This is a genomic window from Clostridium sp. AM46-21 (assembly GCF_003480025.1).
GTDB lineage: Bacteria > Bacillota > Clostridia > Lachnospirales > Lachnospiraceae > Coprococcus > Coprococcus ammoniilyticus.
Genome location: NZ_QUIB01000014.1, coordinates 1 through 57,671, shown reverse-complemented (window position 1 = coordinate 57,671; position 57,671 = coordinate 1). Strand labels below are relative to the sequence as shown.

54 protein-coding genes, 1 tRNA gene, 1 rRNA gene and 3 pseudogenes (1 of these 59 running past the window's edge) are annotated in these 57,671 nt (G+C 40.5%); 7 read left to right on the top strand and 52 right to left on the bottom strand.

The genetic code is table 11. The features are described 5' to 3' along the window. The 4 genes from mobC to DW959_RS10405 form a co-directional block, all read right to left on the bottom strand. Positions 1-302, bottom strand: the 5' portion of a protein-coding gene (gene mobC, locus DW959_RS10420; RefSeq protein ID WP_015534770.1) for a plasmid mobilization relaxosome protein MobC. The gene continues 91 nt to the left of window position 1, outside the view; 302 of the gene's 393 nt are visible here — the first part of the coding sequence; its start codon is at positions 300-302; its stop codon lies off the left edge, out of view. Positions 303-988: 686 nt separating this feature from the next. Next, on the bottom strand, positions 989-1,507 hold the full coding sequence (locus tag DW959_RS10415; RefSeq protein WP_015534771.1) for a hypothetical protein: 519 nt from the start codon (positions 1,505-1,507) through the stop codon (positions 989-991). 9 nt (positions 1,508-1,516) lie between these two features. After that, positions 1,517-2,545: a ParM/StbA family protein gene (locus tag DW959_RS10410; protein WP_015534772.1), complete on the bottom strand. Its 1,029-nt coding sequence runs from the start codon at positions 2,543-2,545 to the stop codon at positions 1,517-1,519. Then, positions 2,517-2,924, bottom strand: a complete 408-nt coding sequence (locus DW959_RS10405) for a TnpV protein (protein ID WP_015534773.1) — start codon at positions 2,922-2,924, stop codon at positions 2,517-2,519. Before DW959_RS10405 ends, DW959_RS10410 begins: the two co-directional genes overlap by 29 nt. Before the next feature lie 548 nt (positions 2,925-3,472). Between DW959_RS10405 and DW959_RS10395 the strand changes: the two genes are divergently transcribed. From DW959_RS10395 to DW959_RS10385, 3 genes are read left to right on the top strand one after another with little or no spacing between them, the layout of a single operon-like run. Then, positions 3,473-4,438: a TAXI family TRAP transporter solute-binding subunit gene (locus tag DW959_RS10395; RefSeq protein ID WP_117807488.1), complete on the top strand. Its 966-nt coding sequence runs from the start codon at positions 3,473-3,475 to the stop codon at positions 4,436-4,438. Between the two features lie 25 nt (positions 4,439-4,463). Continuing rightward, positions 4,464-5,651 carry a sodium/glutamate symporter gene (gene gltS / locus DW959_RS10390; RefSeq protein ID WP_008400636.1) on the top strand — a complete coding sequence of 396 codons (1,188 nt, stop codon included), beginning with the start codon at positions 4,464-4,466 and terminating at the stop codon, positions 5,649-5,651. Positions 5,652-5,666: 15 nt separating this feature from the next. Beyond that, positions 5,667-5,870 carry a hypothetical protein gene (locus DW959_RS10385; RefSeq protein ID WP_117807487.1) on the top strand — a complete coding sequence of 68 codons (204 nt, stop codon included), beginning with the start codon at positions 5,667-5,669 and terminating at the stop codon, positions 5,868-5,870. Positions 5,871-5,911: 41 nt separating this feature from the next. Here the strand turns inward: DW959_RS10385 and DW959_RS10380 are convergent, their stop codons facing one another. From DW959_RS10380 to DW959_RS10355, 6 genes are all read right to left on the bottom strand, one after another. Next, the gene (locus DW959_RS10380; RefSeq protein WP_118662769.1) at positions 5,912-9,733 is read right to left on the bottom strand and encodes an EAL domain-containing protein; all 3,822 of its coding nucleotides are present in this window, start codon (positions 9,731-9,733) and stop codon (positions 5,912-5,914) included. Positions 9,734-9,787: 54 nt separating this feature from the next. Further along, a complete protein-coding gene (locus DW959_RS10375) occupies positions 9,788-10,699 on the bottom strand; it encodes a dihydroorotate dehydrogenase (RefSeq protein WP_117822585.1) in 912 nt (303 codons plus the stop codon). Further along, on the bottom strand, positions 10,699-11,463 hold the full coding sequence (locus DW959_RS10370; RefSeq protein WP_117822584.1) for a dihydroorotate dehydrogenase electron transfer subunit: 765 nt from the start codon (positions 11,461-11,463) through the stop codon (positions 10,699-10,701). Before DW959_RS10370 ends, DW959_RS10375 begins: the two co-directional genes overlap by 1 nt. Positions 11,464-11,565: 102 nt before the next feature. Then, positions 11,566-12,486 (bottom strand): orotidine-5'-phosphate decarboxylase, encoded by a 921-nt coding sequence (pyrF, locus tag DW959_RS10365; RefSeq protein WP_008400628.1) that lies wholly within the window; start codon positions 12,484-12,486, stop codon positions 11,566-11,568. 26 nt (positions 12,487-12,512) lie between these two features. Continuing rightward, entirely contained in the window at positions 12,513-13,367 is an 855-nt protein-coding gene (locus DW959_RS10360; protein ID WP_117822583.1) for a chorismate mutase, read from the bottom strand. A gap of 104 nt (positions 13,368-13,471) precedes the next feature. Next, entirely contained in the window at positions 13,472-14,164 is a 693-nt protein-coding gene (locus DW959_RS10355) for a VanZ family protein (RefSeq protein WP_117822582.1), read from the bottom strand. Between the two features lie 303 nt (positions 14,165-14,467). Between DW959_RS10355 and DW959_RS10350 the strand changes: the two genes are divergently transcribed. Next, on the top strand, positions 14,468-15,343 hold the full coding sequence (locus DW959_RS10350) for a DUF6709 family protein (RefSeq protein ID WP_117822581.1): 876 nt from the start codon (positions 14,468-14,470) through the stop codon (positions 15,341-15,343). A gap of 115 nt (positions 15,344-15,458) precedes the next feature. Here DW959_RS10350 and DW959_RS10345 read toward each other — a convergent pair whose 3' ends face one another. The 11 genes from DW959_RS10345 to rho all read right to left on the bottom strand — a co-directional run bounded on the left by DW959_RS10345 (position 15,459) and on the right by rho (position 27,730). Further along, complete coding sequence (locus tag DW959_RS10345; RefSeq protein ID WP_008400622.1) at positions 15,459-16,001, bottom strand: NADH peroxidase; 543 nt, start codon at positions 15,999-16,001, stop codon at positions 15,459-15,461. Positions 16,002-16,178: 177 nt separating this feature from the next. Beyond that, positions 16,179-17,042, bottom strand: coding sequence for a DegV family protein (locus DW959_RS10340; protein ID WP_117822580.1), 864 nt, complete (start codon positions 17,040-17,042; stop codon positions 16,179-16,181). Positions 17,043-17,219: 177 nt separating this feature from the next. Further along, positions 17,220-17,891, bottom strand: a complete 672-nt coding sequence (locus tag DW959_RS10335; RefSeq protein ID WP_117807478.1) for a hypothetical protein — start codon at positions 17,889-17,891, stop codon at positions 17,220-17,222. A 143-nt stretch (positions 17,892-18,034) separates the two neighbouring features. Continuing rightward, positions 18,035-19,867, bottom strand: a complete 1,833-nt coding sequence (locus DW959_RS10330; RefSeq protein ID WP_182430077.1) for a DUF4173 domain-containing protein — start codon at positions 19,865-19,867, stop codon at positions 18,035-18,037. Between the two features lie 209 nt (positions 19,868-20,076). Continuing rightward, positions 20,077-20,799: a hypothetical protein gene (locus tag DW959_RS10325; RefSeq protein WP_021944163.1), complete on the bottom strand. Its 723-nt coding sequence runs from the start codon at positions 20,797-20,799 to the stop codon at positions 20,077-20,079. A gap of 3 nt (positions 20,800-20,802) precedes the next feature. Next, positions 20,803-22,179, bottom strand: a complete 1,377-nt coding sequence (locus DW959_RS10320; RefSeq protein WP_021944162.1) for a Mur ligase family protein — start codon at positions 22,177-22,179, stop codon at positions 20,803-20,805. A 201-nt stretch (positions 22,180-22,380) separates the two neighbouring features. Then, positions 22,381-23,457 (bottom strand): peptide chain release factor 1, encoded by a 1,077-nt coding sequence (prfA, locus tag DW959_RS10315; protein WP_008400612.1) that lies wholly within the window; start codon positions 23,455-23,457, stop codon positions 22,381-22,383. Positions 23,458-23,522: 65 nt separating this feature from the next. After that, complete coding sequence (prmC, locus tag DW959_RS10310) at positions 23,523-24,368, bottom strand: peptide chain release factor N(5)-glutamine methyltransferase (protein ID WP_242997322.1); 846 nt, start codon at positions 24,366-24,368, stop codon at positions 23,523-23,525. 42 nt (positions 24,369-24,410) lie between these two features. Beyond that, positions 24,411-25,415 (bottom strand): DUF1385 domain-containing protein, encoded by a 1,005-nt coding sequence (locus tag DW959_RS10305; RefSeq protein ID WP_173783627.1) that lies wholly within the window; start codon positions 25,413-25,415, stop codon positions 24,411-24,413. 82 nt (positions 25,416-25,497) lie between these two features. Beyond that, the gene (gene rpmE, locus DW959_RS10300) at positions 25,498-25,707 is read right to left on the bottom strand and encodes a 50S ribosomal protein L31 (protein WP_008400609.1); all 210 of its coding nucleotides are present in this window, start codon (positions 25,705-25,707) and stop codon (positions 25,498-25,500) included. Between the two features lie 118 nt (positions 25,708-25,825). Beyond that, positions 25,826-27,730 carry a transcription termination factor Rho gene (gene rho / locus DW959_RS10295; protein ID WP_117822577.1) on the bottom strand — a complete coding sequence of 635 codons (1,905 nt, stop codon included), beginning with the start codon at positions 27,728-27,730 and terminating at the stop codon, positions 25,826-25,828. A gap of 287 nt (positions 27,731-28,017) precedes the next feature. Here rho and DW959_RS10290 point away from each other — a divergent pair, with 287 nt between their 5' ends. After that, complete coding sequence (locus tag DW959_RS10290; protein ID WP_117822576.1) at positions 28,018-28,566, top strand: DUF4364 family protein; 549 nt, start codon at positions 28,018-28,020, stop codon at positions 28,564-28,566. Positions 28,567-28,570: 4 nt separating this feature from the next. Here DW959_RS10290 and yihA read toward each other — a convergent pair whose 3' ends face one another. The 25 genes and pseudogenes from yihA to DW959_RS10165 form a co-directional block, all read right to left on the bottom strand. After that, complete coding sequence (gene yihA, locus DW959_RS10285) at positions 28,571-29,164, bottom strand: ribosome biogenesis GTP-binding protein YihA/YsxC (RefSeq protein WP_021944157.1); 594 nt, start codon at positions 29,162-29,164, stop codon at positions 28,571-28,573. Continuing rightward, on the bottom strand, positions 29,161-31,491 hold the full coding sequence (gene lon / locus DW959_RS10280) for an endopeptidase La (RefSeq protein WP_117822575.1): 2,331 nt from the start codon (positions 31,489-31,491) through the stop codon (positions 29,161-29,163). The genes yihA and lon overlap by 4 nt, the downstream gene beginning before the upstream one ends. Before the next feature lie 55 nt (positions 31,492-31,546). Further along, positions 31,547-32,839, bottom strand: a complete 1,293-nt coding sequence (gene clpX / locus DW959_RS10275; protein WP_021944155.1) for an ATP-dependent Clp protease ATP-binding subunit ClpX — start codon at positions 32,837-32,839, stop codon at positions 31,547-31,549. A gap of 17 nt (positions 32,840-32,856) precedes the next feature. Next, complete coding sequence (gene clpP / locus DW959_RS10270) at positions 32,857-33,438, bottom strand: ATP-dependent Clp endopeptidase proteolytic subunit ClpP (protein WP_008400599.1); 582 nt, start codon at positions 33,436-33,438, stop codon at positions 32,857-32,859. Positions 33,439-33,476: 38 nt separating this feature from the next. Beyond that, positions 33,477-34,763 (bottom strand): trigger factor, encoded by a 1,287-nt coding sequence (gene tig, locus DW959_RS10265; protein ID WP_008400597.1) that lies wholly within the window; start codon positions 34,761-34,763, stop codon positions 33,477-33,479. 263 nt (positions 34,764-35,026) lie between these two features. Then, on the bottom strand, positions 35,027-35,242 hold the full coding sequence (locus DW959_RS10260) for an alpha/beta-type small acid-soluble spore protein (protein ID WP_021944153.1): 216 nt from the start codon (positions 35,240-35,242) through the stop codon (positions 35,027-35,029). Between the two features lie 127 nt (positions 35,243-35,369). Further along, positions 35,370-36,437: a butyrate kinase gene (gene buk / locus DW959_RS10255; protein ID WP_008400594.1), complete on the bottom strand. Its 1,068-nt coding sequence runs from the start codon at positions 36,435-36,437 to the stop codon at positions 35,370-35,372. 51 nt (positions 36,438-36,488) lie between these two features. Next, entirely contained in the window at positions 36,489-37,409 is a 921-nt protein-coding gene (gene ptb, locus DW959_RS10250) for a phosphate butyryltransferase (RefSeq protein ID WP_021944151.1), read from the bottom strand. A gap of 116 nt (positions 37,410-37,525) precedes the next feature. Further along, positions 37,526-38,008 carry an S-ribosylhomocysteine lyase gene (locus DW959_RS10245; RefSeq protein ID WP_021944150.1) on the bottom strand — a complete coding sequence of 161 codons (483 nt, stop codon included), beginning with the start codon at positions 38,006-38,008 and terminating at the stop codon, positions 37,526-37,528. Between the two features lie 87 nt (positions 38,009-38,095). Continuing rightward, positions 38,096-38,794, bottom strand: a complete 699-nt coding sequence (locus DW959_RS10240) for a 5'-methylthioadenosine/adenosylhomocysteine nucleosidase (protein WP_117822574.1) — start codon at positions 38,792-38,794, stop codon at positions 38,096-38,098. Positions 38,795-38,836: 42 nt separating this feature from the next. Next, the gene (locus DW959_RS10235) at positions 38,837-39,346 is read right to left on the bottom strand and encodes an isochorismatase family cysteine hydrolase (RefSeq protein WP_117807466.1); all 510 of its coding nucleotides are present in this window, start codon (positions 39,344-39,346) and stop codon (positions 38,837-38,839) included. Next, a complete protein-coding gene (locus DW959_RS10230; protein ID WP_117822573.1) occupies positions 39,321-40,457 on the bottom strand; it encodes a hypothetical protein in 1,137 nt (378 codons plus the stop codon). The genes DW959_RS10235 and DW959_RS10230 overlap by 26 nt, the downstream gene beginning before the upstream one ends. Positions 40,458-40,576: 119 nt before the next feature. Then, a complete protein-coding gene (gene fsa / locus DW959_RS10225; RefSeq protein WP_117807464.1) occupies positions 40,577-41,230 on the bottom strand; it encodes a fructose-6-phosphate aldolase in 654 nt (217 codons plus the stop codon). A gap of 110 nt (positions 41,231-41,340) precedes the next feature. Beyond that, positions 41,341-42,231, bottom strand: a complete 891-nt coding sequence (locus DW959_RS10220) for a ribokinase (protein ID WP_117807463.1) — start codon at positions 42,229-42,231, stop codon at positions 41,341-41,343. Between the two features lie 39 nt (positions 42,232-42,270). Then, a pseudogene (locus tag DW959_RS10215) lies at positions 42,271-42,502 on the bottom strand (RbsD/FucU domain-containing protein). 163 nt (positions 42,503-42,665) lie between these two features. After that, a pseudogene (locus DW959_RS10210) lies at positions 42,666-42,908 on the bottom strand (ABC transporter permease); the annotation flags it as partial. Positions 42,909-43,137: 229 nt separating this feature from the next. Beyond that, positions 43,138-44,229, bottom strand: coding sequence for a DUF2974 domain-containing protein (locus tag DW959_RS10205; RefSeq protein ID WP_117807462.1), 1,092 nt, complete (start codon positions 44,227-44,229; stop codon positions 43,138-43,140). Between the two features lie 19 nt (positions 44,230-44,248). Then, positions 44,249-44,725: an acyl-CoA thioesterase gene (locus DW959_RS10200; protein WP_008400583.1), complete on the bottom strand. Its 477-nt coding sequence runs from the start codon at positions 44,723-44,725 to the stop codon at positions 44,249-44,251. A 173-nt stretch (positions 44,726-44,898) separates the two neighbouring features. Further along, positions 44,899-47,343 (bottom strand): 6-pyruvoyl-tetrahydropterin synthase-related protein, encoded by a 2,445-nt coding sequence (locus tag DW959_RS10195; RefSeq protein ID WP_118616068.1) that lies wholly within the window; start codon positions 47,341-47,343, stop codon positions 44,899-44,901. Positions 47,344-47,348: 5 nt separating this feature from the next. Next, positions 47,349-47,792, bottom strand: a complete 444-nt coding sequence (locus DW959_RS10190) for a 6-carboxytetrahydropterin synthase (protein WP_117822570.1) — start codon at positions 47,790-47,792, stop codon at positions 47,349-47,351. 4 nt (positions 47,793-47,796) lie between these two features. Further along, positions 47,797-48,930, bottom strand: a complete 1,134-nt coding sequence (locus DW959_RS10185; RefSeq protein WP_117822569.1) for a hypothetical protein — start codon at positions 48,928-48,930, stop codon at positions 47,797-47,799. After that, complete coding sequence (locus DW959_RS10180; protein WP_117822568.1) at positions 48,923-50,296, bottom strand: TIGR03111 family XrtG-associated glycosyltransferase; 1,374 nt, start codon at positions 50,294-50,296, stop codon at positions 48,923-48,925. Before DW959_RS10180 ends, DW959_RS10185 begins: the two co-directional genes overlap by 8 nt. Then, positions 50,283-50,873 (bottom strand): exosortase family protein XrtG, encoded by a 591-nt coding sequence (xrtG, locus tag DW959_RS10175; protein WP_008400576.1) that lies wholly within the window; start codon positions 50,871-50,873, stop codon positions 50,283-50,285. Before xrtG ends, DW959_RS10180 begins: the two co-directional genes overlap by 14 nt. Before the next feature lie 3 nt (positions 50,874-50,876). Beyond that, positions 50,877-52,310 (bottom strand): Firmicu-CTERM sorting domain-containing protein, encoded by a 1,434-nt coding sequence (locus tag DW959_RS10170; protein WP_173783629.1) that lies wholly within the window; start codon positions 52,308-52,310, stop codon positions 50,877-50,879. A 72-nt stretch (positions 52,311-52,382) separates the two neighbouring features. Beyond that, positions 52,383-52,823 (bottom strand): 6-carboxytetrahydropterin synthase, encoded by a 441-nt coding sequence (locus tag DW959_RS10165; RefSeq protein WP_117807456.1) that lies wholly within the window; start codon positions 52,821-52,823, stop codon positions 52,383-52,385. 370 nt (positions 52,824-53,193) lie between these two features. On the opposite strand from DW959_RS10165, the pseudogene DW959_RS10160 reads away from it, so the two are divergent. Then, positions 53,194-54,509: pseudogene (locus DW959_RS10160) on the top strand (aspartate kinase). A gap of 125 nt (positions 54,510-54,634) precedes the next feature. Here the strand turns inward: DW959_RS10160 and DW959_RS10155 are convergent. The 4 genes from DW959_RS10155 to DW959_RS10140 all read right to left on the bottom strand — a co-directional run bounded on the left by DW959_RS10155 (position 54,635) and on the right by DW959_RS10140 (position 56,280). Then, a complete protein-coding gene (locus DW959_RS10155) occupies positions 54,635-55,033 on the bottom strand; it encodes a hypothetical protein (RefSeq protein ID WP_117822565.1) in 399 nt (132 codons plus the stop codon). A gap of 260 nt (positions 55,034-55,293) precedes the next feature. Continuing rightward, positions 55,294-55,515 (bottom strand): ferrous iron transport protein A, encoded by a 222-nt coding sequence (locus tag DW959_RS10150; RefSeq protein ID WP_226801016.1) that lies wholly within the window; start codon positions 55,513-55,515, stop codon positions 55,294-55,296. Positions 55,516-55,718: 203 nt separating this feature from the next. Continuing rightward, positions 55,719-56,030 carry a type II toxin-antitoxin system RelE/ParE family toxin gene (locus DW959_RS10145; RefSeq protein ID WP_117822564.1) on the bottom strand — a complete coding sequence of 104 codons (312 nt, stop codon included), beginning with the start codon at positions 56,028-56,030 and terminating at the stop codon, positions 55,719-55,721. Then, the gene (locus DW959_RS10140) at positions 56,020-56,280 is read right to left on the bottom strand and encodes a type II toxin-antitoxin system Phd/YefM family antitoxin (protein ID WP_117807451.1); all 261 of its coding nucleotides are present in this window, start codon (positions 56,278-56,280) and stop codon (positions 56,020-56,022) included. The genes DW959_RS10145 and DW959_RS10140 overlap by 11 nt, the downstream gene beginning before the upstream one ends. Before the next feature lie 163 nt (positions 56,281-56,443). Here DW959_RS10140 and DW959_RS10135 point away from each other — a divergent pair, with 163 nt between their 5' ends. After that, positions 56,444-57,121, top strand: coding sequence for a transposase (locus tag DW959_RS10135; protein ID WP_118616066.1), 678 nt, complete (start codon positions 56,444-56,446; stop codon positions 57,119-57,121). Positions 57,122-57,375: 254 nt separating this feature from the next. Here DW959_RS10135 and DW959_RS10125 read toward each other — a convergent pair. Beyond that, a tRNA-Trp gene (locus DW959_RS10125) sits at positions 57,376-57,446 on the bottom strand. A gap of 137 nt (positions 57,447-57,583) precedes the next feature. Beyond that, a 23S ribosomal RNA gene (locus DW959_RS10120) occupies positions 57,584-57,671 on the bottom strand; the annotation flags it as partial.

Below are 57,671 nucleotides of genomic sequence, written 5' to 3'. Positions count from 1 at the left end.
AACAGCTCCCTTATGGCTTCCTTCAGTTCATAATAAATGCTGTAAAAATCTCCGCCACCATTTAAGTGCTTTGCTATCTGGTTCAGGTTGGAACCAATCTTGCCCAGCTGCATGGAATACTCCTTCAGCAGACTGGTATCACCATAACAAGGAAGCTTTCTTCCTAATGCACACCGTCTGATATATTCCGAGGTGCTAAGCCCGGTCTTTCTTGCCTTCGCTTCAATCTCTTCCTTATCCTCTGCCGAAATACGCATGGACATCAGAACCATATTCTCTTTCTTTTTATCTGTATTTCTCATAAATTCCTCCATTCCGATACACAAAAAAGCAGGTAAATAAATACCTGCTCCCTCGTACCTACAAAATATAAATTTTTAATTGCTACTCCAATAGAATAATTAAACTGCCGGATACGTCAGAAGATTTTCCCCGATGCAGATTCTGCATCTCCCCCCCCGTGCATAGCCTCGCTCCCCTAAGGTCGCTCACCAATGCGCTCGTTGCACTCACGGATATTTCCTTTAGCAGTCTGTTGCGGCTCGTTATAATTCGCTCGCCGAATATATGGAAATGTGTCATACACCTGTCTTACAGAAATCTGCTAATCACATTTCTCATAAGAAATCCTGCTATAGCCTCCGCATCATTTTCCTTAAGAAATCCTTCTTTCGCTGATGCGTGCCGACCTAAGTCGGCATGGGCTCCGGATACGTCGCATAAGGTAGAGCAAGTTCCGCCCTGTATATACACGGGCAGGAACTTGTTGGGGATTTGACATCCCCAAGCCCTAGCTTTTTCGCCTTATGGACATAAAAATAAAGCCTGCAAGCAGACTTTATTTTTTGCCAAAGGCTTGGCTGGCTTCGTAAGAATTTCGTATCACAGCTTTTCCCATAGAAAAAGAACTGTCTTACAGATAAGGTCATTTCCTCATACAAGGCACCTTTTTGTAAGACAGTCCGTCATACTGTGATTTTTCATTTTCTTACTCATCATCCATATCAAACAGACTTCCAAGCATATCTTTTGTGGCACTATCCATAGCATTGGAAGTATCTGCGGCAAGTTCATTATCGGGAACCGTTGGCTCCGGCACATTAGCTGCTACAGCAGAAGGCATTACATTCGGTACAGCAACTGTCATACCATTAGGAACTGCACCAGACATCGGCAACGTAGCCATAGGAACAACTCCCATATTCATCTGCTGAGCCATTGCTCCCAGAACTCCGGCAAACATATTGTTAGCCATATTCTGTGAGGACTCCTGCACCACCTTGGTAAATTCCTCTGCCATGCTTTTGATTGCCTGCTCCATCCATTCTGTGGTTTCCTTTTCCCGAATGCCCCTTTGCTCACTTTCCATAGCAGAAAACAATGCCTGCTTGATAAGCTCTGTCTGATTCAGATATCCCGGCTGGCTGGATTTTGCCTCCAGCCACGCAAGGATTTTTCTGTCACTTTCACATTTCGGATTCAACCGAAAAGATATTGCATTTCCCATAAAAGCCTCCTATCCCAGATTTTCTGCAAGATAACGGTAGCCGATGGCATTGGCTTTCACATCCGTTACATACTGGATGTTTCTGCCCTGCGCTCTGCCAAAACGCTTCATCACACAGGCGCCACCGCCCACATACACAATATTCTCATGCATTAAATCCACCTTAATCTCCCGAAGCTTCGCTTCCACCTCGTCTGCATACTGCTGTAAGCCCTTCTCAATAAAAGGGATAAAGTCAGCATTTACATTGGACTGCTTTCCACGGATAACATCAACAATGTCATCCTCCGGCATTTCACACTTTAACTTGGGAAGGGCTTCCTTTTTGATACGCTCAATGGTGGTAATCAGTCCAAGCTCATAAGTACAGGCATCCTTATCCATAGGGATTCTGTCACGGACGCTTAATATATCCAAGGTCCAGGAGCCCAAGTCCACACATCTGAGTCTGTCCATATCTCCCATACGGTTCGCAATAGCTGCATAACACTGGGCATAAATCTTTACCTTATCCATGAAGAAAGAATAATGCACTCCCTCAAAGGTAAAAGAAATACGCTCCTTATGCCACAGATAATCACGAAACTCCTTACGCTCCGCACCAAACAAGGTCAGAGGCACACCTGCATATAATTCCACATGAGAAGCCGCTGTCTTACCCTGATACTGCAATTCCTTGGCAATCCCTGCAAGGGTCAGCAGAAAATAGTTCTCATTCTCTGTCTTGGTTGCCTGCTTTCCAAGTCTGCCCTGTCCTACGATATACTTTTTCCCTTTATACTCCAAAAGTCCGTTCTTGGTAAGAGGCTCATAATCCACCGGAACTATAGAAGTCTCCATAAAAGTATGCTCGCCCTTAATGGAACTCCAGCCATGATCCAGTGCAATTTTAACAGGTGCCATAGTTGTTTCAGTCATAAATAAATTTTCTCTCATAAAATCCTCTCTTTCTCCGGCATAATAACCGGTCTGCATAATATTTTTGTTTTGTGTTGCAGTCGCTCCTGCATTAGTGATACTTGTAAACAATCTCTCCATAAATAACCTCCTCCGCAAGCTGTTTTGCCTGCTCTCTTATTTTCCACATTTCCATAGTGGAATGTGCATCCTTTGGCTTATGCTTCACCAGATACTTCTCTACAATCCTATCTAACATCTCATAAGCCTCCTCATTTACTTCCTTTGCCCTAATCAGAAGCTGACCCAGCCTAATATGATGACGATACCTGTCAGGGTGGTTTTCCTTCATATAACAAATCCACAGATGACCGTATTTTCCGATATCGGCGGCTGCTACAACCGAAGCCGTATCGGATTTCGTATCAGTATCATCCATACCGATATTCGGATACAAAATACCATCCACCTCTGTATAAGTACCTCCCAGCTTCTCAAACAATGAAATTTCATTACTCATAATCTTAACTCTCCTTCCATAATCCATTTGAATTTTTGATAATAAAAAAAGCCCACATACCTGCATTTCTACAAGTACATGGACTTATACTTTTATCATCCTCATCTGATGATTCCTATTCGTTTGTACTACACACTTTACTACACACTTTTTATGATAAACTACACACTTTTACGATAAGTTACGATACTTTTGCGATTTCTGTAAAAGTGCTGTAAGCCTTGTAAATACGGCGTTTTTCGAGGTTTGGGAGAGTCTTCAAAACAGGACAGCCAAGAATTCGATAAATTCCTGTTTGTACTGTTCCATTTTTCTTTCATTCCTCCTTGATTTCAGACCATTTATGTACCCTTTAGTTAGGCATTTCGAACTCATTCTAGCACAAATGGTTTCGAAACACAAATGGTTAATTTTTCTGTTCCATTTTGTATCTAATTGTTGTACAATAGCCAAAGGTCTATATTTTTCGACATACCTTTAGAACAATTCCGTCCTATATTACCATATTTACGAAAAAATATATACATTAGAAAGGAAATTTTATCAATATGAAGAAAAAAACAGCACTTTTTCTCTGTCTGATCCTGCTTATTTCCACTATCGGAACAGGATGCAGCAGCAAAAAAGACGCCATCCGATTCGGTGCAGCGGATATCGGCGGTATCTATTATACCTTTGCAAATGCTTATGCCGGTCTGGTCAACAACGATGCCCCTGATTACAGCATTGAAGCAAAGAAGACTGCTGGATCTGCGGCAAATCTACGACTGCTTGCCGACGGTTACATTGATCTCTGTATTGCACAAAATGATATGATTGATGACGCAGTAAATGGAACAGGCACATTTGTGGGGAAATCGATCAGTGGATATTCCGCTATCGCCTCTCTGTATCCGGAAGCCTGCCAGATCATTGTAAAAAAAGATTCAAACATCAAGTCTCTCGATGACCTGACCGGAAAAACCATAAGCATCGGAGCATCCGATTCCGGTACGGAACGAAATGCAAAACAGATCCTTGAGGTTGCCGGTCTGAATAACGATCTGGTCAAAACCACAAACCTTGACTATATCGATGCTGCCGAAAGCCTGGTTTCCGGTGAAATTGATGCTTTCTTTGTTACAGCAGGCATTCAGACCACGGTCATTGAAGAGCTGACAAGAACCTGTGATATCCGTTTGATCGGACTTAACGACAGTTGTAAAAATAAGCTATTGTCTGCTTATTCGTATTACTCCGATTTTATCATTCCCGCAAATACCTATTCCGGTCAGACCGAGGATGTATCAACGGTCTGTGTGCAGGCTGTCATGCTTGCAGATAACGACTTATCGAAGGATACTGTAGAAGATCTTACGAGGCTTCTATTTGAACATGCAAATGATCTGCAATATTCACTTTCGATCGATATGCAGTTAAATGAACAGGCAGCAACAAAGGGCATCACGATCCCATTTCACAAAGGGGCTGCTGCTTACTACAAAGAAAAAGGGATTACCGTTGATGTACGATAATTTCTGAACATAAGAAAGGGTAATTATGAAAATTCAATTAGATATGTATCAGACACTTGCGATTGCCGTCCTTGTGTTGATGCTTGGAACATTTTTGAAAAAAAGGATCTTCTTTCTGGAAAAATTCTGTATACCTTCTCCTGTTATCGGCGGACTCTTATTTGCAATCTTCACCTGTATCTGTTACAGTACGGGATTGGCAGAATTTTCCTTTGATGATACCCTACGGGAAGTCTGTATGGTATTCTTCTTTACCTCTGTAGGTTTTCAGGCAAATCTGAAGGTCTTAAAGAGCGGTGGCAAATCACTGGCGGTCTTTCTGGGGCTTGTTATTGCTCTGATCGTACTTCAAAACCTGCTTGCTGTCGGTATGTCCAGGATCCTTGGACTTGACCCTCTGATCGGTATGTGTACCGGATCAATCCCAATGGTCGGCGGACACGGAACCGCAGGTGCCTTCGGTCCGGTTCTGGAAGACTTTGACATATCCGGTGCAACCACAATCTGTACCGCAGCTGCAACCTTTGGTTTGATCGCCGGAAGTCTGATCGGCGGTCCACTCGGAAAACGACTGATCGAGAAAAAGAATCTGTTAGAAACGGTTGTGCCTGAAGATGACAGCCTTTTGATCGAAGAAGAAAAGAAACATGAACGTCATACAAATATGTATGCAGCCGCTGTTTTTCAATTGATCCTTGCAATAGGACTCGGAACGATATTCTCATGGTTACTGACAAAAACCGGGTTAACTTTTCCAATCTACATCGGTGCTATGATCGCAGCCGCACTGATTCGAAATATCGGTGAATATTCCGGTAAATTCACGATTCATATGGGTGAGATCAACGATCTTGGCGGTATTGCTCTCTCCCTGTTCCTCGGTATTGCAATGATCACATTAAAACTATGGCAGCTTGCATCTCTCGCTCTTCCATTATTTATCCTGCTGACCAGTCAGGTTATTCTGATCTGTCTGTTCACATACTTTGTTGAATTCAACATCATGGGACGTGACTACGATGCTGCTGTTCTGGTTGCCGGAACCTGTGGTTTTGGAATGGGGGCAACACCAAATGCCATGGCAAATATGCAGGCAATCTGTGATAAATATTCGCCATCCGTAAAAGCCTATCTCCTGATTCCGCTTGTTGGCAGTTTATTTGCAGACTTTATCAACAGCCTTGTTATTACATTCTTCATCAACCTGTTATAAAAGGAGGATATTCTCATGTTCGGACATAGAAAAGATAAGAAAAAAGATTATAATCTGACTTACGACAATCTCGCAATCCCTGAAATTCATACGCAGTCAGACTCGGATTCGAATGACGCTGACACTTCGAATCCTGTACATACAGAATCTTCCAAGGAGGAAGCGAACATCTCCTATGATGTCGCCATCCCTGAAGTTCATATCCGGAAGAAAAAATAAAAAACTCCCTACAGTCGATATCACTGTAGGGAGTTTTTTATTTATTCATCACGCTTCATATAGACCTGCTCGAAGGATTCAATATTCACAGGCTTACTATACAGATAGCCCTGAATATGGTTGCATCCCATTTCCTTCAGGTATTCTGCCTGTTCCTTGGTCTCTACTCCTTCCGCTATACATTCCACTCCAAGATCTGTGCACATCTCAACCAGATGTCTTAGAATCGTTCTGCTGGCTATATTCTTGTCTATATTATAAACCATACTCCGATCCAGCTTGATCACATCAAACTTCATAGAAGAAAGAATCGATACATTGGAATATTTTGTTCCAAAGTCATCCATGGCAATCCTGAAACCTGCAGTATGCAGTTTATTTGCAATTCTGGTAACCATCTCATGTTCCATCTCACCAACAGACTCTGTAATCTCGATCTCGATCATATCCTTTGGAACTCCATAAGATTCAACAATCGCATTGATACGCTCCGGCATATCTTCTTCCAACAGAGATATTCTGGAAAAATTACAGGAGACCGGGATCAGATTATACCCTTCTTTTTTCCAACGTATAAGCATTTTACATACATTTTCAAGCACAAAGAGATCCATATACTTTATATTTCTGCTTTTTTCCAGACGATCGATCACATTTGCGAGGTTATCCGGTTTGGCATATCTCACCAGTGCTTCTGCACCATAACAACGACCATTCGAATAGTCCACCTTCGGCTGTAAATACACAAAGAACATTCCGTCTTTAATGTCTTTTTTTACAAGCTCTCTCGTTAATGTACTCCATTTATAAGAATGTTCATCCTTCTGATCGTACCACTTCTGTTTCTCCATATAGAGCATATCATACGCATGGTTTTCCATCCGCTTGATATCTTTCTCATAATCATCCCATACATATCCGATACATGCCGTAAAATCGCCAATCTTAAGCTGACCTTTCAATGCACGAACCTGATCCAGGAAATCACACTGTGAAATATTCTCACAAATTACAGCAAAATCGTCATCCCCAATCCGATAAATACAGGATTTCGGAAATACCTTATCTAACAGTCTGTAATAATCAATCATCAGATTATCAACAAAGGACTGTCCAAATTCATCAAATATATTACGCACTTCATTGATATCAATAATCACGATACCCACTGATTCCAGATTCTGTCTGCGGTTTATATAATCCATATAGCAGATACGATTATATGCTCCCGTTATACGATCATGCGTCACTTCATAATTTCGTTCTTCTGCAAGCGCCCGGCTGACAATATCATTTCCAATATACAAAGACAAAAGATTCATAAGCTTCAGGTCACCACTGTGAAGCTGCGGATTAAAGATAATGATCCTTCCAATAATCTCAGACTTATTGTCTTTGATCGGAACAGAATACATTGACCATATCCTGTTTTCCAAAAAAAACGAATACAGATCCGATGTTTTGTATGGGTAGTCCGAAATATGATTAATGATCAGTGCACCTTTTTTACTAGATATACTCTGCAGTTCTTTCCGGACAGTTTCTTTATAAAAGATCTCCAGTTTTTTCCCATACGAATTACTATTTGCTGATTTCCATTCATGACATTCATATAACTTATTGGAATCACATTCCACCAGACAAGCATGTTTTGCGCCATAATACTCTCCAAGTGTTTCTAACAGTTTGCTGTAATTTAAGGAATGCTCTACTCCTGTAGAAATCTGTGTAATACTGGATACCAACGCATCCTCAATATCATAACGGTTAGAAAGAACCTGTGTTACTTTATCGGCATCAGAAATATCAACAGCCATCTCCATACGACACTTTCTTCCATGCCAGTTTACAATCCTGTCTTTTAAAACATATTCTTTTCCGTTATTGAGATTCTTATGATGCGAGATAAAACTCTTCTCCGTTGATAACAGCTTATTCGTGCAGAAGCTGCACGGAAGATCCATACCCTGAAGCACCTTATAACAATGCTTGTCAATATAAGAAGTATCATCTTCATCCAGACCAACACCAAGCTTGGCTGCCTTATTCATATATTGCAGCTTATAAGAATTCATCTCCGTTACATATACAACATCTGAGATGTCATCCAACAGATAATCCTCTTCATCCGAATAACTGCTGAACTTGGAATTTAATACCGGTTTAGCCTCATCCATCTTCTCACAGAAAAGCATACAGCGGTCTTTGCCCTGCCGCTTGGAATAATATAACGCCTGATCTGCTTTATAATATAAAGAATCGAATTTTAATGACTTTGATATAGTATCAACTGCAATACCGATTGATGCCGAGTGCTCCGCCTTACATTTAATCGCACGAATTCCTTTATTAAGTGTCTTCGCAACCATGCATGCCGTATCTTCATCGACTATATCCGGAATAAACATAGAAAATTCATCTCCACCGAGACGACCACAAAATCCACCATATGTATTTGCAACACTCTCCAGAACAACTGCTGTGTCACACAACAAATCATCTCCGGCATAATGTCCCAATGCGTCATTTACTAATTTAAAATCATCCAGATCGATCATATAGAGTGCACACAGCGTCTCATCAAATTCCACAAGAAACCTGGATACTTTAGACACAAAGGTGCTATGATTATAAACCCCTGTAAGGGAATCACGTTCCGCACGCAGAATTAATTCCTGACTCTGCAGTTTCTCCTCATGAATCGAATACAACTTACCTACAATCTTTTTTACCACACCGTTTGTATCAGCAACACTGACAAGCATTGCACGATGCCAGAGATACATACCGTTACCGATAAAATCGACCCTGATTTCAACGGTTTCGGTATCCTTAACAGCTGTCAGTTCAGCCAATACGTCTGATACCTCTTTTTTGTCTTCCGAGTAGATCAACTGACACTGAGCAAGGTTTGCAATAAAATCTTTATCATCAAAAACCGTTACGGTTCTGCCATCCATATATTTAGATATAACCATGCTGTCATCTTCAACCGTATAGGTAAACAAGAGTTCATCACTTCCCTGCGCCACTAACTTCAACATCTCGGTCTGTGCACTCTTTTCCAGTTCTTCTTTCTTTTTATTCGTAATATCTACACAAACAGCGCATATGGAAAAAACGCTTTTTCTTGCTGCAAGGAGCGACAGGCATACCTGCACCCAATAATATGATTCCGGATTATTTTTATTAATAAAGCGATATTCACCAATTGTCATCTTATTTGACAACAAGGTCTCCTTAATCTGTCGTTTCAGTTCTTTCCGATCTTCTTCAAATGCCAGATTGATATATTCATTTCCTTCTGTACCAAGCTGACCTTTTTCCAGATTGAACATCTTATAAAAGCTCTCACTGATATATTCTACTGTAATTTTCTTATTTCCGATATCAAATACTCCGACACCACCCGCCAGATTATTGAGAATGGACTCCAGCATACGGTTCTTATCCGCTAATTCCATATTAAGTTCAGAATTAATATCGGTCAGATTTTCAAGCTGTTTCGACAGCTTCTTGGTATTTGTTATATCTGTAATAAGGATTTCTCCGCACATTTCTCCTTCTTCCGACTGAAATGCCCGCCCAAAACAGAATACATATATAACTTCACCATTTTTCTTTTTTAACCGATGTCCCAGATATGCTTCTCCCCGGCTCGTCATCTTTGTATAGATGATCTGTGTATAATCCTCCCAGTCTTCATCTAGCATAATATCCTTTACATGAAGCTGTAAGCGTTCTACATCTTCCGCAGAGTAACCTAGGATCTGTTCAAATCCCTCATCTACCTTTAGAATCCTCATATCTCTGATACGTGCCTGATATCTGGAATATATAATTTCTTCAAATTGTTTTTCCATAACCAACTAACTGCCTCCCCAATACATCCTGTAAAGCAGATAACCCAATATCTTTTATTTTACACACCCAATTAACTCATTTATATCATCAATCTGATTCTCGATCAGATATTTTTCAATTCCATCTGCAATCTCCACTGTTGCATATGGATTATTGAAGTTTGCTGTACCAACTGCGATTGCCGATGCACCTGCCAGAATCATTTCAAGAGCATCCTCAGTCGTAGCGATACCACCCATGCCTATGATCGGAAGCTTGACAGCATTTGCAACCTGAAACACCATCCGTACTGCGATCGGATGGATCGCAGGACCTGATACACCGGCAGTCTTATTCTTTACAGCAAATGTACGACGCTTAACATCAATCTTCATGCCTGTAAGTGTATTAATAAGTGACAGTGCATCTGCTCCACCTGCTTCCGCAGCTCTTGCCATCTCAGTAATATCTGTAACATTCGGACTGAGCTTCATGATCACCGGCTGCTTTGCAACCTTCTTTACTGCCTGTGTTATATCATAAAGAGCTTCCGGCTTCTGACCAAATGCAATTCCTCCCTCTTTTACATTCGGGCAGGATACATTCATCTCAAGCATATCAATATCTGTATCTGCCAGCCGTTCTACGACATCTATATAATCTTCCTTTGACTTTCCGCATACATTTACGATCACTTTTGTATCATATTTTGCAAGGAACGGAAGATCTCTTTTTATAAAAGTATCAATACCCGGATTTTGAAGTCCGATGGCATTCATCATTCCGCCATATGTCTCTGCAATTCTGGGTGTCGGATTGCCCGGCCACGGAACATTTGCCACACCCTTTGTCGTAACTGCTCCCAGACGGTTCAGATCGACAAATTCCGAATACTCCATACCTGAACCAAATGTACCGGATGCAACTGTAATTGGATTCTTCCATTCTACTCCTGCGATGTTTACCGCCATATTTACTTTACTCATTACAGTTCCACCTCCTCAGCATAAAAGACAGGACCATCTGCACAAATCCTTGCATTGTGTACCTTTGAATGCTCATCCACATTCTTTGTCTGACAGACACAGGCAAGACAGGCGCCTACACCACATGCCATCTTTTCTTCCAATGAAATCTCACAACGGATATTCTGCTCTGCCGCATACTGTTTGATTCCCCGAAGCATCGGAGTCGGGCCACAGGCATATATGATATCACCGGTTACCGCACATGCTTTGATCGCATCTATTACATTTCCCTTTGTTCCATGCATTCCATCTTCGGAAGACAGATACACACTACCATATGGTTCAAATTCTTCATTTAAGAAAAGCTCATCCCGGTATCCAAGTACGATGGACTTCTCACAGTCCAGCTCTTTTGCAAGCTGCAGCATCGGTGGAATTCCGATTCCTCCACCGATCAGAATTGCTTTTCCAGACTCCTTCATAAAGCCATTTCCAAGCGGACCAAGAATATCAACCGTATCTCCTGCCTGTAATTTTGAGAACTCATTTGTTCCCTTTCCAGCGATACGATATACCAGACGAAGCGTACCTGCTTCTTTATCAATTCCACATAAACTGATCGGTCTTGGAAGCATGCGGCTTCCATCCTTTGAATATACAGAAACAAACTGACCTGCAACCGCCTGCGATACAATCTCCCCTGCTTTCAGGATCAGACTATATATATCTGTTGCTATACAGGTCTGGCTCACAACCCCTGCTGTTATCTTTACTTTTCCCATGTATCTATGTCCTCCCGTGATCTCTTCCACATGATCTGTCTCACCGCCACTGTCTCCACACTAAAGTGAACGACAGATCGTTTTTTCTGATAAATCCGATATTTATAATACGCTGTTGATATCTTCAATCATATCAACAACAGCCTGACGGGAAGCATCTGCATAATTTGCTTCGCCAAATGAAGCATATTTCTCCTGCTTGTATGCTGCAATGATCCCTCTGGATGAATTTACGATCGCACCAAGTCCGTCTTCATTGAAATAATGTACCAGATCAGCAGCCTTACCGCCCTGTGCTCCGTAGCCCGGAACAAGAATAAATGACTTCGGCATGATCTTACGAAGTACCTTACCCATCTCTGGATACGTTGCTCCTACAACAGCACCGACACTGCTGTAACCGCTCTCACCGATCGTATCTTTGCCCCATTCATTAACCATAGCGCCAACCAGCTCATATAACGGCTTACCATCGATCAGACGATCCTGGAATTCACCGGATGAAGGATTTGATGTCTTGACCAGTACAAAGATTCCCTTCTTCTCTTCCTTACATACATCTACAAAAGGCTTGATTCCATCGGTACCAAGATATGGATTTACAGTTGCAAAATCTTCACCAAATACGGAATATGTCTTACTTCCGACCGCAACCTTTCCAAGATGTCCGACTGCATATGCTGCAGATGTTGATCCGATATCGCCTCTTTTAATATCTGCGATCACAACCAGATCCTTTGACTTACAATAATCAACCGTCTTCTGGAATACCTTTAAGCCCTCGATACCAAACTGCTCATACATAGCAATCTGCGGCTTAACAGCAGGGATCAGATCATGAACTGCGTCCACAATACCCTTATTGTACTGCCAGATGGCTTCCGCTGCGCCCTCTAAAGTCTCACCATATTCATCAAATGCTGTCTTCTTTATATATTCCGGCACATAGGAAAGCATCGGATCCAGTCCAACAACGATCGGTGCCTTTGTCTCTTTGATTTTTTTTACTAATTTGTCTATCATGTCTTTTCTCCCTTATATATAAAAATTTATTGTTCACAATAATAGCTTCCAAGTATCTTAAATGTCTCTGTCTCATTTATCAACTGGAATACAAGTGCCTGGATCTCTTTCTGAAGCAGGTTTCCGTTTAACTCGATATAAAACCGATAATTCCATTCTCCTCCACGGAACGGCACCGAATGGATCTCGGTCAGATTCACGCCATAATCGGATATCATCGATAATACACTCGCCAGACTTCCGCTCTTATTCTTGCATACAAATACGATCTTTAACCGGTTATGCTCCGGCAGAACTACCAGTTGTTTCCCGAATGTAACGACCTTCTTCCGGTGTCCCTCGTCCAACACCTCATCACACCTGTAAATATAGAGATCATTCATGGCAAGTGCTTCATGCAGGGAATCCGATACGCCATAGCTGATATCCTCAAATATACCCATTCCGGCATCTGCTTCATCCTTCCGGATCAGCTCCATGACCTGTTCATAATCACTGACCGTATTTACCAGATCTCTGGAATAGCCCTGACATATGTAAAGTTCATGCTTCAGCATGGCAAGCTTCTTTACCTTCGGTTCCTCCGTCACAAACGATACATTCAGACAATTACGAAGTTCTAATGTTCTCCCATACTGATACTTTCTGCTGACCTCCATAATACGCTTGATCAGTGCCGTATATTCTTTCTTGATGCTGTCGTCTACATCCCCGGTCAGCTTCGTTATGATCGCTTCTTCCCGATCCGGCTTATATATAGCATCCTCTGATTCCGCCTTTACCCTTGCGACTTGATCTGCAAGTATCATTCGTTCCTTAAACAGCGACTTGATCTGCTTATCAACCACGTCGATCTGCTTTCTAACTTCCTCTAATGTCATTTCTCCGGCTCCTTTTGGCATAACATATATTCATTAATATATCATTTTTTCAGCATGAAGTAAACCGCTGCACACGGAAATGATCGAAGTCCTGCGTCAGTTTTTCAAAACGGGACAAATAGCAGAGCGACAAATGCTGCAACCAACAGCACTCCCAAAAGTACTCCACAAATGATCTTCCATTTCGTATTCTTAGACAGAATCATACATATTAGAACAATCAACACTCCTGCCATATCGATCCCGACATCGATCATTTTTCCGCTCCTGCCCGGAACCAATAACTGATGCATCTCATCCGAACATGCATATAATAACGAAATTAAGACAGCTATGCTTCTGTTATAAAATCTGCTCTGGCTCATGGATATCTTCACCGTTGCCAGATATGAAAGTAAGAACAGGATCGCATATTCTGTCATATGTGCAGTCTTTCTTATAACAAGCTCCAGAATATCTTGTAGATTCTGCATCTCCTGCGGTGAATCCTGCCGTACCTTTTCCAAGAGATTTGTTATAAACAAACTGATCTTCCCACTCTGTCCGGAGGATTCCTGTCCAGTCTTTCCTGACATATAGAATATAAATATCATCCATATAACAACCGGTATCAGATACAGAAAACGGTCGTTACTGTCCGCTGTATTCTGCTTTCTTTTTCCTGATGAGGATTTACTATTTGCCGATCTGTCTGTATTTTTATTTGCTTTTCTTTTTGTTATTCTTGATCCGCCTGAAGTTTTAGCTTTATTTGCATTTGTGGATTTTGCTTTATTTGTTGAATTATTCTTCTGCATCTCTGTCTAAATCCTTTTCTGATATGTTCATTCGACTCATTCTTTATTCTTTTACCTTACTGTTCTTTCATCTTGCCATTTCTTCTCCCGTGTTTTTCTGAAATAATTTACTCTGGTCAAATTATCCAAAAAATAATATTCAAACATCCCGCATACCTTTATAATAGCTGCTTTTTTTCAGCAGATTTCACATTGTCGAAAGATTGCAGATTTGATAAAATTTCAAAAGAGCGCAACTTGTATTCTATTGTACTACAAAAAGAAGATTTTTGCTCACAAAAACAAAAAATGGGAGGACATTATATGTTTAACAAAAATAAGAGGACGAAGAAATTTTCCGATCTCCTGATTCCAGGCATTATATTGATAATCATCGGTATCGTATTTGCCTTTCAGGGAATCCGGGATTACAGCAAACTGAATGGGGATCTGCTCAATCTGAATACCGCATCTGAAAAGGATCTGGATGCCGGAAAATATGTAGAGATTGATGTTGACTATGCTTTTTATTCTTTCTGTGAGAATGTTGAAACTACAAATTATGTATTCAAAAGAACAACAGACCAGTATTATCTGATAAGTGCACTTAAAGACAACGAATACTACATTGGACTGAATATTGCTGAATCAAAAAAGTCTGAGCTTGAAGCTTTATCCGATCACACCTGGTCTCAGTCAGGTGCAGATCCGGGTACATTACACTACATCGGCAAATTATGCAAATCAGACAGTGAGATTATGGGATATATGAAAAATTATATCTACGATATGTATGAATCTGCCTATGATATCACTCTTACCTCCACAGAAAAAGCTACACTGGATTCTTATATGCTTCCATACTATATTAAGATCATGACAAAAGAGGGATCCCGTACATCTATCATTATCGGTCTTGTAGTTCTCGGTCTTGGTATCCTGCTCATTATATTAGGTATTATCCGTCACAAGAACACTGTATACGGTCCGGATATCCAGCCAGAACCATATACCGGTGCTTATGGCAATCCAACAACTCCTGATATGAACACTAGCATGAATTCAGGCTATGCCGATCCCAATGCACAGGAGCCAACGACTCCATTTTCAGATAACAATACATCTGAAGCAACCACAAGCGGCTTAGATCCTGACACCTTTGATGGCGATGGAACTTCATCTTTTAAATTGAAAGACTAACACAAAATCCGACTGATGGGAAATTCCTGTCAGCCGGATTTTTTATTAGAGTGTATTATATATTTACTTCTTAATTAGTGTTCTGTGCTATTCTGCACGATCATTCATAGAATGATTAACCGAAGTATCTCTTTAAGAGACCTTCAAATGCCTTTCCATGTCTTGCCTCATCCCTTGCCATCTCATGAACAGTATCATGGATTGCATCCAGATTCAGTGCTTTTGCACGTTTTGCAAGATCTGTCTTACCGGCAGTTGCACCATGCTCTGCTTCTACTCTCATCTCAAGGTTCTTCTTTGTTGAATCTGTAACTACTTCACCAAGAAGCTCTGCAAACTTAGCTGCATGCTCTGCTTCTTCATAAGCTGCCTTCTCCCAGTAATTACCAATCTCAGGATAGCCTTCTCTGAATGCTACACGAGCCATTGCAAGGTACATACCAACTTCTGAACATTCGCCCTGGAAGTTTGCTCTTAAATCTTCCATGATATCTTCCGGTGCACCCTGTGCTACACCTACAACATGCTCAGATGCCCATGTCTTATCATCACTCTGTTTGATAAACTTCTCAGCAGGTGCCTTACATACAGGGCACTGTGCAGGAGCTTCTTCTCCTTCATATACATATCCACATACACTACATACAAACTTTGCCATAATTAAAATCTCCTTTGCTTTTTGCTATTATTATTCTTATTGAGAAACGTTATCAATTTCTATGATTCTATTTTACACAATTTTTGATAAATGTCAATAGTTATTAGGAATGATTCTCAATTATTTTTTTATTTAATCAAACTTTGTTCCGGCTATCCTTATTCTGTAAGAAGCTGTTTATCTGTGTTCTCCAAGGAAGAACAATGCCAGTGTTCCCGGACCCGAATGTGCTCCGATCACCGGACCGACATAGGATATCGTGATCCTGTCATTTCCGAATCTCTCTTTAATAATAGAAGCAAGTTTCTCTGCATCTTCTATACAATCACCATGACTGATAAAAATATCCTGATCTTCCGGATGTACCGCCAGCTTCTCCATCCGGTTTGCAAGCTCTGTGATCGCTGCTTTTCTTCCTCTGACCTTACTTACATTGATCAGATGTCCCTCGTCATCCACATGCAGGATCGGCTTGATCGACAGCATTGTGCCAACTGTCGCTGTCACACCGGATACTCGTCCGCCTCTTTTTAAGAAAAACAGATCGTCTACTGTAAACCAGTGACACAGTTTTAATTTTATATCTTCGATATACTGTGCATTTTCTTCCAGACCTTTTCCTTCATCTCTTGCCTGACATGCTTTGTATACCAAAAGTCCCTGTCCCATAGATGCCGCAAGAGTATCAACACTGACCATCTTTCGTTCCGGATACTCCTCCATCAATTCCTGACCGGCCATATACACGGTCTGATAAGTAGAACTAAGCCCGGATGAAAAGCCCAGATATAAGATATCTTTCTTCTGATTAAATAAAGCTTCTATTGCCTCCGATGCCTGCGAGATATTTGCTGCAGAAGTCTTGATATTTGCCCCATTCCTTAATTTGCTATATACTTTCTCAATATCTGCCTGATCATTATGAAAACTTCCCTCGCCCTCAACAATAAAATCAAGCTGTAAGATCTCCAGTTGATATTTCTTCACGATATCATCCGGCAGATCACAGGATGAATCTGTCAATATAACATAATCATTCATTTTAACATCCTCCATTACCATTTTATGGCAAATATGGTTTTTAAAACCACATGATATATTTTACCAAATCGCTATGTAAAGTATACCACACCTTATAAACAGGCACAACAAAAAGGTGCTGACATATAATCTGTTCTGATATATATATCAACACCTTTTCATTAATTCTATGTTTTATTATCTGTATGTTACCATTAAAGACTCTGTAAGTCCTGTACTCTTCTGGTACATAACAACGATCACATCTGAATATTTCTTACTTAATGTAATCTTCTTGGAATAACTGGATTTATTTACATTATAATATTTGCTTCCACCATTATATACGCTGACTGACTTAATGGTCCATCCCTTTTTAGCCTTTACGCTCAGTGTCTTCTTTGATACTTTCTTTGAAGTATAGGTGTAAGTATTCTTTGCAAAGCTTGATGTATAATTCTTGCTTCCAATCTTGATTGAACTTACAGGATTGGTATATTTCTTTACAGTAAATGTAGTTTTCAGCTTAACACCCTTTACTGTACATGTAATAGTTGCCTTACCAGCTTTCTTTCCATAGTCTACACGAATATATCCATCTTTGGCTGATACTTTCATGTTCTTGTTTGAACATTTTAACTTTTTGATCTGAGATGCCTTTGTACATCCCATGATACTGATAACACCGGATGCCTGAGTCACACGTCCCGGCTTATAGGAAACGACTCTGTCACTATACGGGTTAATATACACAGTCTTACTGGTTGCAGCGCTGACATCCTTCATGCTTGTTGCAGGTACTGCTAATAATGTGAATACCATTGCAAGGGCTAAAAATGCAGCTAATAATCTCTTTGTTGCTTTTTTCATTTTTCTACTACCTCCATAAAATCATCTTTTATCCGGCGGCATTCTGACCTCTCATCTGTATGCCCCAAATTTAGTTTTATTTTATACTATTTCCCATTTTTTTACAATAGGTGCAACGTATTTTAATCTTAATTTAACGCACTTTATTCTTCTTTCCCGTACCATTTAAAGAAACGTTTTGCATACTTCTCTGCCTTGTTCCTTGAAAAGTTAAATCCACGGATCGCACCTTTTTCTTTATAGGTATCCCGAATTCCATTAAAATACCATTCCATTCTGTTATACGAGAATCCCTTGATATCCTTATAATTATTATATTTGTTATAATAATCGTCGTATTGGTAGTTATCGTACTCGTAGTAATCATCATCCTGTCCCGTCATATAGTTATCTACAATGAACTCATATACTTCTTCCGCTCCATCTGCACCAAGTGACGTCACATACCGGAAATCCACATCCTTCGGATCCTGATTTTCCAGATTATATCTGGCAACCAGATAAGCCGGACGAAGGAACGATACGATGATATATACAGTAACGATCACAAACATCGAATAACGTACCAGAGGGAAATGGTCAATATAGATTCTGACGATCACTCCTGCAAGTACCACAGCAAGAACAGCCAGTGCTGCAAACACCAGTATTCTCATATAAGTAAGATCATATGCTTTGATATACATTGTCATACGAAGTGCCGAAGATGCGATCATCACGTAGGTACAGGCTGACATAATAGTCAGTACGATATTAAGCACTGTGCTTTTACGAAAGATTGCATGACAGATCAGCACCAGTATCACATTCAGCACCGATACGAACATAAGCTGGAAGAATCCCTGTCTGGCATATTCCGCATAAGTCATATCATCCGGCAGTGACATATTATTTGTAAACAGATATAGGATCTGGATCACTGAAAACAACAGATACACCAGGGTAAGCAGTCCCATTGCCGTGATCGCAATGATCGGTTCATGTGTTCCTTCTTTTGTCTGTCTGTGATATCTGCTTCCAAACGGTGCTGACACAATGATACCATATGTAAATAATAACGCCGCAAATGCAAATACAAGAAACCAGATTGCATCCCATGATAGGAAAATATTTCCAAGTAATGTTTCAACTGCATCTCCAAAGATCTGATCTGCACTGGAAAGCAGGCTGATCATTACGAACAGCAACGGAATCGCAACGACAACACCGATCAGAATATAGACAAATTTCGCACGTTTTCTTGCATTTTCATGTTCTCTGTTATATTGTCTGTAGTCTGAGAAAAAACGGTCAAAACAGGTAAACGGCTCTGCCATCTTCTCGATAACCGTAAGACCATATTCGACAAATCCCATGTTTTTAAGATCATCAAAATACCGGAGAAGCCCTGCACACACAAGGAATAAAATGCAAAGATGATCCAAAACGATCAAAAATGAATCATCGGTCCTGCAAACTGATACCCCAAGCAAAAGGATACCTGCATAATGCGGAATCAGCTTCGTCTGCTTTCCAAAAAGTTTCCCAAAAGATAACGATTCTCCGTCATTTACCGGCAGATTCTTCTCATGGCGCATGATACTGAAACTCATAAACAAAACGGTCATAACTGCCATGAATACAGCACAGATACTTGCATAATTCCGGTACATCAGCACACTGTAGATCATGGCATAACCAAACGCAAAACCGCCAAAAATCTCAAACCGTTCGGGCGATACCCCCGGTCTTGATCTTCTCGGCTTATAATCGTAATTTGACTGCCATCCAAAATTTGGCGGCACATTATTATAGTTTGATTGTCCTCCAAAATTCGGTGGTACATTATTATAGTTTGGCTGTCCTCCAAAGTTTGGTGGCACATTATTATAGTTTGGCTGTCCTCCAAAGTTTGGTGGCACATTATTATAGTTTGGCGGTACATTATTATAATTCGGCTGTTCTCCAAAATTTGGCGGTGTATTATTTATATCCATATTAAGTAACCTCCCATTCCTTCCTGTAACAAAAAATCCTACATCCATAGTTTCATGTTACCTGTTTTTTGTCAAGTGAATATTTGTTAATATACTTATATAGCAAAAACGCCAACTCTCCTGATAACTTTGTAAAATAAAAACTTCCGGATAGGAACCTCTGTTTTACAATACAAGGTCATATCCGGAAGTTTTTCCTTTATATTCTCTTACTGATATTTTAATTTTTCATCTTCAAACTCTTCCAAACGCTGTCTGTATGCTTCCATAATAACGGATTCATACGCAAGAACCGGTTCTTTTATACCAAGTAATTGCATCAGATATTTCACAAACAACGGATTCATAATAAGAAATGGTCCAACTGTATATGTTGCAAAGAAATTCTTTCTCTTCAAACCTTCTTGTTTTATTCCCGGATGAAAACCATCCCCGCGAATCACATCATAGAAATAATCCTTTGAATTATCTCCATAAGAATGACTGAACTGCGCTTTAAAACCAACCAGCTTTATATCTTCATACTGTCCAAATACAAGAGAATGATATCTATGCATCATATCTCTCTTTGCATAGGTATTAAAAATACCAAGTCCTTCTATTCGACTTCCATCTTCATTCTCAATGTACTGTTCAACGATCTCGACTGCATTCCCGGTAAAGAGAAATACTGTTCCAGCCTCGATTTGCTCTTCCAGTTCTTTCTTATATGGTTTCAATGCCTGAATCGCCAATTCCTGCTGATTCTCTGTCATTGCTCCCATATATACAAGGTTTGCCCTGCCCTCTGTAAATGCCGGTTTATCATATAAGCCGGTATAAATAACTGTTGCCTCCGGCATACAGTCTTTTAAATAATTTACGTTCTGTAATTCACCGAAAAGATTGGCAAATTCTCCATATAGAACTTCTATTGTAATATCTGTTCCCATTTGTTATGCCTCTCTTTCCTTCAAATATTGTTTCAGATTATCCCGAAGTACAAGCGCTGTATCATTTTCATGAATATCATGAAGAATGTATACACTGTCTGTTCCATCCAGATTCAGGGATTTATATGCACCTGCTTCATCCGTTGTCTCTTTGATCTTTTCTTCCGGAACCCCGGCCATCATTAAACGGAGCTTATAATCTTTCGTCCGCAGACCACCTATTACGATGTTCGTAATATTCGGCTGATTTAAGAACTCAAAATCCGTATCAAAGATCCATGTCATATTTTCAGATGAATTTTTCCGGTCAAATATATCTTCCAGCAAAAGAATGACCTCTTTATTTCCCGGTTCCTTAGACACATAATCAAATACACAGGAACATGCAATTGGATTCTGTCCTTTTGCCATATTGGTCACTATCGTGATCCCATCCACTGTACTTCTGGAATATCTCGATTCCACAATATTAAGATTCTGGATCGCGTTCCGGATCTGTTCACCTGTCAAACCAAATTCACGAAGAGCGGTAACTGCAGTCAACTCATTGTACAGATTAAATGTACTGTTACTGATCATCGGATACTGTTCCCTGCTCTCATTATGTGTAACTGTTATTACTTTGTTCTCATAATCAACATCTGCCTTATAATCGCCTTCCGGTGACGTATATCCACAGAACTCACAGACAGCTTTTCCAATATGATGATACCGGACATAGTTATATTTTAATTTATGATGACACTTTGGACAGATCCGCATATCATTGATCAGATTAATACATTCCTCCCGGTCAGATGGAAGTCTGTTGATTGAAAAGTATGTTTTTTCATTTTCCGATCCAAGATTTGAACTAATCAGATCATCCGCATTTAAGATCAGATGTGATTCTTTTGGCATATTATTATTGATAAAGTTAAAAATAAACTCCGGGTTTGCATTTCTCTGAATGGAATCACGGAACAGGTTCGTACATACCGCATATGTTGGCTTTACATATGGATAGATCAGCTTTGAACTTCTTTCATCGACTTCAAATACTGCATATTCTTTCTTTGCCTTTCCTGTCAGAGTACTTCCTGCGATCAATGAACTCGCTACTCCAGCATTCACATTAGAACCAGCACGGTTGTTCAAAACGTCATAGCCATTTGCCTCCAAAATATCTATGATCATATTACATACTGTTGTCTTGCCGTTGGTTCCTGTTACTGTTATGATCGTTTTCGGTTTATCTATACATCCCATGAAATCCGGACAAAGCTTGACTGCCAGCTTTCCCGGAAAATAACTTGCGTTCATCTTCAACATTCTCTGCATGGTTCTTGCCAGTTTGCCCATGAACAAAGCAAAAAAGAACCTTACATTCTTTTTATACATCTAGCTACCTCATTTCATATCTGTAAATTATCATTAGTATGTCCATTTAAGCCACATATAATATAACCACTTATTCAAAAATATGTCAATCAATTTGCCTTATTTATTCAGTTTATTTCGCCAACACCCTCTTTTACTTAAAAATGGCATCTGCCGGATCAGGCAGATGCCAACTTGTTTTTTCAATATCGAGGGTTTCTTTTATTCTTCCTCATTCACCTGAGAAAGCTTGGCTGCCTGATCTGCTGCGATCAGACTGTCGATAATCTCATTCAGATCACCGTTTAAGATCTGTTCCAGCTTATACAAGGTGAGTTTGATTCTGTGATCGGTTACACGGCCTTCCGGGAAGTTATAAGTACGAATCTTCTCTGAACGATCTCCGGTTCCGATCTGGCTCTTACGGTCTGCAGCTTCTGCATCATGCTGTTTCTGAAGCTCCATATCATACAGCTTGGAACGGAGCAGCGCAAATGCCTTCGCCTTATTCTGAAGCTGGGACTTCTCGGTCTGGCTGTAAATTACGATACCGGTTGGTATATGTGTCAGACGAACGGCTGAATCTGTTGTATTGACACACTGACCACCATTACCGGATGCTCGCATGACATCGATACGGATATCATTTTCATTGATCTCTACATCAACTTCCTCTGCTTCTGGCATAACTGCAACTGTTACAGTTGAGGTATGGATTCTTCCGCCAGACTCTGTCTTCGGGATTCTCTGTACACGGTGAACTCCACTCTCATATTTCATCTTGGAATATGCACCATCACCTGTGATCATGAATACCGCTTCCTTGAAACCACCGATTCCATTCTCATTCACGCTCATCAGTTCTACTTTCCATTTGAACTGATCAACGTATTTCTGATACATTCTGTAGATCTCATATGCAAATAATGCGGCTTCATCTCCGCCTGCACCTGCACGGATCTCGACGATAACATTCTTGGAATCGTTCGGATCTTTTGGAAGAAGCAGAATCTTTAATTCATTTTCCGTCTTTTCTACTGTTGCCTTTGCTTCATTTAATTCTTCCTTCGCCATTTCACGAAGCTCTTCATCATTTTCTTCTTCAAGCATAAGCAGACTGTCTTCGATCGTCTGTTTTGCATCTTTATATTCTTTGTACTTTTCTACGATAGGAGTCAGTTCACTCTGCTCCTTCATTAATTTGCGGAATTTGTTCTGATCAGATACGATATCCGGATCTGTCAACTGGTTATTTAATGTATCAAGTCTGTCTACTAAATCTTCTAATTTATCAAACATAATAATCCTCCTGCAGCACATGCTCATTTCCTGTTCATGTGTCTGTTAATATATCCAGCCTTTTTTCAGGCTTTTCTTCCAATTACAACCCTGTCATTTTCTGCGAGGTCTTTCACTACGCGTACATCTTCAAAATGCTTATCTACAAGGAGCTGCTGCACATCATGTGCCTGATGATTACCAATTTCAAATAAAATATATCCTTTTTCATTTAAATAACTCTCCGCATTTTCTATAATTGCTCTGTAAAACTTCAATCCGTCCGTATCGCCGTCCAATGCCAGCCTCGGCTCATAATCCCGAACCTCCGGCATCAACCCGTCAATCACTTTGCTCTCTATATATGGTGGGTTGGACAGGATCATATCATATCTTTTATTTATCTTATCAAATAAATCTGATTTTATAACCGTATAATCAGATACTTCTAATCGTTTCGCATTTTTTGTCGTAAGTGCGATCGCGGAATCTGAGATATCACACAGATCTATATGAATATCCTGATTCATAAGTGCTACCGACAATCCGATGCACCCGGAACCACAGCACATATCCAGCACAGACATCTTATCAGAATGTATGTCCTGAATCAAGCGGTTTGCCTGTTCCACCAGGACTTCTGTGTCAAATCTTGGAATCAGTACATCCGGTGCAGTCTCAAAATCATACCCCATAAAGCACTGTATGCCTGTTATATATTGTAACGGAATACGTTTTGACCTTTTATCGATCAACGCTTCATAGGAAGAACGAATCGTTTCGGTAACATCTTCCTGCCGGTTCATAATATATGCCATCTTATCCTGCTTTGATACAAAGAGCCATAATAACTCTGCATCGATATCTGCATCCGGCACATTATGTTCGTTCAGTTTTTCTTTTCCTGCTGTTACAAGCTGATACTGAGTCATACGTCTATTTCCTTTTACATTCACTGGCATCATTTCAACTTCTTAATCTTCGATTTCTCCACGCTTCATAGCGTCCTGATAAGCGCGCCAGTCGATCACCGCTTCTACCGAACGAATTGCCACCTCACACATCTCAAGATCCGGTTCCTTCGTCGTAAGACGCTGTACCCACATACCGGGTACACTTAATATATTCGCAAGCTTTGAGTCACTTCTGCCTGCAAACATGATAAATTCATACGAGATTCCCGCAATAACCGGAACCAGAAGTACACGCGACAGCAATCGCAGCCACATAGACTTCACATTTATAAACATAAATACAATAATGCTTATGATCATAACGACTACCAAAAAACTGGTTCCACAGCGTTTATGGTATCTGGAATGTTTCTTTACATTTTCCGGAGTCAGCGGATCGCCTGCTTCAAAACAGTTGATCGTCTTATGCTCTGCACCATGATACATAAATACACGTTTGATATCCTTCATCAATGATATTAATACTACATATGCAAGAAAGATCACCAACCGAAGCACACCTTCCGCTACCGCTATCAATACATTGCTTTTTGTCACATGCTCAAGCAGTCCTGCAATAAATGCCGGAAGCAGCATGAATAATGCGATCGCAATGGCAAGTGATACAATAACGGTTCCGATCATCATCAGATCATCTCCTGTACTGCTTTCTTTTTTATTGTTTTTACTGCCGTTCTCACCTGAACCGCTTCCATTATTACTTTCTGTATCTGACAACCTGGAATCATCTTTATTTTCACTCTTTCCAGTCGGTTCTTCCTCTTCATAAAAATCGGCTGAATATGTCAGCGTTTTAACTCCAATTACCAGCGACTCAAAGAAATTAACCACTCCACGAAGAATCGGCAATTTCAGGATTTTATATTTTTCACCTATCGGTGTATAGCTTTCTACTTTAACTTCAATTTCCTGATCCGGCTTTCTGACTGCTACTGCGTACTGATCCTCGTATTTCATCATTACGCCTTCGATCACCGCCTGACCACCTATTCTGGCTCTTTTCAAATTCTATACCTCGTAAAATTGTTTCCTAAAACAAAAATAGGCTGAGATTAAAAGCTTTAACCTCAACCTATCATCCTTTTTATTAGTTTGACTGTGAAACACCGTACTTACGGTTGAACATATCAATTCTACCACGAGCCTTAGCTGCCTTCTGCTGGCCTGTATAGAATGAATGACACTTTGAGCAAATTTCTACATGAATTTCTTCTTTTGTAGAACCTGTAACAAATTCGTTTCCGCAGTTACATACAACCTTTGCCTGATAATAATTTGGATGTATTCCTTCTCTCATTTAATCTCACCTCTTTATTATATTATTGATATATGAGAATAGGCCATCAGCCTCACTTCTTCATAAAACACAGCTTTTGTATTCTAACACAAACCGACATAGAAATGCAAGTGTTTTTTTATTTTCTTAATAATGATTTTTTAACATAATAGATAAACTCTTTATTATTCTTGGTTCGGACGAATAATTTCAGTACATCCTCCAGCATATCCTCTGCCTTATTACCGGATAATATCTTGTGAAGTGCGTATACAACTTCCTGTTCTTCCGGTGATAATAACAGATCATCCCGTCTGGTACTGGATTTTGCAATGTCGATTGCAGGGAAGATTCTCTTTTCTGCGAGCTTCCGGTCAAGCACCAGTTCCATATTACCGGTTCCTTTGAATTCCTCGAATACGACATCATCCATCTTGCTTCCTGTCTCAACCAGCGCTGTCGCAAGGATCGTAAGACTTCCACCCTCACGCATATTACGGGCAGCACCAAAGAATTTCTTCGGCATATGTAACGCCGCAGGATCAAGACCACCGGATAAGGTTCTTCCACTTGGTGGAACTGTAAGGTTGTACGCTCTTGCAAGTCTTGTAATACTGTCAAGTAAGATCACGACATCTTTCTTCTGCTCTACCAATCGTTTTGCACGTTCGATCACCATTTCCGATACACGCTTATGATGCTCCGGCAGCTCATCAAATGTCGAATAAATAACTTCTACATTTGGTCCCTCTATGGATTCCCTGATATCCGTTACTTCCTCCGGTCTTTCATCAATCAGAAGCACCAGCAAATGAATCTCACTGTATCTGGTACTGATACATTTTGCGATCTGTTTCAGCAAGGTTGTCTTACCTGTCTTTGGAGGGGAAACGATCATACCACGCTGTCCTTTACCGATCGGTGACAGCAGATCGATCATACGGATCGGAATCGGGCTGTCCTCCCCATCCATATTGATCCGTTCATTCGGGAAAATCGGCGTCAGATCTTCAAATGCTTTTCTTCCTGCAATGCTTGCAGGACTTTCTCCATTGACAGAAGCTACATATAATAATGCGCCAAACTTTTCTCCCTGCGTCTTTACGCGGATATTTCCCATTATGATATCTCCGGTCTTAAGTCCAAATCTACGGATCTGCGCCGGTGATACATAGATATCCTGATCTCCCGGCAGATAATTGGCACTTCTTATAAATCCATATCCTTCCTGCATTACTTCCAGGATTCCATGTGCCATCTTACCGCTGTCAAGCTCCGGTCCATTTGGTTCCTGCTGAGCAGATGATCCTTCCTGCCTGTTCTCAAGCTTCGTCTCCATTCTTACCTCTGCTTTTATCTCTGTATCTGCAGCCGTATTTTTTTCTTCTATAACTGATTTTTCATATGCTGCTTTCTTTTCTGATACTACAGAACTTTCAACAGCTACTTTTTTCTCTTCCATTGCAGACTTTTCAAGAACTGCTTTTTCCATATTCATTTCCAGCTTTGTCATCTCGGCTGCAAGCGGTTTGTTCTCCTGAACATGGTCTTTTCTTCCGTTATTTACAATTGGTGTATTGTTTCCATGATTGGAATTGTTATTTCTGTTATTATACCCCTGTGACCGATAGTCCTGTCTTTTTCCATTTCGGTTGGTCTGTCTTCCGGCAGTATTCCTATGCTGTCTTCTTCCGGATTCTCCTGATCTCTGACCATTTTCTGTCTGGTTTCTATCCACTTTTTTTACAGCATCTTCTTCGGATTTCTCCGGCTGCTCTGTGTGCTCCGTTTTTTCAGTCTGTTCTGCTTTTTCTGGCGGCTCTGCCTTTTTCGGTTTCCGTGTTCTTCCTGTCTTTTTTATTTTTTCAGCATCTTTTTTCTGTGATTTCACGTTCTGCTTTTCTTCCGCATGTCCTGCTTCATCACTATAATTTTTTTCAAGGAATTCGATCAGAGCCGGTTTACGAAGTGCTGATACACCCTTTATCTTATGCTCCTTTACGAATTGCTTCAATTCCTCTAATGATGCATTTTTGAAATCCATCTTTTACTCCTTCCAATTTTATCCGTTTTATTTAATTCACACACATTCTTATTCTTGGGGATTATCCTAATGAATTCTTTTCGAAACAGGTATATCAACTGTATGACTTACCTGTGCATCCTGCTTATCAGATATCCGGATGCCACATGAGCGTTGTATTTAATAGCCTTAGTATAGCATAAAAAAAAGTTTTGTAAATCATTTTCTTTCACCGCAGCATTGCTTCATTGATTTTATGCTTTTCTTGTGATACATTTATTCTTACAAAACATACAAAGGATATTATTATGAATACTGAATCGATCGTCTTATACAAATTAATTATATTATATATGTTGGATCGTGTGGATTTCACACTAACCAATTCCCAGATTTCCGATTTTGTTCTGACAAAGGGATATACGAATTATTTCACGCTTCAGGAAGCCATTAATGGACTGATCGAGTGTGATTTTGTCTATGTATCCACGATCCGGTCTTCTTCTCATTATAAGATCACTGACAAAGGTGAAGAAGCCTTAAGCATGTTTGAAAATCGTATTCCTTATGCGATTAAACAGGACATTCTCGATTATTTTGATAATCAGAAGATCAATCTGAAAAATGAATCCGAGATCTATGCCGATTATGCCTTAAATGACTATGGTGAATACGTCGTTACCTGCGTGATCAAGGATCGGAAAGAAACTCTGGTCGATCTGAAATTTAACGTACCAACAAAAACGCACGCCATCGCTATCTGTGATAACTGGCGTGCGAAAAGTGCCGAAGTATATGACTATCTCGTCAATACTCTCTGGCTGTATTCTGATGATAAGGGCGAAAAACAGTCCTGATCATTTATTCTGATTCTGCGATCCGGTCTTCGATCAATTGCAGGATCTCTTCTTTTCCCTGCTTGGTCTGTGCCGAGAACGGAATTATGATCGTTCCCTCTACCGGCTGGATCTTCTGTCTGATGATCTTCAGATTCTTCTGAATCTGACTTCTCTTGATCTTATCAAGCTTTGTTGCAATAATCACCGGTTCATATCCATTTTTTACGATCCAGTCGTACATGATGCAATCATTCTCTGACGGCTCATGACGGATATCGATCAACAAAAATACAAGCCGTAACTGCTTTGAGGTATGCAGATACCGTTCTACCATCTTACCCCATTTTGCACGGATCTCTACGGATACCTGTGCATAGCCATATCCCGGAAGATCGACAAAATACAGATCATGATTAATATTATAATAATTGATCGTCTGTGTCTTACCCGGCTGTGACGATGTTCTGGCAAGTGACTTCCGGTTTAACAATCCATTGATCAGTGAGGATTTTCCTACATTTGACTTACCGGCAAACGCGATCTCCGGCATCTCTGTCTCTGGAAGTGTACTTGTAATTCCACATACTGTTTCAAGTTCAGCACTCTTAATTATCATTTCTTTTCTCCTTTTGCAAGTGCAAGACTAAGCACCTGTTCCATTGTTTTCACACAGGTAATATCCAGTCCGTCTGTAATCTCTGTACTGATATCATTAAGATCTCTGCGGTTCATCTCAGGGATCAGCACCTTCTTAATACCGATCGTTTTTGCTGCCAGAAGCTTTTCTTTTAAACCACCGATTGGAAGCACACTTCCTCTCAGAGTAATCTCTCCTGTCATCGCAAGATCTCCCCTTACAGACTTATTAAATATTGCGGAATAAATAGCGGTTGCCATCGTGATTCCCGCAGAAGGTCCATCCTTTGGAACTGCTCCTTCCGGAATATGGATGTGGATATCATGCTTTTCAAAATAATCTTCACCTAGTGGCTCTGATTCCTTCATCGTACGAATATACGATAAACCGGTAACAGCAGACTCCTTCATGACATCTCCTAATTTACCGGTAAGCTGTATGCTGCCATTTCCGGGCATAATATTTACTTCTATATTAAGTGTTACACCACCTACCGCTGTCCATGCAAGGCCTCGTACAGAGCCTACTTTATTGGTCAGATCATAGCTGTCATCCATGTACTTCTCTGTTCCGAGAAGCTGCGGTATCATTTCCTTTGTTACTTTTACAGTCTCTACATGTTCTGTAAGTATCATTCTGCACGCTTTTCTGCATATTTTATCGATATTCCGCTCCAGATCACGCACACCTGCTTCTCTGGTGTAATGACGGATGATATATTTGATCGCTGATCCATTGATCTTGAACTGCTTCTTAGTCAGTCCGTTTCTTTCAATCGCTTTATTGACCAGATACAGCTTCGCAATGTTAAACTTCTCATTTTCCGTGTATCCACTGATCTCGATCATTTCCATACGATCAGCTAACGGTCCGGGGATCAGGGATGCATCATTTGCTGTTGCGATAAATAATACCTTGCTCAAATCGATCGGCACTTCAAAATAATGGTCGTAAAATTTATTATTCTGTTCGCTGTCTAAAACCTCTAACAGAGCAGAGGATACATCTCCCTTGTAGTCGCTGCTCACCTTGTCTATCTCATCAAGCAGTACCAGTGGATTCTCAGTCTTTGTCTTTGCGATCGACTGTGCGATCCTGCCCGGCATAGCACCGATATAAGTTCTTCTGTGTCCACGGATCTCTGCTTCATCCCGAACGCCACCAAGCGACATACGGATATATTCTTTTCCTGTCGCAGTAGCAATTGATCTCGCGATCGAGGTCTTACCGGTTCCCGGAGGTCCAACCAGACACAGGATCGGCATGTTGCCTTTTTCATTTAAGATATGAACTGCCAGATAATCTATGATCCGTTCCTTTACTTCTTCCAGACCATAATGATCCCGTTCCAGAATCTTAATTGCCTTTTCCAGATTATCATTCTCTTTTGAAGCTTTGCCCCATGGATAGTCGAGCAACGTCTCAATATAGTTTGTAAGGATGCCGGATTCAGCAGCCATAGGCGGCAAAGCACGAAGTCTGGATATCTCTTTCGTAAGCTTCTCTTTGACTTCTTCCGGAACTGTCAGTTCCTGCAGGCGCTCCATATATTCATCTGCCGCTTTTTCTGTATTATCATCCTCGCCAAGTTCTTTCTTTATGACCTTCATCTGTTCCCGGAGAACATATTCTCTCTGGTGCTTATTTACACAATCCTGTAATTTCTCCTGAATCTCCTGACGGATGGCTAAAATCTCCATCTCTTCATCCATCGTCTGAAGGATCTTCATTACACGTTCTTTCACATCGAGCGTTTCCAGAATCTCCTGCTTCTTCGTATATGGCGCAGGAATGAATTCTGTCACTCCATCGGCAAATTTTGCAAGGTCATCGATCGTAAGCAGTTTTTTATATAACAGCTTATTTGTTCCCATTCCATTTGCAAATGCTTGTCTGAGCTTATCCGTAAGCATACGGATCAATGTTTTTTCCTCTACTTCATCCAGATGGTTTGTTTCTTCTGTATCTATATATTCAAAGTCTGCATTATATGCTCCGTCTTCCTTATAAAATGAAACGATCCTTGCACGTTTTTCTGCTTCAATCAGAATACGGACTGTTTTGTTCGGCATTTTCAGATATTGTTTGATCTTTGCTGTAACACCGATCGGATAAAGATCAGGAACCTTTCCATTCTCCTTTACTTCCTTTGCCGTAACCAGCAGGATGCTGCAATCACCCTTCATCGCATTGGCAACTGCTTCACAGGATTCCTTGCTGATCACATCCAGATGGGAGGAAGTATCCGGCATTATAACAATATTATTCAAAACGATCATCGGCCTGTTCCAGACGATATTATCCATACTTTTATCTCCTTTATATCAAAAAACCGGGATGCATAACATCCCGGCTTTCTGCTTAAGCTATTTCATCACTGTTTTTTACTGAACGCTTCTTCTTTATCTGCTTTTTCTCAGCCGGATTATCAGAATAAGTGATTTCTGGTTGTGCTCCATCCGTTATAACTTCTTTTGTGATCACGCATTTTGCAACTCTGTCATCCGATGGAATCTCATACATAAGATCTAGCGTTGCTTTCTCTATGATAGAACGAAGTCCTCTGGCTCCGGTCTTTCTCTCCATCGCTTCTTCTGCTATAGCGTAAAGCGCATCCTTATCAAATTCCAATTCCACGCCATCTAATTCAAATAATTTCTTATACTGCTTGCAGATTGCACTCTTTGTATCTGTCAGGATTCTTACAAGCGCATCCTTGTTCAACAGATCCAGTGTAACCGTTATCGGCAGACGTCCGACAAATTCAGGAATCAGTCCATATTTTACAAAGTCCTGAGGAGTTACCTGCTTTAACAGCTCTCCGATATCCTGTTCTGTCTTATCAACAACCTCTGCATTGAAGCCGATAGCTTTCTTGCCGATTCTGTTGTCAATGATCTTCTCCAGACCATCAAATGCACCACCGCATATAAATAAAATATTTGATGTATCGATCTGTATAAATTCCTGATGTGGATGCTTTCTGCCACCCTGTGGTGGCACTGATGCAACCGTTCCCTCCACGATCTTTAACAAAGCCTGCTGTACACCTTCACCGGATACATCTCTGGTGATGGATACATTCTCACTCTTCTTCGTGATCTTATCGATCTCATCAATATAGATAATTCCATGCTCTGCACGTTCTACATCATAATCGGCCGCCTGAATCAGCTTCAGCAGAATATTTTCTACATCTTCACCAACATATCCGGCCTCCGTCAATGCAGTTGCATCGGCAATGGCAAACGGAACATTCAAGATCTTCGCAAGTGTCTGTGCCAGATATGTCTTACCGGAACCGGTTGGTCCGACCATGAGAATATTACTCTTTTGAAGCTCTACGTCAAAATCTTTATCTGCCATGATACGCTTATAATGATTGTATACCGCAACAGATAATACCTTTTTTGCTTCTTCCTGACCGATTACATACTGATCCAGGAATTCACGGATCTCCTTGGGTTTCAGTAAATTAATGGAATCTTCAGCACCTGTTTCTTCCAGTTCTTCATCAACGATCTCTGCGCATATCTGTACACATTCATCACAAATATAAGCGTTTGGTCCTGCTATAAGTTTTCTGACCTGATCCTGCGTCTTATTGCAGAAGGAACATCTAAGTAGTTTTCTATCTTCACTACGATTTGCCATTCCAATACCTCTTTATACTATCTTTTTGCGATTACACTATCGATCAGACCATATGCACATGCTTCTTCTGCTGACATCCAGTTATCTCTCTCTGTATCAGCAGCAATCGTTTCATATGGCTTTCCGGTATTCTCGCTTAACATTCTATTTAATTTCTCTTTTGTCTTTAAAATATGCTTCGCAGCAATTTCAATCTCTGTAGCCTGACCCTGTGATCCGCCGGATGGCTGATGGATCATGATCTCGGCATTTGGAAGTGCAAATCTCTTACCTTTTGCACCACCTGCAAGCAGGAATGCACCCATACTTGCTGCCATTCCACAGCAGATTGTAGATACATCACATTTGATGTACTGCATTGTATCATAAATCCCAAGTCCTGCTGTTACAGAACCGCCCGGACTGTTGATATACAATGAGATATCCTTGGATGGATCTTCGGACTCCAGGAACAGGAGCTGTGCGATCACTATACTTGCTGATGTATCATTTACTTCTTCTCCCAGAAAGATAATTCTGTCTTTCAGAAGTCTTGAATAAATATCATATGAACGTTCACCACGGCTGGTCTGTTCAATGACATAAGGTACTAAACTCATATTTACACCTCCAAAATATCGCAATCAGAAATTATGGATTAAACTTCCTTTGCGTTATCTACAACAACCTTAACTGCCTTTTTAACAGCAAGATCCTTTTTAATGCTATCCTTTTCTGCATCACCCATGAAGCCTTCGATATCTTCTACATTCATCTGATACTGTTTTGCCATAGCTTCCAGTTCTTCATGTACTTCATCGTCTGATACTTCAATGTTTTCAGCAGCAGCAATTGCTTCCAGAACAAGACGGGATTTGATTCTCTTCTCTGCGTCTGGTTTGATTCTCTCCATTAATGCTTCCTCTGTAATATTGCAGATCTGCATATACTGCTCAAGGTTGATTCCCTGATACTGAAGATTCTGAGCGAACTCATCTTTGATTCTTTCCTGTACATCTGCAACCTGTGCATCTGCAACGTCCATCTTAGCATTCTCGATTACTTTCTCGATCAGCTTGTTTTCTTTCTCGTTCTCAGCATCCTTCTGTTTCTTCTCAGCAGCCTTGCTCTTGATGTCTTCTTTGTATTCATCTAATGTCTCAAAATCTGAAACTTCACTTGCAAATTCATCATCTAATTCCGGTAATTCTACAGCCTTGATCTCTTTGATCTTGCATTTGAATACTGCCGGCTTACCTGCTAAATCTTCTGCCTGATAATCTTCCGGGAATGTAACATTTACTTCTACATCCTCATCGATGTTCTTGCCAACAAGCTGATCTTCAAATGTATCAATGAATGAATGAGAACCAAGAACGAGCTTGTAGTTCTCAGCCTTACCGCCTTCGAAAGGAACACCGTCAACAGATCCTTCGAAGTCAAGTGTAACTTCATCATCCATCTGTGCAGCTCTGTCTGTTACAGGGTTGTATCTTGAGTTCTCTTTCTGAACCTTTAAAAGCTCTGCCATAACTTCATCATCTGTTACTTCTACGTCAGCCTTTTCTACTTCGAGTCCCTTATAATCACCAAGCTCAACTTCAGGCTTAACAGCTACTTCTGCTGTAAAGATAAAATCCTTGCCCTTTTCGATCTGAGTTACATCGATAACCGGTCTTGATACAACATCAACATCTGATGCGCTTACTTCCTTTGGATAATACTCATTAATTAATGAATTAGCTGCCTCTTCATAAAATACTGCAGGTCCATACATCTTCTCAATAAATGCCTGTGGTACATGACCCTTTCTGAAACCAGGTACATTGAATTTACCTTTCTGCTTATTGTAGGCAGTTGTCATTGCCTTACCAAACTCCTCTGCCGGTACTGTGATTGTAAGTTTTGCCATACTGTGTTCCAGATTTTCTACTGCTAAACTCATTTTTTATTTCCTCCTTAAAATTATGCAAATGATGCCTTATGCCATCATCTTTTAATAATATATAAGGCATTATTTAGCATCCATTTATCATTTCGTTTTTATTGTGGGCATAAAAATACCCGCATCAATCATCCGATTATACCATATATACCGGATATATGTCCAGTCCATTTTCCATAATAACGCAGAAAAAGGTTATTGTCTTTTCGACAATAACCCCTTCCTGCTAAGCAAAAGCTATAAGATATCTCTTATTTTACTGCTTATCTGCCTGACATCTGTTCTTCCTGTCTCTTGATCATCTGACGAACCATCTCGCCACCGATTGATCCGCTCTGAGCAGATGTTAAGTCACCATTGTAACCATCCTTGAGGTTTACACCAATTTCCTTAGCAACCTCCATTTTGAACTTGTTCATAGCGTCCTTAGCTTCCGGAACACTCATCTTGCTTGTTCCTGTTGAATTTGAACTTGCCATAATACATTTCCTCCAATACATTTATTTAAGACTTTGTTGTCTTGATTCTATTATGTGTATTATAAGAAAAACTATTATGCCAATTTTTGTATTTTTATAGTTCACAGGCAAAATATCAATCATCAAATTAATATGTCATCGGCTCTTCTTCGCCATTCATAACTCTTAATGCTCCCTGTGCAAGTGCAAGAAGTTCATCCTCACCAGGATATACTGTAAACGGAGCGATAAATCCGGCTCTCTTTTCCAGTTCTGCACATGTATGCTTGGAATATGCGATACCACCTGTTAAGATGATCTGATCTACTTTTCCGCAAAGTACGGTTGACATAGCCCCGATATCCTTTGCTACCTGCTGATGAAATGCGTCCTGAACAAGCTTTGCATGCTCATCACCTTCCTGAACGAGTTTCTCGAGATCTCTTGCATCATTGCTGCCGATATATGCATTGAATCCGCCGTTACCGACAAGTTTCTTTGTAACTTCCTGCTGTGTATATTTTCCTGAAAAGCACATCTTAACAAGATCACCTGATGGAACTCCACCTGCTCTCTCCGGTGAGAATGCGCCTTCACCATCTAATGCATTGTTAACATCAACGATACGTCCGTTTAAGTGAGCACCAACAGATACACCGCCGCCCATGTGTACAACGATCAGGTTCAGATCTTCATATTTCTTACCATGCTCTTTTGCATATCTCTTTGCAACTGCCTTCTGGTTTAATGCATGGAATACACTTCTTCTTGGAAGCTCAGGCACACCGGATAAACGGGAGGATGGCATCAGCTCATCTACAACAACCGGATCTACAATGTAAGATGGAATTCCCAACTCATCGCCAATCTCTCTTGCAAGGATACCACCAAGGTTGGATGCATGCTGACCCTGTTTACCGATCTTTAAATCCTCTAATAATTCATCACTAACAGGATATGTACCGCCCGGAATCGGCTTTAACATACCACCACGACCTACACATACATCTAATGTCTTGATGTCAAAATTTTTCTCTGCAAGAATATCAAGGATAACTTTCTTTCTGAAGTCCTTCTGCTCAACGATAAGGTTGAAGCCCGCAAGTTCCTCTGTTGTGTGTCTTAATGTTTCTTCAAATAATAAATTCTCGTCTTCAAATACACCTATCTTTGTAGATGTTGAACCCGGATTGATAATCAAAATTTTGTATGACATGTTCTTCCTCCAAAATTCTTATATATTTATTCCGTAACCATAACGGTCTGATTACTGCTCATTCTTGATTGCTTCTGCAACAACTGCTGCAAGAGCGATAGAGTTCATCTTTACTTCAAAGCTGTCTGATCTGGATGTCAGGATAACCGGTGCCTTTGTTCCTGTCAGGATACAACCGTTCTTGCTTGCTGTTGTATGTGTCAGGCACTTGTATACAAGGTTTCCGGCGTGGATATCCGGGAATAAGAGGATATCTGCATCACCAACGATCTTACGGTCTTCTGCTCCCTTATGTTTAGCTGCTTCCGGATCGATCGCAAGGTCAAGTGATAATGGTCCGTCAACGATACATCCTGTAATCTCGCCATTCTCGTTCATCTTTGTAAGCTCTGCTGCATCTACAGTTACAGGCATCTTAGGATTTACAACTTCAACTGCCGCAAGCGGAGCAACCTTTGGACATGGAATACCACAAGCATGAACAACTTTTACTGTATTTTCAATAATCGCTTTTTTATCCTCAAGAGATGGATATGTCATGAATGCTACGTCTGAAAGATATAATAATCTGTCAACACCCGGAACCTCAAAAACTGCTACATGTGATAATGGCTTACCGGTTCTTAAACCTACTTCCTTATCCAGAACGCTCTTTAAGAAGTTCTTTGTATCAATGATACCCTTCATATACATATCTGCTTTATTATTATGTACCAGCTCAACAGCCTTATGTGCAGCCTGAATGCTGTCCGGTTCATTTATGATCTCATACTCATCCAGATTCATATCAAGTTCAGCAGCGATCTTTCTGATCTCAGCTTCATCACCGACGAGAATCGCATCTGCAATACCTTTTTCCTTTGCCGCCTTAACGGCTTCCAGAACCGGCTTGTCCTGAGCACATGCTACAGATACTGTCTTCTTGCTGCATTTTGCAACCTTGGCTAATAAATCTTCAAAACTCTTACTCATTCGTTTACACCTCTCGCGATTTTTATTCTTTTTCCCATAACGCATGAACTTATTATGGGTTGCCGCTCTCTTCCGGCAATCTTTATCTGTTATCGTATCACTTTGAAAAAAAAAGGTCAACCCTCTGGATAGTTCAGGCGATCTTCGCCTATATTATAAAGAACCTCTTTTAAGAACTTCTCTGCAAGGTAATTTGCCATGTTCAGATTCATGTCCTGATAATTTCCACATTCTCTCGGATTTGCACCCGGAATCGGATCATGATAATGACGTATAAATTCAAACATTGAAATCATCAGATCTACGATATCCTCTGACTTATAATCACCTGCAAGGATCAGATAAAATCCGGTTCTGCATCCCATCGGTCCAAAATAGATTACTTTGTCCTTATAATCCTCATGATTTCTGAGATAAGTAGCTGCCAGATGCTCAATCGTATGAATCTCCGCCGTATTCATGACCGGTTCAAAATTTGGCTTTGTCATGCGGATATCAAAAGTCGTAAGGACCGCATCTCCAGCCTTATCCTTTCTGGATACATAGATTCCAGGATTTAATAATAAATGATTGATCTGAAAACTTTTAATCTTTTCCATAGTTTTTCAACTACCTCCTGTCTGTATCAATAAATATAATTTCTCAGTTTTTATTTTTAATGCAAGTATTCCTGTCACAATCTATTTTTAACATAACTTTACAAATTCTGTCATAAGTGCAACACTGTTATCGATCGCCATAGCCGCAAAAGACGGATAATCCATTTCTGCACTGTCATCTGCTTTATCTGAAATCGCACGGACAATCAGATATGGAATCTTGTTCAGACTTGCGACATGTCCGATCGATGCTCCCTCCATCTCTGCACAGGTTCCGTCAAATGTCTCAACCAGCCATTTTTTCTTATCTTTCCTTGATATGAACTGATCTCCGCTGACTACACGTCCGGTAAAGATGTTGACGGAAAGCTCTGCCTGCTTTGCTGCGGCAAGAGCAAGCTCCAGCATTTTGACATCTGTCTTGAAAATATTTTCATCATCTTTTAAATCCGGATTGATTCCCGGAGCATATCCAAGAGCAGAGACATCCATGTCATGCTCTAATGCATCCTTTGCCAGCACGATATCTCCGATGTTGATGTCTGCATTTAACGAGCCTGCAATTCCGGTATTTACAATTCCATCTACCGGGAACAGGTCGATCATTGCCTGTGTACACATTGCTGCATGAACCTTACCTACACCACATTTTACCACAACCACTTCATGGTCACACAAAGTACCTCTGTAAAACTGCATACCTGCTTTTTCAATAATATGCACCTGTTCCATTTTTTCTTTTAACTTTGCAACTTCTTCGTCCATTGCTCCTATAATTCCAAGCATGTCTTCTTTCCTTTCTTACTGCATTTGTTCTTTTTATCCTGCTTATTCTTCACCAACCAGCTCAATCTGGCACATCTTCATCGTTTCAAGTGCAGCCACCTTTGATTCCGGTGTCACGCCTGCCGTACATCTGACATCGACTGCCACGCGAATCTCCGGATATAACGCCTTTATGATAAGAGCATTTGAAACTACACAGATATCGGTACAAAGCCCGATCAGACAGACATCTTCAAATTCATACCGATCCCAACCTGTATACCCAAAGGATGGCTTATCTATGATCTTACAGCCATCTGCATATATTCCATCTGCGATCTTCCATCCGTTAGTTCCCTTTATACAGTGTTCCACCGGCAGATGTTTCCCCTCGTTCGTCTGCAGATAATCTGCCCCATGGGTATCTCTGGTATAAAGCACCTCATCTCCCCTGTTTTTATATTCCTGTATCAGATTTCTTACCGGATCCACGATTGCCTCTGCTTCTTTTGTACCAAGTGAACCATCAATAAAATCATTCTGCATATCAATTACGATCAGGGTTCGTCTCATTCTTTTCACCATATGACCAGTTCAGGTCACCTTTCCATACATATTTCCATGCGATTACTTTTCGCCAGTCCGTTATAAAAGTCTGATCTGAAAATTTGATCACAAACTGTCGTTTCTTTGATACATATTCTCCGATTTGCCATTGATATATCCCGTTTTTTGTCTTCCAGACATAGATACATCTGGTACCATTATCCGGGTAACCGAACTTATTTACAAAATTAAAATCCGAAAAATCCAACTGAAAATCGATTGGATCATCTTTTCTGTTATCATCTGTCTGATTTTTAGATTCATCTTCTTCCTGCTTATGAAACACATAACGAAATGCTCGTGCCACCCGTGACCAGAATCCCATTTTCCCTGTTTCATTCTTTTTCTGTTCCAACATCGCTTCCCGTTCATGCACCCGATGCATGCTCCACGAATATGTTTCAATATTTTCGATAGCATATTTAATCTTTGTATTAGAAGTAAATTCGCTCTGGATATGAAAACCTTTTTCAAATTCCCTGTGTTCATCCACTATATGATAATTATTATGCAGAAGTCTGACATTTCCCGGACTGTCTAAATATACGATCTTCCATGTATCTTCTTTATGATGGATTGTAAGCGTATCCCCATTTATCCTTGTCTTCATATCACAATCAATATACATATGCCGGATCATCTCTACAGACATCATCATAAGTCGGAATAACGCATCATATTCTGCCAATTTGTCATAATCCTCTGCCCCATATCTGAGATACGCTTCTATCGCACACTTCGGGCACTGTTTCATCCACTTCGGATAATTTACCAGATACTTCAGATCATAGTCTTTAATATTCCTTGTAAGAATACAGCTTTTATCATGGATCACATCTTCATTTCTGGAACAGATAAACTTCACATTATCATCCGCCATAATCTTACGTCTGAGTTTTGAATCATTCATCTGTCTGCCGGAATTTCCCTGCTGTCTCTTATCATAATACATTTTCTGACTCAGGTTCTGTTGTCTGTTATTTCCATTTCGGTAATTTTTCTTTTTTTCATAAGTATTTCGTTCCCCATATACAGATTTGTTCTCTCTCTGGCGGTAATTATTCCTATACTCTGCCAAATCTCTCTCACCACCTTTCCTATAGTTTTTTACTTTATAGAACATCTTATCCTATAAAGTAAAAAATCGAGCTTATTGTAACATTTTATTCAAACATCTACAATAAATCTAAAAAACTCTTATTCACCAAATACAGCCTTGTAATCTGCCTGGAACTTTGCAATACCCTGATCTGTTAACGGGTGCTTTGTCATCTGCTCGATTACCTTGTATGGTACAGTTGCAATATGTGCGCCTGCAAGAGCACAGTCTGTAACGTGGATTGGATTTCTTACAGAGGCTGCGATGATCTCTGTATCTAAACCATAATTGTCAAATATTGTTACGATATCTTCAATCAGGTTGATACCTGTTGTGCTGATATCATCTAACCTTCCAAGAAACGGAGATACATAAGATGCACCTGCTCTTGCTGCAAGAAGCGCTTGATTTGCCGTAAAGATCAGAGTTACGTTTGTCTTGATTCCTTCTGCCGATAACACCTTGACTGCCTTTAAGCCTTCAACTGTCATAGGGATCTTAACAACCATATTTGGGTGGATCGCTGCGATCTCTCTTCCTTCTTTGATCATGCCTTCTGCATCTACAATTGTTGCCTTTACTTCTCCACTGATAGGACCATCTACAATTGTTGTGATCTCTTTGATAACTTCATTAAAATCTCTGCCTTCTTTTGCGATCAGAGATGGGTTGGTTGTTACACCACAGATTACTCCCATGTCATTTGCTTTTCTGATGTCATCTACATTTGCTGTATCAATAAAAAATTTCATATTCCTTTACCTCGCTTTATTTTCTTTTTATTTACAGGCATGTCATTCATGCTTTGCTTTTATATGCATACATGCAATTTCATGCTTTGTTTTCTCCTTTATCTGCTGTATCAGTCTGCCGACAATGCTGCCTCTACTTCTTCTCTCTTTGGAATTGACTGAACGGCTCCATTTCTGGTTACTGCTATAGAAGATGCCTTCGCACTCATTCTTAAGATATCCGGTATCTCCATGCCGCGGATCAGTCCTGCGAGGAAATATCCGGTAAAGGTATCTCCGGCTGCTGTCGTATCGACTGCTTTTACTGGAAAGATCGGCTGTTCATACTCACAGTCCTTGTCTGAATACCTTGCGCCATCTTTGCCAAGTGTCAGTACGATCTTTGCTTCCGGGAAACGCTTTCTCATGGAAGCAAGTATATCATCTGGCTCTGTCAGTCCTGTGATCTGTGCACCCTCGATCTCATTTAACAGGAAGATGCTGATCTTTGAAAGATCACAAACTTCAATCTTTTCATTATATGGAGATGGATTAAGTGCGATCACAAGCTTTCTGTCATATGCCCGGTCAATGATATAATCCAGCTTATTAACTTCGTTCTGAAGTAACAGAATATCTCCGGCTTCAAAATGTTCTAATACTTCATCTATATATTCTTCTGTCAGACTCTGATTTGCTCCTCCAAAGAGCAAAATGCAGTTCTGTGCATCCTTGTCTACCTGAATGATCGTGTGTCCGGTCTTCTCATCGATCGTACGGATGAATTCATCATGCACACCATGTTCTCTGCATGCATCCAAGAATACCTGTCCGTCTTCTCCGATCATTCCGCCATGATAGATATCTACGCCTGCCTTTGCAAGTGCAATGGACTGATTAATTCCTTTTCCTCCGAGGAATACATTCATTCCGTAGGTTGCCTGCGTCTCACCCGGTGCGATAATATGATCGACACTGTAGACATAATCAAGGTTCATGGAACCAATATTTAAAACTTTCATCATTCACCTCCAAAATCTGTATTTTTCTGTCGTTATTACTTATGCAGGAAATGCGACTCCTGCTGTAAGGATAATATTTGGATATAGTGTAAATTCACCTGTCCGAATTGCAAATTTCACGAATCTGTGTCTCATCAAGGACTGCATCCATTACCTGCTTAAATGTCGGTACACCTCCACAGAGTGCCAGATCTACAATCTCTACTCCCTTTGGAATTGGCATTCCGCCATCACCGATCATAAATGTATCCTTATGTCCAAGTCCTGCGATCAGACCTGCAAGCTGTGCATTAATGATACCTCTTTTTTTTCATATTATCTGTCCTCCATACCTATCTGACATATGTTTATCTTTTTAAGAACGTGGACATGAAGCGATTCTCCATGTCCACGTTCCTTAATATTATCTCCGTCTTTACCTGATATCTTCGATATTATTTGTTCTCATTTCTTGCCTGTAATGCCATCTTTGCCTGCATCTTTCTCTGGAACTGGTCAATGATAACCGCTACGATGATAACCAAACCTTTGATAACCATCTGCCAGAATTCAGATACACCACACATAACCATACCATCATTGATAACACCGATTACGAAAGCACCAACGATTGTTCCGCCGATCGTACCAACACCACCCGCCATGGATGTTCCACCAAGTACGGCTGCTGCGATCGCATTCCTTCCACAAGACGCTTTCGCTCTACCTTCGGCGTAGCGGTACTAAGCTCCCGCTTTCGCGGGTCGCTAAGGACCGACGCTCAGGCAGGCTTGTTGCATAATAATATGATATCTTCTATTTTTTATTTACTAATTATCTCCGCATGAATAGCTTTCTTCTAATTCAATCAAATAAAAGTGTTCTGCAAAATAAAGTTAAAACTTTCTCGCCTGTATATGGCATTTTCTAATCTTCTGATCTGTTTGATACATTCTTTCTTGTGATCTTTAACAGCGACAGGATTGTCTGGCTGACGACTTTTCGGTTGGCTTCGTCCATCTTCTTGATCGAGGTCAGAATCCTTCCGATATCCTTATGCCAGTTATTTTGCAGATCATCCGTGGTCTTCGCATCGCATTCATCCAGCAGGTCGAACAGGGAATTTACGAACTGCCTGCGCTGGTCGTAGTCCATATTGTCGATCCATTCTTTTAAGGAAGCATTTAATAAACGACATTCATCTGTGATCCCCTCCTCATGGATCAGGGATGGTCCAAGAACCTCCCAACTATATACATCATGCTGCATGAAGCCCTCCTGCATACTTCGGATCACGACATATTTCTCTCTGTGCTCAAGCAGCATTCCCACTACGGAATTCTGTGGTATGTATGTGATCATCCGTGACAGCATCCGGTTGTAACCGGCAAGCTCTAACACATTTGGTTCAAATCCCGGTCCATCCATACTGCATACCTTCAGGATCCTATCCTGTAGGGTACGTTCACAGGTTGCTGCTGCATAAATCGCAAGATTTCCGCCTTTGGAATGTCCGCATAGCAGGAATGTTCCGGCTATCTGTTCTGCTGCCTGCCGCAGATACTCGACTGCTGTCCGCTGAGACGGAACCGGTGAAAGGAATGCCATATTACAATCTTCCCGCCAACCGACAACTGTTTTATCGGTTCCTCGGTATACCACACAGCTTACATCGTCAAATAATTTTACTGTGACTGCTGAAAACTGCTTCTGTATCTCCTCATCCAACTGATTCACATAACCGCATAAGCGCAGATCACCAAATCGTCGGCTTGCTCCCATTGCAGCAAGCAGTTTCAGATCATCTTCATAAATCACCTGTGTCATGCGCTTCGCATCTCCTAAGAAACGCTCTGCCGCCTCTGCTACCGTGACTGCATGACTAAAATCATCCGGCACGATCCCCTCAAACGGTATATATGAAAATCTTGAAAATACAACTGCATCCACCTCATTAAAAGCCGATGCCTCAAACGGCAGATCACCCCGCCATTCCAGATAGTCTAATATATTTGCCATATTCATACCCCCGGCTTATCTAAAAACCTTCTTTACGTCTCTGCCCTCTGAGTTCTCTCCGTTTCTCTCCTGCCAGCCATTCTGCTTGTTCACTTTCGTTCTCAAGTGTCAGCCCCGGAACCGGTCTTGGTTTGTCATTTTCATCGACAGCCACCAATGTCAGATACGCCCGATTGATTGAGCGCCGGATTCCTCTGTGATCCTCGATATAAGTATCCACACGGACATCCATCGAGGTATGTCCGACATAGGTAATACGGCCTACTAATACGATCAGATCCTTCAGATAAGCACCTCGCATGAATTTCAGATTATCAACCGAGGCTGTGATCACATCTCCATTTGAATGGCGGATCCCAACAAGACCTGCAACTTCATCGATCCATGCCATTAACTGTCCGCCAAATAATCGTCCGGCACCATTTAAATGCTCCGGCCGTACCTGAAAGACCTGCTCTACCATTGAATCACTGACTTTTTTCGTATTTCGCTCCATATACACCGTTCCCTTTCTTTATTTTCATCCTGTTTATAATTGGAGTATTCATCCGGTATTATTCCTGTTCTGCTCATTTTATCATAACAGACGCAAATACACAATCGGCAGCCGGTCTGTCCGACAATACCCTTTTATTCCGTCTATCCTGCAATGCTCTCTTGTCCGGTCTGTTAAACAATATGCTTTCTTCTGTCGCGTACATCCATACATATGCACAGTATAAAACATATAAATCCTGATATCGTGATAATAATTCCCGGTACAAACATAGGATATACAAAGGAAATCTCTGTATGCCTCTCATGCACAACAAGAAGATTCATCTGCTCGGAAATCTCCTGATCAGATGTAAATATGTCCTGTGCCGCAATCGACGTATTGACACCTGTTTCCTGATCAAAATCCGCATCAACATCGATCGATAGTCCATCTTCTTTATAAGCTATTGTGATTGGAACAAGTTCTCTGTCCGGAAGCTGTTCATTTGATATCCCGAGCACATCATTTAAGATGTCAACCAGTGCCGCATCCTTCCTGCTAACAGCTTCATACATCAGATTCAGTCCGAGGAAATATATATTTGGCAGATCATCTTTCATACCTAAAAACGTCAGCTTCTGATTGCCCATCTGAAACGTTCCGATCTCGGTATCGGTTCCAGTTATATAAGCTGTACTAAAATCCCTGTCTTCCTCCGCAAAGTCATCACTTCGGATCTCGCTGTTCTGATAAGAAAGAACCGGATACCGTTCATCAAAATGGATCTGCTGTGCAAATACACCGAGAAACATTTCCTGTTTATTACTCTTATTAGCCGGAACATGGGTACTGTCGATCACAACTCTGGTACCTGCTGCCGCCACGTCCGTAAGTATCGCTTCTGCCTTACTCTGATTCCTGTATTCAAATCCGGTTAAGAACAAAGTATCATACCGGCTCAATTCTTCCACTGAATAATCCTCAATCACATCCGAGCTTCCTGCCACAAATGCCGGATAAAGCAGAGTCATTTCATTTGCATATTTTCCGATTGCAAGCCCATAGTATCCGGTGACCGTTCCAAAGTTCTCTGGTGTCTCACGTTTATAAGTATATGCAGTCGTCATTTCCTGCACCATAGAATAACCGCTGGCTGCCGCATCCTGCTCAATATCAGAGATTGTGATATCCTGCTTCTCAAGATCACTCTTCCGTATCAGAACCGTATCAGCCCCAAGCTCTACTGCCCGATCAAACAGAAAACGATAGTATTTTCGGTCAAGCGCTTCATTTAACAGAACAATATTATCCCCGGTCGCAGCACCCTGCCAAGCCCAGCCATACGTGTACATCGTATGACTGCTGCCACTGATTCCATAAGATGGATAAGAACCATAAGAACTCTTATCGATAACAGCCGTCCGCTGGTCTGTCAGTTTCGTAAGCTTCTGCATCTCCATTTTTGTTTCATCTGATGTAGCAACGCTGTAAAAATCCAGATTCATACATGATATACTGTCTACACACAAAAGCGCAGCCAGAAGCACACAATATTTTTTCTTCAAGCGAACCCATTCCAGACATGCACTGAAGAAAAAACCATAGATCATCGGCGCAAACCGGGTCATCCAGAACAACTGGCCGAACGGAAGCTTTACCAGTATCCGGTATGCAGCAGGCGTTGTACAGGCAAGCATGATCAGTAAAAATACAAAACCGGCTTTCTTTCCGCCTCTTGCAAGCAGGATTCCGGCTATCGCGATAAGTACTGCTGCCAGTCCGAAATAAAAGCTGTCATTTCCTGCACTCAGACGTTTAAATGGATTTAATGACGTCGTAAGTGGATAGATCAAAGTTGACATAACACTTCCGTCTCCACTCTCTGACGTCACAAGCCCGCCTTTTAAAGAAGGAATCACCCATATACCCGCTGTCAGGATTCCACAGATCATATAGATAAGAGCAAATATTTTTCTTCTAGTATCCTTATTCCATATCTGATCGATCAGCAGATATAAAAATGCAGATACGCCCATGATCGCAGTAACCATCAGATGCGTAAAACTCATCAATGTCATACAAACAAACAATCCGACAGCTGCACAATTATTCTTCTTTCTTACATAGAGCCATAAGAACCAGATCGCATATGGTACAAGCATCGTCGTCACCATCTGCGGCAGATTTCCCGCTGTAAAATAAATTCTGATATGCTCCGGCATAAAGAACCAGAGCAGTCCGAAAAAGGTTCCAAGCACTCTGCGGTTCTCATGGATCCCCCAGAGAATCCACGGAAGTCCACCGACTACGAATATAACAAAGGCAAGTAGCCTGTAAGCCAGAAGAAGATCGCCCCCTGTAAGAAACATCAGTCCCGCCATAATATAATAAGAGAGCGGTCCCCAATATCTGAAAAGCTGGATTCCGTTATACCAGTATGGGGAGAACAACGGAAAGACGTTTCCTTTTTTCAGGCTCTCATACATTTCCTGCGACTTATAGAGATGTCCCCAGATATCACCGCCGGACGGCTCATATCCTGATAGCACAAGATACAGTGCAAGCCCTGCACCTGCAAGTAACAAGATACTTATACATATGCAGTTTTTCCGAATTCTCTTGTGACTGTCTGTCATATTTCTTACTCTCCAATATGTTTTATCTCATCTAAGATCAGGTCTGTAAGCGTCTGCACCGTCTGATTCTGCTCCATCTCCTGCTCATCCAGCATACTGATCACATATGTTCTTCCCGGTGTCTCACTCATCTCGATCATCAGAAAGATCCATCCCATTGCATTTAATATCTCCTGCAATTTTTCTTTAAAATACAGGCATACGTTTTCGATCGTTGGATTTAATATATCAAACGGCTTTATATCATTCAGATAATTATTCTGAAAAGGTTCCAGAAATTCCTCAACTGCCTTTTCAAGTATATGAAATGGTTCAAAATTCTCCTTTCCCTTCACCACATGCAGAACGATCTCCCAGGTATGCGGATGTACTTCGCCTAATTTTCCACCGATATAGATAGCATGCCTGGCATCCATATAGAATTTGAATTTATACTGTTGATATCTCATTCCGCTACGCCTCCTCCTGCTTTCTGGTATAAGCATCGTACACATCCACCGGTTTTTTTACCCCAACATCGATTAAGTCATATCGTATCGAGCGATATGCATTCTCGGACTTTCGGATACAGTACCGATAAATCTCATCCGCCCTGTCTTTTGCCTGCTGTTCATCCAGCCTGTAAAGCAGAATAACAAAAAATCCTTTCTTCACCTCACCCATGATCTCATTCTGATGAAGTCTGGAACGGATCTTCCTCATAAAATGAAAGATCTCCTGTCTGCTATAATAACGATCCATCATGTCCAGATGAATGAACATATAATGGATCGGTTTTAACGCTTCATCATCCGATTTCTGAAGCATGATACGAAGAAAATTATTATCATAGAATTCATGCGAGCTGTTATATTGATTCTGTACATAGATATTCTTTGCCATCTCGTCATCTAAAGCCTTTTCAAACCCCATATTCCCGGCATTGCTCGTCACCTTTTCAAGCTTCCGGTTACGTTTGTCCAGTTCTTTCTTCGTACCCTTCAAATTCTTCTCTGCCTTGTTCCAGGATTCTAACAATGCAATCAACAGCCCGAGCAGAACGACACTTACAAGTCCTGTTGCAATTACAATATAATATCCATGCTTTATTGTCGATGTCCGTTCCAGAATACTATCCGTATCAGACACCACACTGATCGTACATTCTTCCTGTCCGACCGTCCATCTGACTGTATCCACCACAACATCCTGCTCACGTATCATCTTCCAGAATTCTGTGATCTCTGCATATTTACCTAATGTATTCGTTGTATTCTCATTCTTTGCCCACAGCACTTCCGAATCTCTTGTATATACCAAGAACCTCTCTCCGGAGGAAACAGTCTGCTCCTGTAAAAAAGCAAGAACCTCTGCATCTTTTCCTGACTTCTGAACTGACTGAATGTTGCAGGCTAATAACTGTAGATAGTCCTCCTGATCATCCTCATACGCCTGTATCACTGCTTCCCGGTTCTGTAACAGCTCATAACAGATACATCCCATAAATATCATAATAAACAGGATCACGGTTGCGGATATCGAGAAAATCCTATGATTCGGTGATGTATATAGTTTTTTTATCCATGATTGTTTTTTCTCTTTATTCACTGGTATTTACCTCATCTCTGATCTTCTCCAGCACCCGGTGTGTTCCTGCAAAATCATGCGTCACGACCTGTTTAAAGTCATTCCATTCTTCATGCAGGTCTCTTGTCCGCCATGTTCTCGTTTTTCTGGTTGAATTAATAATTCCTGCAAACCGGAACCAGAATACAATAAAATTAAACAACGGAAGTAAAAAAATCAGATACCATTTCCTTGCATAATATTTTCTCAAATACGGAAAATCCTTTAAAAACAGAATAATACAGATATACAACAGGAAGTTGGCCATACTGTATAAAAAGAATAAGAATACGAGCGATGTCACAATAAGCTTCATCGGATAATTGATAAATGCCAGACAGATAATCGCAAAATACCAGATCATCCGAGGGAACGCAAACGTGTGATCATACACAAGGATCCGCATGACGAAATCTTTAAAGAAACTCCTGCCAATGTTCATCTTATCCTTTCGGAACATATGAAGCACTTCCAGCTCACCGCTCTGCCACCGCTGCCTTTGAACATACAGTTTATTCAAGCTCTCGATCGGATCTACAAAAAAAATCGCATTCGGACAAAGTGCCACACGCTTCTTCATCTGAAACCGTACCTGAAAAGTTACATGCGTATCCTCGCACAGGGTATCCGTATTATATAACTGCGTCTTCATGATCGCAGATTTACGGAACGCCGAAAAAGCACCCGACAGAGTAAAGATACTGTTCAACTCCGACTGGAAATTACGGCCGGATAGAAATGCCTGACAATATTCACCAAACTCCATCTTCTGCAGTAACCGTAAAGCGCATCGATTCGTCTGATCGATCAACTCCGGATTCGTCAGTACTGTTCCGGTCAGGCTGTGAACTTCCGGTTCATTCTCAAACATTGTTACAATATTTCTGATAGCATCCGGTTCTAACATTCCATCACTGTCAATATGGATAATATATTTACCCTGGCAGTTAAACAATGCCAGATTAAGGGCTTTGGATTTTCCCTGCTTCGAATTCATCCAATTAATCGAAAGATTCGGGAAATCCTTCTGACATTTGCTGTATATCTCAAAGCTGTTATCCTTGCTCATATTATTGACAAGCAGAACAAATATCTTATCCTTCGGGTAATTCGATTGATAGATCGACTGCACACAGGCATACAAGGTTTCTGCCGAATTGTAGACCGGAACGATCAGAGATACCTCCGGATAATGGGATAACGGCTTATATTTCTTCTTCATGATCCTGCGTTTTAACAGGATGATAAAATTCCCGACTGTTGGGATCACTTCCATGATCAACGGAATGACGATCCATGCCACCCAGAAGATCACGGAAGACATAAGCATATTTTTAATTGCTGTCATAACGGAATGCACCTACCTTCTGTCTGACAATCTGTGGTTTCGTGAATACATAGAAATACAGGAATACTGTACATCCATAGAACAAGATTCTGGCAAATATCGTATGTGCAAAGAAATACATATCGATGCCCCATATATGAACTAACAGGCAGATAAAGAAGATTCGAAGTACATTTGCGAGGAAGATCGCCATCACTCCGATCATACTTACAACCACTCTCTCATATTTGTCATAGACCGGAAAGAACCAGAGCAGCGCAAGAAACGCCAGCATCTCGATCACACCGGAACACTCAAAATCAATATATAAGGACAGACTGGTTCCTCCATTCTGGATAAACAGAATTCCCTGCTGAAAATAAGAATCATAGAGATGCGTCAGCCCACCGATCACACCGGCAACAGCAGAGACGGCCTTTTGAAGCGGAACTACGACATACGGTTCTATCAGTATCAGACTGAAAATAAACAATCCCACACTTCCGCAGATATAATACCAGAAATTCAATTTTGCCCGATATAATACTGTTAATATATAGATCCAACCAAGAAGACAGACAAATACCAGCCAGTTCATCCTCTACCTTTTATCCTTTCTTTTCTTTGCAACATAGCCTGCTGCCAGTAACAGAGCGATCAACACACCTACGACCGGTCCTGTAGAAGATCCGGCAATCGACACACCCTGACCTCCGATATTCGGATTCTGGATTGTGATAGTTCCCATCTCATCCGCGGGAATACCTGTTAATTCTGCCAGACGTTTCAGACTGAGCGAGAATTCCACCTCATCTCCCGGCGTATTATCCTTATGTTCTGCATCATACACTGTATATGCTACTTTACTGTCACATTCATTATTATTTCCATATCCGATAAAAGCTTTCAAGTTAGTATGGATTCCTTCTGATCTCGGAGTCTGCGTACTCCAGTCGATATTTCCATTCTTTTCCGGCTGGATCTGCATGGCAAATGTCTTGCCGTTGATCGTCAGATACCAGATCTGAAGCTGCATACCGGAGGTATATAATTCATTCATCTTAAAATGGCCATATAAAGTATCCCCGTCTAATGCAAGCTGACCATAATGGTTACACTGTTTGTTATTACTGGAATATGTAATCTCCGTCTTCGGTCTTCCTTCCCAATCATCATAATATCCATCGATCTGGATATTGCCGCCTACATGGATTCCGCCTGTTGTTTCTGTTGTTGCCTCGTCCGTCATTTCTACGGTAGTGCTTGCATTATTGTTATCCTCCGATGTAGTCTCAGGAGTTACTGCACTGCTGTCTTCTGATTCCGTACCGGATATCTCTGTTGTGCTCTCATCAGTACTGTCTGCAGTAGTATCTTCACTTACTGCTTCAGTAACACCCTGTTCCGTTGTCCCGGAAACTGTTGTATCATTTTTTTCAGTTTCAGTTGTATCTTCGGTCGTCAGAATTTCTTCCGTTGAGTCCTTCTCTGTAGCAGATGTAATTTCTTCCGTATTTTCTGTAGAAGCTTCTTCCGTAGTATTCTTTGTACCAATCGCAACTTCCGTGCTCTGCCCTTTATATGTTACCTTCAGCGTATCAAGATTAAAAGCCTCATAAGTATCAAGTGGAACCTGAATCTTCCATGTCATAAATTCATATCCATAATATTGTTTTTTTCCGGTATTTGTAACCGTTCCGGAAGCCCCGCTGATTTCCGAACTCCATGCATCCTTTACTGAAAATGAACTTCCGTCTCCATTATTTTCATTATTCAATATGATCGCATTCAATCGATCCAATGACACTCCGTCTGCCGACAAGTCAAAACGCTCATTCAGATATCCTGACCAGCTTCCATTATACCGAATACACAAATAATCATTATCCGTATATATATCTACTGTATTTCCATTATCTTCAAACGTTGCTGCCTGACTCCTCATTTCTGTCATTGGCATACATGAAACAGCGATCAACAATACCGCTATCCCTACAGCTATTATTTTTTTACAGATTTTCTTATGTCTCATCATACATGCCTTCTTTCTGTCTGTTTTATGACATTCCACACAAAAAAGACCCATCTTATCCGAATGAGTCCCTATCTATTTTTTCTGGTCAGGCATCTGTTTCTTATAGAACAAGATTGCCTCCAGATTTTCTCTGCTCCGTTTCTCATTAACCGTCGGTAACAAAATGTGATCACACACCTGATACACACCAAGTGGTGTATCCCCTATATCAAGCTGCATCAGCTCCGCATTCAATTCCGATAATTTTATCTTTAATTGTTCGTAAAAATAATCTCCGATTGCCTCTATACTTGCATTCCCGGCAAAACAGGAAAGTTCATTCAGATATAAGCCCTCATATCTGCCGAGAAAAATCTCAATCATTCTGTCAAGCCGTTTAAAATCCATATCTCGGCCAGAATGATTACGAATATACAGTATCATCGTAAATGTATGACTGTGCGCCTGTTCTTTATTGCCATCAAAGCTATGGCTGGCATTAAAATGATACTGACACTTATAAAAATCAATCACATTATCACCTCAATCTTCTAGCCATTTGGGCATTATGCTACCTTTTCGACTGCTATTCTAGTATAGAAAACAAGCAAATTCAAGGAAGTACAACATTTTTTCACATTTGGAGATAACGAATTTTTTCAGCTGTTTCAGTCATTTTGCACAATTTACGTGTAAAATCCATATTCTTATATTTCATCTATCAAAAATCTCAGATTATTTCTGAAAAGGTTCAACATTTTGCCTAAAACAAAACCATTATACAAGAGGTTTTTATTCGATCATTCAAAATTCAAAAAAATCACATTTTTTCCTTGTCTAATCGGCACAATAATATTAAGATAGAGATAATTTGTAAATAAAAATAAAAATGCAGGAGTTTATTATGAAGAAAGTTGTTAAATTTGGTGGAAGTTCCCTGGCAAGTGCAGAGCAGTTCAAGAAGGTCGGAAAAATCATCCATGCAGATGATAGCCGTGTATATGTTGTTCCTTCTGCTCCGGGAAAAAGATTTGATGGAGATACAAAGGTAACTGATATGTTACTTCATGCATATCAGACCGCCAGCGAAGGCAATGATATTGACGAAGAATTAAAAGCGGTCAAAGCCAGATACGATGAGATCATCACTGGTCTTGAACTGAAGGATTTCAGTCTGGATGATGAGTTTGCCGAGATCAAAAAGAACCTTTCAGAGAATCCTCAGAGCGATTATGCTGCATCCAGAGGTGAATACTTAAATGGTAAGGTCATGGCAGCTTACTTGGTATTCCATTTATCGATTCAGCAGAAGTCATTTTCTTCAATGAAGAGGGAAATCTGAACGATTATAAGACATACAAGCGTCTGACCGAGCGTCTCGCTCAGAATGAACGTGCTGTTATCCCTGGCTTTTATGGTATGGGTAAAAATGGAAATATTAAGACCTTCTCCCGTGGTGGTTCCGATGTAACCGGTTCTATCGTTGCAAGAGCCAGCCGTGCAGATGTATATGAGAACTGGACAGATGTATCCGGTTTCCTTGTAGCCGACCCAAGAATCGTTCCGGATCCAAAGCCGATCAAATATATCACATACCGCGAGCTTCGTGAGTTATCCTACATGGGCGCTTCCGTTCTCCACGAGGACGCTATCTTCCCTGTAAGAAGCTGTGGTATTCCTATCAATATCAAGAATACAAATGCACCGGAAGATGCAGGAACATGGATCGTTGAAAGTACCTGCCAGAAGCAGGATTATGTTGTAACAGGTATTGCCGGAAAGAAAGATTTCTGTACGATCTTCATTACAAAAGCAATGATGAATTCAGAGATCGGCTTCGGCCGTAAGGTTCTTCAGGCATTTGAAGAGAACAATATCTCCTTCGAGCATATGCCATCCGGCATTGATACTATGACCATCGTTGTTCATGCAGACGAATTCATCGATAAAGAACAGAGCGTTGTATCTGCTATCCATCGTCTGGCAGAACCAGATTCTGTTGAGATTGAATCCGGTCTTGCACTGATCGCAGTTGTTGGTCGTGGCATGAAGTCAGCCAGTGGTACAGCCGGAAAGCTCTTCACTGCTCTCGCAAACAAGGGCATCAATATCAAGATGATCGATCAGGGTTCTTCTGAGCTTAACATCATCATCGGTGTTGAAAACCGTGACTTCGAGACAGCAATCAAAGCAATCTACAGCACGTTTATTACAAAATAATATTTATATCGTGGGCAATTATCAGAGCACATTGTATAAATACAGACTTTAGCTTATTGTCCTCGCACAGGTAATACAAACGCCTGTCATTGGTTCTTATTCAATCCAATGGCAGGCGTTTGTATTCATATTAAATATATTCCCATTTTACCAGACATCATTATAATTCTGATATGTAATTTTTTTAACTTTCCTAATGATTTTACTTTTTTCTGATAAGCTTTTTTTGTTGTTCTCTTACCATTTACATAATACTCGTTTATTGTTTTATACGTTACCGGATCCATCCGTGTGCTATATTTCGCGACCTCTGTTCCACCCGACTTTGTCTTTTTGAAATATGTCTTTATATACACACCCATACGTCCGATAAATTCATCTACAAATGCTTTATCAGACATTTTTGTTATACGTGTATATATACCATGTTGGTCACTCTTTGTACCTTCGCTTCTAAGCTTTCCTTTATAATAATATTTAAACTTTAAAGGTTTCCCATTTGTCTTATAAAAATATTTATCCAAACACTTCTTGTATGTTGCCTTTGCTTTTTAGTAAACTTAGATGCTGTCTCGCTTCCACTACATGGCAGTATGAGTGCAATGATCAATAATACACATAATAATAAAATACTTCTTTTTCTTTCGTAAATGTCTCCCTCCAAATTATTGATATATAAATAATAATATATATTATTTATTATTTCAACCAACTCATTTTCATTTAACATTTACACAATAAAACATTCGCCCACGAATTCAAGAACAGTTATAAATTTTATCTCTTACTGTGCGTCCGGCTGGCACATCTTGATCCGCTCTGCCGTATCCTTGGTAATTGCAAGGCATCTTCCGTGTACCCGGACGATGACATTTCCGAAAAACGATGATACCACCTGAACCTCATCCCCCGTATCTAACGGACAATCTCCAAATAATGCTTTATCTGCACAGTTCCACGCGATCGTTGAACAAAATCCATCCGCTGCATTTGATAATGACATCATAATAACCACCCTTTCTTCTAACAAATATGTGTCAATCATCTGCTGATATATGCTTAGTATATCCCCGATTATATAAATTATACTTCCACACTTCCTGTGCAAGTCAATGCTAATTATTGTTCAACAATCTAATCTTTCTTATCAGAAACTAACTATCTGGTCAACCATGCTTTAGAAACCTTTTTGTTCACAAGTTCTGCTATTTATATTTTGTGTGAATAGTTCTCAAGTCGATGAAAAAAACCTAGAACATTCACAACATTTCCATCAATACTAAATACAACCACATAATTCATCTGTGGCACAACCACCTCATGGTATCCTTTTTGATCAAGAAAGTTATCTCTGCATCGTGGAAACTGCAATGGGTTTTCTTCCAATCTTTCATATATATCATTGATACTATCCAACAAGTGTCTGGCAGCCTGTTCATTCTTAAGTCGATAAAGCAAATAATAAACAAGTCTATCTAACAGTTTCTCTGCATGTTTTGTTATTCTCAAATTATAAGCCATACTTTCCCCTTGTTTCTTGAAGCGAGATTCTTGCATCCCTTACTTGACCTTTTCTTATTTGCTGTTCTGAAATTTCTATATCATGATACATCGCTATTCGATTCATGGTATTTTCGTAATTCTCCATACTCATAATAACCATATCACCATATCCATTTTTTGTAACATAAATTGGTTCTTCAGACTTGTGACACATATCTGATATCTCTGCTGTATTCTTTAATTCCTTAATTGGTATAATCTGTGGCATAATACCCACCTCCTACTTTATAATGGTATTATTATACCATAATTGTGTTCTTTATAAAAGTAAATAACCGTAAAATAAACGGGCATGCGGACGAAAAGTTGGACTGTGTAATGTCTGACATGTTATGAGGTACACACAAGAACAAATATCGACAGCACTTGTATTGCTAAAAGCGACAGGATCCCCAGACAAAGTTGTCCAAACCTTAAGGTATCCATCTGCACCAATGCTTTATCATTGGCATAAAAAGTATCCCGAATATTACGATGTTCCAAATCAAAAGCATTGGAGACAAGCTTCAACTGAATTGAAACATGACGTAATTAAACGTTGCCTTATTAAGGGCGAGCCTGTAAAATTAGTGACAGAAGAAATCGGATACATACCTTCCTTGATATATAAATGGATTAGGGAGTATCGGGAGAAGGGATGTTTTCAACCCACGAAAAAAACTACTGCCAACATTAATGTAAATCCAAACGATATCACATCTGCGGAAGATATCAATGAGCTTAAAGCTCAGATGCTTGATATGCAGATGGAAATAGATATTCTTAAAGAAACAATCAATGTATTAAAAAAAGACCCCGGCATCGATCAGACAGCTCTCTCAAATCGGGAGAAGGCAGTGATAATCGATGCCCTGAAAAATAGGTATTCACTGCCGGATCTTCTTAAAAAACTAAACCTTGCAAAAAGTAGCTATTATTATCAAGAAAAAACCATTTATGCAGAGGATAAATACTCCAATCTTCGCAAAAGAATCGTACAACTGTTTCATGAAAATCGTGATATATTTGGTTATCGGAGATTCATACGCTGCTTCATCGTGAAGGTATAAAAGTTTCTGAAAAAGCGGTTCGTCGTATTATGAAGCAAGAAAAACTAATTATCAGACGAAAACGCAGACAGAAATATAACTCCTATAAAGGTGAAATAACACCTGCGGTGGAGAATGTTATAGCTAGAGATTTCCATGCTACAAAACCGAATCAGAAATGGCTTACTGATATCACAGAGTTTTCTATCTTCACAAAACAAAAAAAATAGCCTAAAAGCCAGCATTTATGCGACTTCTAAGGCTATTCCTAATAGCAGGGGATGAGAGAATCGAACTCCCACCAAAGGTTTTGGAGACCCCTATCATACCATTTGACCAATCCCCTATACTGCTTAAGTGTCCTAAATTGGGACACTTCACAGATAAATGAAATATTTACTTTTCATGTACCTTCAGAATTTCATACAGAAAGTCTTGCGACTTCATTCTCTCCAATCTCTTCCGCTTATCTTTCGAACCTCTCAGGATAAGTCTTCGACCTATTAGTATCTGTCAGCTGAATGCGTTACCGCACTTACACCTCAGACCTATCAACCTCGTAGTCTTCAAG

Excerpts from the sequence above, each read along its gene's own strand:
- DW959_RS10375 (WP_117822585.1), bottom strand. The coding sequence starts at position 10,699 with ATGAGTAAAGTAAATATGGCGGTAAACATCGCAGGAGTAGAATGGAAG.
- DW959_RS10205 (WP_117807462.1), bottom strand. The coding sequence starts at position 44,229 with ATGGCAAATATATTAGACTATCTGGAATGGCGGGGTGATCTGCCGTTT.
- DW959_RS10195 (WP_118616068.1), bottom strand. The coding sequence starts at position 47,343 with ATGACAGACAGTCACAAGAGAATTCGGAAAAACTGCATATGTATAAGT.
- DW959_RS10370 (WP_117822584.1), bottom strand. The coding sequence starts at position 11,463 with ATGGGAAAAGTAAAGATAACAGCAGGGGTTGTGAGCCAGACCTGTATA.
- rho (WP_117822577.1), bottom strand. The coding sequence starts at position 27,730 with ATGGATTTCAAAAATGCATCATTAGAGGAATTGAAGCAATTCGTAAAG.
- DW959_RS10200 (WP_008400583.1), bottom strand. The coding sequence starts at position 44,725 with ATGGAGCGAAATACGAAAAAAGTCAGTGATTCAATGGTAGAGCAGGTC.
- DW959_RS10245 (WP_021944150.1), bottom strand. The coding sequence starts at position 38,008 with ATGGAAAAGATTAAAAGTTTTCAGATCAATCATTTATTATTAAATCCT.
- fsa (WP_117807464.1), bottom strand. The coding sequence starts at position 41,230 with ATGAAATTTTTTATTGATACAGCAAATGTAGATGACATCAGAAAAGCA.
- DW959_RS10335 (WP_117807478.1), bottom strand. The coding sequence starts at position 17,891 with ATGAAAAAAGCAACAAAGAGATTATTAGCTGCATTTTTAGCCCTTGCA.
- rpmE (WP_008400609.1), bottom strand. The coding sequence starts at position 25,707 with ATGAGAGAAGGAATACATCCAAATTATTATCAGGCAAAGGTTGTATGT.
- DW959_RS10415 (WP_015534771.1), bottom strand. The coding sequence starts at position 1,507 with ATGGGAAATGCAATATCTTTTCGGTTGAATCCGAAATGTGAAAGTGAC.
- DW959_RS10290 (WP_117822576.1), top strand. The coding sequence starts at position 28,018 with ATGAATACTGAATCGATCGTCTTATACAAATTAATTATATTATATATG.
- DW959_RS10220 (WP_117807463.1), bottom strand. The coding sequence starts at position 42,231 with ATGAAAGTTTTAAATATTGGTTCCATGAACCTTGATTATGTCTACAGT.
- DW959_RS10140 (WP_117807451.1), bottom strand. The coding sequence starts at position 56,280 with ATGCCACAGATTATACCAATTAAGGAATTAAAGAATACAGCAGAGATA.
- DW959_RS10330 (WP_182430077.1), bottom strand. The coding sequence starts at position 19,867 with ATGGATATAAATAATACACCGCCAAATTTTGGAGAACAGCCGAATTAT.
- buk (WP_008400594.1), bottom strand. The coding sequence starts at position 36,437 with ATGTCATACAAAATTTTGATTATCAATCCGGGTTCAACATCTACAAAG.
- DW959_RS10395 (WP_117807488.1), top strand. The coding sequence starts at position 3,473 with ATGAAGAAAAAAACAGCACTTTTTCTCTGTCTGATCCTGCTTATTTCC.
- tig (WP_008400597.1), bottom strand. The coding sequence starts at position 34,763 with ATGAGTTTAGCAGTAGAAAATCTGGAACACAGTATGGCAAAACTTACA.
- DW959_RS10405 (WP_015534773.1), bottom strand. The coding sequence starts at position 2,924 with ATGAGTAATGAAATTTCATTGTTTGAGAAGCTGGGAGGTACTTATACA.
- clpP (WP_008400599.1), bottom strand. The coding sequence starts at position 33,438 with ATGAGTTTAGTACCTTATGTCATTGAACAGACCAGCCGTGGTGAACGT.
- prfA (WP_008400612.1), bottom strand. The coding sequence starts at position 23,457 with ATGTTTGATAAATTAGAAGATTTAGTAGACAGACTTGATACATTAAAT.
- DW959_RS10360 (WP_117822583.1), bottom strand. The coding sequence starts at position 13,367 with ATGACATTAGAGGAAGTTAGAAAGCAGATCGACGTGGTTGATAAGCAG.
- pyrF (WP_008400628.1), bottom strand. The coding sequence starts at position 12,486 with ATGATAGACAAATTAGTAAAAAAAATCAAAGAGACAAAGGCACCGATC.
- xrtG (WP_008400576.1), bottom strand. The coding sequence starts at position 50,873 with ATGAACTGGCTGGTATTTGTCTGTCTTCTTGGTTGGATCTATATATTA.
- DW959_RS10180 (WP_117822568.1), bottom strand. The coding sequence starts at position 50,296 with ATGACAGCAATTAAAAATATGCTTATGTCTTCCGTGATCTTCTGGGTG.
- DW959_RS10380 (WP_118662769.1), bottom strand. The coding sequence starts at position 9,733 with ATGGAAAAACAATTTGAAGAAATTATATATTCCAGATATCAGGCACGT.
- DW959_RS10145 (WP_117822564.1), bottom strand. The coding sequence starts at position 56,030 with ATGGCTTATAATTTGAGAATAACAAAACATGCAGAGAAACTGTTAGAT.
- gltS (WP_008400636.1), top strand. The coding sequence starts at position 4,464 with ATGAAAATTCAATTAGATATGTATCAGACACTTGCGATTGCCGTCCTT.
- DW959_RS10190 (WP_117822570.1), bottom strand. The coding sequence starts at position 47,792 with ATGAGATATCAACAGTATAAATTCAAATTCTATATGGATGCCAGGCAT.
- DW959_RS10325 (WP_021944163.1), bottom strand. The coding sequence starts at position 20,799 with ATGGGAACAGATATTACAATAGAAGTTCTATATGGAGAATTTGCCAAT.
- DW959_RS10385 (WP_117807487.1), top strand. The coding sequence starts at position 5,667 with ATGTTCGGACATAGAAAAGATAAGAAAAAAGATTATAATCTGACTTAC.
- DW959_RS10320 (WP_021944162.1), bottom strand. The coding sequence starts at position 22,179 with ATGTATAAAAAGAATGTAAGGTTCTTTTTTGCTTTGTTCATGGGCAAA.
- DW959_RS10340 (WP_117822580.1), bottom strand. The coding sequence starts at position 17,042 with ATGAATGATTATGTTATATTGACAGATTCATCCTGTGATCTGCCGGAT.
- ptb (WP_021944151.1), bottom strand. The coding sequence starts at position 37,409 with ATGAGTAAGAGTTTTGAAGATTTATTAGCCAAGGTTGCAAAATGCAGC.
- DW959_RS10345 (WP_008400622.1), bottom strand. The coding sequence starts at position 16,001 with ATGGCAAAGTTTGTATGTAGTGTATGTGGATATGTATATGAAGGAGAA.
- clpX (WP_021944155.1), bottom strand. The coding sequence starts at position 32,839 with ATGGCAAATCGTAGTGAAGATAGAAAACTACTTAGATGTTCCTTCTGC.
- DW959_RS10240 (WP_117822574.1), bottom strand. The coding sequence starts at position 38,794 with ATGCTTGGAATTATAGGAGCAATGGACGAAGAAGTTGCAAAGTTAAAA.
- DW959_RS10170 (WP_173783629.1), bottom strand. The coding sequence starts at position 52,310 with ATGATGAGACATAAGAAAATCTGTAAAAAAATAATAGCTGTAGGGATA.
- prmC (WP_242997322.1), bottom strand. The coding sequence starts at position 24,368 with ATGACTCAGTATCAGCTTGTAACAGCAGGAAAAGAAAAACTGAACGAA.
- DW959_RS10410 (WP_015534772.1), bottom strand. The coding sequence starts at position 2,545 with ATGGAGAGATTGTTTACAAGTATCACTAATGCAGGAGCGACTGCAACA.
- lon (WP_117822575.1), bottom strand. The coding sequence starts at position 31,491 with ATGGATAATATCGTCTGGAACAGGCCGATGATCGTTTTGAATAATATT.
- yihA (WP_021944157.1), bottom strand. The coding sequence starts at position 29,164 with ATGATAATTAAGAGTGCTGAACTTGAAACAGTATGTGGAATTACAAGT.
- DW959_RS10150 (WP_226801016.1), bottom strand. The coding sequence starts at position 55,515 with ATGATGTCATTATCAAATGCAGCGGATGGATTTTGTTCAACGATCGCG.
- DW959_RS10235 (WP_117807466.1), bottom strand. The coding sequence starts at position 39,346 with ATGAGACGAACCCTGATCGTAATTGATATGCAGAATGATTTTATTGAT.
- DW959_RS10355 (WP_117822582.1), bottom strand. The coding sequence starts at position 14,164 with ATGCAGAAGAATAATTCAACAAATAAAGCAAAATCCACAAATGCAAAT.
- DW959_RS10350 (WP_117822581.1), top strand. The coding sequence starts at position 14,468 with ATGTTTAACAAAAATAAGAGGACGAAGAAATTTTCCGATCTCCTGATT.
- DW959_RS10260 (WP_021944153.1), bottom strand. The coding sequence starts at position 35,242 with ATGGCAAGTTCAAATTCAACAGGAACAAGCAAGATGAGTGTTCCGGAA.